Raw genomic sequence first — 40,794 nt, 5'->3', positions numbered from 1 at the left:
GCCGATCTTACCTCTGTGGATTTGGTCGAGGACGAAAGCCGCGACCAAGCGTTCACCAAAGCGTTCGGAGTTTCTATTCCCTTGGCGGCGGAAGGCGGAGAAATTTCGCGAAACATGCAATGGTACTATGGCCCTACCGATGTCGATGTTCTATCGAAATATGAGGAATTGGGTCTCGACGATTCCATTCCCTTTGGATGGGGCATCTTCGGATGGATCAACCGCTATGTCTTTACACCCTTCTACGGGTTTTTGAGCTCGTTTTTGCCCTTCGGAATCGCCATTGTAGTCATGACCATTTTGGTGCGTTTGGTCATGTCTCCCGCCACCTATAAATCATATCTTTCACAGGCCAAGATGAAGGTGCTGAAACCGGAAATCACCGAACTGGGCGAGAAGTATAAGGACAATGCCATGAAAAAACAGCAAGAGACCATGAAGCTGTACGGCAAGGCAGGCGTCAGTCCCATGAGCGGCTGTGTTCCGGCACTTTTGCAGATGCCTATTTTTTATGCACTGTTCATGTTTTTCCCGACCTCGTTCGCACTGCGCCAAAAGCCCTTTTTATGGGCCGATGACCTTTCATCGTATGATGTGGTCGCCAATCTTCCTTTCGAGATACCTTTCTATGGGGATCATGTGAGTCTTTTCCCGATTTTGGCTTCAGTGGCCATTTTCTTTTATATGATGATGACCACTGGGCAGAATATGCCCACACAACCAGGCATGCCGAACATGAAGTTTATCATGTACCTCATGCCCGTGATGATGCTGTTCTTTTTCAACAACTACGCCAGTGGATTGAGTCTCTACTATTTTGTGTCTAACCTGATTACCATCGGTATCATGTTGGTCATTAAGAACTTTATTCTTGATAACGACCGGATCCATGCCCAGATCCAGGAGAATAAAAAGAAACCGAAGAAAGAAAATAAATTCCAGCGCAAAATGCGCGAGATGATGGAGCAGGCCGAGGAGCAGAAGAAAATTGGAAAGCGGTAAACAAAAGACCCCCTTTGCCATTTGACGGGCGGGTTCTTAAGCATCAAGTCGAATGGGTGTGATAAACAAAAGACCCCGACATTCCTGTCAGGGTCTCAAGCATCAAGTTAGATTGGTTTGGTAAGATTTGGGACTGTAAAGATGTGGGCTAAAATCAACATATCAAAAATGAAGTTGTAAAGTGTCGCTAATTGTATGTCATTATACACTATACCGATGTTTGCTATTTTCAGGATTCCTTATATCGGATAGTCACCCTAATGTTTTTCGTAAATTTGTGACCTAATACTTTTTAGGAATGAAAAAAGTTGTCATTGGATTATCAGGCGGCGTAGATTCAAGTGTGGCCGCGTATCTTCTTAAGGAACAAGGCTATGACGTCATCGGTCTTTTTATGAAGAACTGGCATGACGATTCCGTGACGATTTCTGAGGAATGTCCGTGGTTGGAAGACAGCAACGATGCGCTCATTGTGGCCGAAAAATTGGGAATTCCCTTTCAGACGGTAGATTTGAGCGTGGACTATAAGGAGCGTATCGTCGATTATATGTTCGAGGAATATGAAAGGGGACGTACGCCCAATCCCGATGTGCTCTGTAATCGAGAAATCAAGTTTGATGTCTTCCTTAAAATTGCGCTCCAGCTTGGTGCGGATTTCGTAGCGACGGGACACTATTGCCGTAAAGGGGTCTTAAAAAATACCGCCGGCTCGGAAACCTATCAATTATTGGCGGGCAAAGATGCCAATAAAGATCAATCCTATTTCTTGTGCCAGCTCTCCCAAGAGCAATTGGCCAAAACCTTGTTTCCCATTGGTGAACTGACCAAACCGGAAGTCCGTCGGATTGCGGCGGACAATGATTTGATAACCGCGGATAAAAAGGATTCCCAAGGCCTTTGTTTTATCGGTAAGGTCAGGCTGCCCGACTTCCTACAGCAAAAACTAAAGCCTAAAAAAGGCGTTATCGTCGAGGTGCCTTCGGATGTCGTTCAATTTCAAAGAACCGTTCCGGATTTTAATGATAAAGCGGATGAATTGGCCTACTATTCCCAAAAGCCGCTATACCAAATTAAGGATGGTAGGGTAGTGGGCGAGCATCAGGGTGCACATTACTTTACGAAAGGCCAACGCAAGGGATTGGATGTCGGCGGCACCAAAGAGCCGCTTTTCGTTATCGATACCGATGTGAATGAAAACGTAATCTACACCGGACAAGGTAAATCACACCCGGGACTGTACCGAAGAACGCTTTTCGTTACCGACGCCGAGCTACATTGGGTGCGCCGCGATCTGGCTTTGAAAGTGGATGGAAGCATGTCAGTCATGGCCCGTATCCGCTACCGTCAGCCTTTGCAAAAAGCGACCTTGTACAAAATCGATGGGGGCTTGTACGTCGATTTCTACGATAAACAATCCGCCATTACCGAAGGGCAGTTTGTGGCTTGGTACGTGGGGGATGAGCTGATAGGGTCGGGCGTGATTTCTTAGGATGATCGGCGAAAGACAACGGTAAACATAGATTGTTAGACTATAACGTATGCTTCTAAACTCGCAAATTGTTCAAGAGTATTTTGGCCTTCGTCTTAAGTCTTTTCGTCCGAAGTCTTGTTTACCTTTAAAACGATGAACACTAGAATCACGGAACTTTTTGGCATAGAACACCCTATCATTCAGGCCGGTATGGTCTGGGCGAGCGGGTGGCGTTTGGCATCCGCGGTTTCCAATGCCGGGGGATTGGGACTTATCGGAGCGGGATCCATGTATCCGGAAGTATTGCGGGAGCATATCCAAAAATGCCGACGGGCGACGGAGTTTCCGTTCGGTGTGAACGTGCCTCTTATGTATCCGGATGTTGACAAGCTAATGGATATCATCGTCGAACTCGGTGTGAAAATCGTTTTTACCTCCGCAGGTAATCCCAAAACCTACACTTCCTCTTTAAAGCAAAAAGGGATTACCGTCGTGCATGTGGTGAGCAGTGTCAAATTTGCCCTAAAAGCACAGGATGCCGGCGTCGACGCCATAGTTGCCGAAGGCTTCGAAGCAGGGGGACACAACGGCAGGGACGAGACCACAACCTTGACCTTGATTCCTTCGGTTAAGGCTAAAATAAAAATACCCCTCATTGCCGCGGGCGGGATTGCCACCGGCCGAGCCATGCTCGCAGCCATGGTCTTGGGCGCTGATGGGGTTCAGGTAGGCAGTCGTTTCGTGGCTAGCCATGAGGCTTCGTCCCACGAGCTGTTCAAACAAAAAGTACTGGAAGCCGGGGAAGGCGATACCCATCTGACCCTTAAGGAACTGGCACCGGTACGTTTGTTAAAGAACAAATTTTACAATGACGTGCAGCAGGCGTATGCCCATGGAGCGACCACCGAAGAATTGACAGATCTTTTAGGGCGCGCCCGCGCCAAACGGGGTATGTTCGAGGGCGATATGGACGAAGGCGAATTGGAAATCGGGCAGGTATCCGCCCTCATCCATGAGATTAAACCCGCAGCGGATATCGTAGCGGATATGATGGCGGAGTTTAAAAGTGCGAAGGTTGAGGTTGGCACTTTATAGTTATGCGAAACATGCTGTGTGGTATAGACATAAAAGATACCTCTAGCTTTAAATTTTATCCTGCAAACGGTGGTTATCCCCGAAACAAAAAATACCGATTTTTCAACTCCTCGATAGCGGTCTCCTTATTTGTAGTAATATAGCGAAGTGCCTCATCCGTAAATTCCTGGCCCTTATCGGTTAGCGAAACAATATTATCCACAATTTGGATAAGGTTGTTCTTTTTGGCTAGGTCCAGTACTGTTTTCGCCTGTACTTTTTGCCAGTTGATATGTTCACGTAGGTGATTGACATGGCGCTCTTTCGATTCTTGGTGGTTTTGAAGGTGCAGCAGAAATACGAGCAGGGATACCTCTTTACGCTGTTGCCGCTCTTTGAAGAGAACGGAAAAAACGCCTTGTTTGGGTGCAAAGAGATATACCAAAAGAAAGATGATGCCCAGCACCGTTGTCATGGATCCGGCGATGGAGGCGTCCAGAATGTTGGCCAGCCAGTATCCGGCGATGGCGGCGAAGATTCCGAAGCAGCAGCTTAATAGCAGCATTTTTTTCAGGTCATCGGTGAGCAGGTAGGCGGTCGCGGCGGGGGCTATGATAAGGGCCACGACCAGTACGGCTCCTACGGCATCAAATGCTCCTACTACCGTGATGGACGAAACTGTCATCAGGCCGTAGTGGATGGCCAGCGGGGAGAATCCTAAGGTGGCGGCAAGTCCCTTGTCGAAGGTGCTGAGTTTGAGTTCCTTGAAAAATAGCAATAGCAAGGTTATCGTGATCATCAAAATCGAGCCGATTACCCAGAGGGATTTTGGGCCGATATCAGTGCCGCCGACGACTAGCCGGTCAAAAGGCGCAAAAGCGAGTTCGCCGAGTAGCACGGCATCGATATCCAAATGTACATCGTTGGCATTTTTTGCGATCAGTATGACCCCGATACTGAAAAGGGCCGGGAATACCAGTCCGATTGCGGTATCCTCTTTAACGAGTCCCGTTTTTTGGATGAACTCCACCAACATGACGGTAATGACCCCGGTGAGTGCGGCCAATAAAATGAGTAGGGGGGAATTGAGGTCTTGCGTTATAAAAAATCCTAGAACGATGCCCGGCAGTATGGCGTGGCTGATGGCGTCGCTGATCATGGCCATTTTGCGGAGCACCAAAAAGGTACCGGGAATGGCACAGGCAACCGCGACCAAGGCGGCGATGAGTTGTATTTCGATTTGTGCGCTAGTCATTTTCTGAGCCTAATTTATTGTACATCGATTCCGCTTCTGCGTAGCCTTTTTGGGTCATTGCCCATTGATTGCCCGATATGGCGATGAGCTGCTCTTCTTCAAGCTGGTTCAAGGTCTTTCGGGTAAAGCCCTGAAAGTTGTTCAGAATACGAATGGCATGTGGGCGGGAGATATCTTCGTGTTCCTTGACGATATGATACATAAAGGTAAGCGTCTTTTTTTGGTGGAGCTCACGACGGTTCCTACGAAAACGGATTTCCCGGAAAAGGAGTCCACGTCCCGGGGAGAAGATAAAGGAAACCACCACAAAGAATGCTGCTACCAAAACTATCACGGGGCCTGTGGAGAGGTTGTTCTGACTGGCACTGATGGCCGTTCCGAAAACCCCGGAAAAGGCTCCGAATATGGATGCCAATATGATCATCTTTCCCAAGTTGTTCGTCCACTGTCTTGCCGCTGCGGCCGGGGCCAGCAGCATGGCGCTCATGAGAACGACGCCTACGGTCTGCAAGCCCAATACGATGGCGAGCACGATAAAGCTGGTGATCAAGATATCGAGAAAGCGGACGTTGAAGCCCAAGGTTTTGGTGTAGTCGGCATCGAAAAGCAGGAGCTTGAGTTCCTTCCAAAATAGAAGTAATACCATAAGACTGATGCCGGTAACAATGGCCATGACCCAAACATCGGATTCCACCAGGGTAGCGGCCTGTCCGAAGAGGTATTTGTCAAGACCTGCCTGATTGGCATTGGGCATTTTTTGGATAAACGTCAGCAACAACATCCCAAAACCGAAGAACAGGGAGAGGATCAATCCCAAGGCAGTATCGTTCTTCAAGCGTGTCCGCTTGACAATGCCCTTGATCCAGAAGGTGCCTACCAAGCCGCTGATCAAAGCTCCTATCAATAAAAGGTTGGTGTCTTTGACTCCGGTTAGGATGAAGGCCAGTGCAATGCCCGGTAAGGCCGCATGTGAAATGGCATCGCCCAACAGACTTTGCTTCCGCAACACGGCAAAACTGCCCAGCATACCGCAGATCGCGCCGAGGATGGCGGTACCCAGCGTTATGGTACGGAGGGTGTAATCAGTGAAAAAATCGGTTAATTCCATGGATTACTGATTGACCGCTACCTTATAATTGATACCATAGGTTTTGGTCAGGTTATCATCGTTAAAGATATCCTTGACTGGGCCAGAGGCGATTCCTTTAACATTTAGAAAGGTCACCCAGTCGAAATATTCGGGAACGGTCTGTAGGTCGTGATGCACCACAATCAACGTTTTGCCCTGTTTGCGGAGTTCCTTTAGAATATTGATAATGGCTTTTTCGGTGGTGGCGTCCACGCCTTGAAAAGGTTCGTCCATGAGGTAAATGGAGGCGTTTTGTACCAAGGCGCGGGCCAGAAAGATCCGTTGTTGCTGCCCGCCGCTTAACTGGCTTATCTGCCTGCCTTTGAACTCCAGCATCCCCACTTTTTCCAAGGCTTCCAAGGAGCGTTTTTTCTCCTTTAGTCCCGGTCGCTTGATCCAGCCCAAGCCCCCATAAGTACCCATCATGACCACATCGAGGGCGACCGTGGGAAAATCCCAGTCCACACTGCCCTTCTGGGGTACATAGGCCACCTTGTCAACCTGCTTTTTATAGGGTTGCCCGAATACCTGTACGCTGCCCGCTATGGGTTTTATAATCCCCAAAATGGCCTTTATCAAAGTGGACTTACCGGCCCCGTTGGGCCCTACGATGGCCATGAGTACGCCTTCGGGAACTACCAGGTCAATATCCCAAAGCACGGGCTTGTAGTCGTAGGCCACGGTAAGGTCGTCTATTTGGATTGCGGGATGGGTAGTCGAATTGTTCATTAATGATCATTAAGTAATCTTCGTTCTTTTTGGGACCTAGGTGTAAGGTTCAAACGCTACTGCCCAGCTGCCACTGTCAACTTATTTTAATGCCTCGACAATGGTGTTGACATTATATCGGAACATTCCGATATACGTTCCTTCCTCCGTACCTGAACTACCTAGCGCATCCGAATAAAGCGTACCGCCGATCTGTACATCGTAGCCCTGTGATTTGACGGCTTGCTGTAAGGCCTCTATGGTTCTTTTGGGAACGCTGCTTTCCACAAAAATGGCCTTGACCTGTTTGTCGATGATGAGCTGGGCGAGGTTCTGCACATCTTGTACCCCGGCTTCCGTGGCCGTGGAAAGTCCCTGTAGCCCTACGACCTCGAAACCGTATTCTTTTCCAAAATAGTTAAAGGCATCGTGGGCGGTGACCAGTACCCGCTTTTCCTCGGGCAGGGTGGCGATGGTTTGGCGGACTTCCTCTTCAAGGGCATCCAGTTTTTTTAAGTATTGCTCCTTATTATCCTCATAAAAGGAAGCGTTATCGGGGTCCATTTTGCCTAATTCTTCGGTGAGGTAGTTGGTAATCTGCTTCCAATATTCGATATTGAACCAGATATGCGGATCGAAATTCGAGGCAAAGTACTCTGAACCTATTAGGCTACCCTTGTCCAACACTTCCGCTAAGGCTATCGTATTGCTGTAGCGTCCCATTTTTTCAAATACGTCGACCAGTTTTCCTTCGAGATGTAATCCACTATAAAACACGACATCGGCTCCGGTCAGTTTAGAAACGTCGCCCTCACTGGCTTTATAGAGATGGGGATCAACGCCGCTACCCATGAGTCCTTGAAGGCTGACGGAGTCCCGCCCGATATTTTTGACCAGATCGGTGATCATGGTCGTTGTGGTGACGATATTGAGTTTTCCGTCGTTTCTTTTAGTGGAGTTTTTACACCCTATACATACTACAAGACAAAGAAAAAATAGTAAGCGATTTTTCATAAAATATATATGGTATCCGAATTCCATTTGTTGGCCCAAAAGCTTCGGGGGATGCTTAGGATTTGGTCCCACGACTTTAGTTTAAGCCGAGGGCAGCCGAAGTAATCGGGATGATCGATCTGATTTTTTTTCACTGATCTACATAAATATTATCCGTAGCGGTTTTCGAAAGCTGAACTTCTTCGTCTTCGATGCGTACGGTCATGCTCTCATCGAATTTTTCAATGTTTACTACCTCTACCGCAGTGCCCAGACCTATTTGCTGTTTGGCCAAGTACTTTAAAAAGGATGAGGAAGCGTCGTTAAAGCCTTTGCAGGTGCCGCGGTCGCCCTTGCGTAATTGTGAGAGCTTTTTTTTCGGGACTTCGGGCATATTTCCATGGGCATCCGGAATCGGATCACCATGGGGGTCATAGGCCGGTCGCCCCAAGAACTTATCGAGTTCCTCTACAAGTTTTATCGATTTTATATGCTCCAACTGCTCGGCTACTTCGTGTACTTCGTCCCAATTAAAGTGTAGACGATCTACGAGAAACGATTCCCATAAGCGGTGTTTTCTCACTACGGCCAAGGCATGTTCCTTGCCGGTTTCGGTCAACTGAACTCCATAATATTTCTGGTAATCCACCAACTTTTTCTCGGCCAGCCGCTTGACCATTTCGGTAACCGAGGCGGCCTTGGTGTCAAGGTGTGCTGAAATGCTGCTTGTCGATACGCCGTCATCCGTTTGCTGTTGCAAATGGAATATAGCTTTCAAATAATTTTCTTCGGATTGGGTAAACATAATATTTAGATAGGATACAAATGTACGTATAATAATTTTAAAAAAATTATTAGCTTATCCTAAATATTTAAAAGGATTCAGGACTTGTCCGATTACCGAACCGGATGAAAACTATAGATCAAGGGTGTCCGCCATGGGTTTCATGCGGAATCGGAAGTTGGCAACGTATGGAATGATGAAGCGGTATCCGGGCTTACTTGATACGTTTTCCCTCGGTCACGAAAGAAAGCCCTTGGGAACCATGGGTATTGATCATTACGGCTTCGAAAAGCGGTTCGTTGCTGTTTCGTTTTTTCTTCCAATCGAAAATAAAATTGGCGCCGGTACCCCCTTCCTTATCGATACCGTCGATAACGATTTGTACCGTTTCCATGGGCTTTACAAAAATGGTTTGATCGAAATAGGTACGGATCGGCTCCCCGTGCGTGTTGTAATACACCGCCTTGTCGATAAAAACCTCTTCGTCGCGGTTCGGGTTGTGCAGACTGACGGTAACGGTCAAATCGGATTGCTCCTGATCGTTGCGCATGTAGATGGAGGAGTAGATGGATAGAAAGGTGTGGCCGACATCCAAGGTATCCGATATGGGGGCCGTTATCCTTCTTTTTTGCCAATTGATCGGGTTGGTCGAACTTAGTTCCCGGGGTTTTTCGTTGCACGAGACCGCAATAAAACAGAGAGCAATTAAGGCGAATGTATATTTCATCGGTATCCGTTTACTGGAATTACTAATTCGCTGTTAAGATAAGCAAAACCAACCAAAAACGGTTTTCTTTTGTCTTGAAGTGTTGTCGTCGAAAATTTAGTGTAGGCCATCGGTGTCCTATTAAATTAAAAGCTTTTGCCTTTTAAAAATAAAAAGGGATTTCCCATAAAGAAAATCCCTTTTAAAAATAATCGGCAATGTGACAAATATCCCCTTAATTATCTGTCTCGCGATCGATAATGTTTTCGGCTTGGGAAGCGGGCAAGAATATCTGTATACCAATATTCAATCCTATACTATTTTGGTAACTGGTGTCGCCACCACCGGCCAAACCGTTGTATTTCAGGGTAGTTTCCAAAGCAACATTATCGGTGATGAAGTACGCATATCCCGGTCCGAACCCAAGTGCGAAACCGTTGGTTGAAGGACCGTCCTTAATATTCACTCCCGAAATACCGCCGTTGGCCTCGACGAAGAAACGACCTCTATTCAATAAGTTTTCAACCCCGACTTCACCAGGAAACAAATAGTATCTTGACAAGGCCTGAATACCGTATACCGTAGATTTGGCCGATACGCCGTTGACCTCGGGTGATTTAGTGAATCCGAGATTGGTCGAGACACCGATCAAGAAATTGTCGGCCACAAAATAACCGACTTTGGGACTTAGCCCTACGTTATAGCCCGCACCATCGTTAAGGCCAAAATTTAAACCGAAAAGACCGTCATTGGTCGTACTAACCAAGCCGCTTCCTGTATCGGCCCCCAACATAATGTCTCCTTTACTTAGCTGTGCTTTCGAGATACCTACTGCCCCGAATACCATGGCAACAGCTAGCAGTAAAGCGATTCTCGTGGTTTTCCCAGAACGTTTATTTCCTAGCTGGGCCCTGTGTAAGCAACTTCGATTAAGATTTTTCATTTGTGTGTTTTAAGGATTTAATTTGCAAACCTATTCATCAACCTTTGTAGGTATTGACGTTATTGCAAAGATTATTACAACAGAAAGGATTGCTTAAGGTCTCTTCGCCAATTGTGCCAATTCATTTACAAAGGTTCTATATATGTTTCCTATGCGGTTGGCATCGTTGTCGCCGTGGCTTTTTTTGTATTTTTATTGGGATTTGGCTCAATAAATTTATCGATGGATCGAAACTGAAAAAAGCCTTTGGATGGTCCGTTCTGCTTATGGGCGTTTACATTCTGGTGAAGGAGCTTTTTCTAAAATAAAAAGCGGTATTAGTAACAAAAGTTACCGTAAGCGCATGACCAAAGCAATATATTTGAACAATCATAAAAAACATAGTGTTATGAAAATAGAACAGATTTATACGGGCTGTCTGGCACAAGGTGCATACTATATCGAAAGTAAGGGTGAAGTCGCCATTATAGACCCGTTGCGAGAGGTCAAGCCGTATATCGATCGCGCCAAGGCCGACGATGCCAAGATCAAATATATTTTTGAGACCCACTTTCACGCCGATTTTGTGAGCGGTCATGTTACGTTGGCCAAGCAAACCGGAGCGGCAATCGTTTATGGTCCCAATGCCAACCCATCTTTCGACGCCCTAATCGCTGAAGACGTTCAGGAGTTCAAAGTGGGCGATATAACAATCGTTGCCCTGCACACCCCGGGACACACAATGGAAAGCACGACTTTCTTGCTCCGAGACGAAGACGGAAAAGACCACGCTATTTTTAGCGGCGATACGTTGTTCTTGGGAGATGTCGGCCGGCCCGACCTGGCCCAAAAAATGGGCGATACAACCGAAAGGGATTTAGCGGGATTTCTATATGACAGTCTCCGTGAGAAAATCATGCCCTTGGCGGATGATGTCATCGTCTATCCGGCGCACGGTGCAGGTTCCGCCTGCGGAAAGAACATGATGAAGGAAACCGTCGATTCCCTCGGCAACCAGAAAAAAATGAACTATGCCCTCAGGGCCGATATGACCAAGGATGAATTTATAAAAGAGGTGACGGACGGTCTATTACCGCCGCCGCAATATTTTCCCTTGAACGTTAAAATGAACAAGGAAGGCTACGATGATTTCGGCGATGTGTTGGAAAGGGGCACGCGAGCCCTTTCGCCCAGTGCCTTCGAAGCCGCCGCGAACGAGACAGGGGCCATTGTTCTCGATGTACGCCATCAAGACGATTTTGCCAAAGGCCATATCCCGCGTTCCATCTTTATAGGTCTAAACGGCGATTTTGCCCCATGGGTCGGCGCCCTGATCGCCGATGTAAAGCAGCCCATACTGTTGGTCGCTCCCAAAGGAAGCGAGGAGGAGGCAGTAACGAGGCTCTCCCGGGTCGGTTTTGACAATACCTTGGGCTATTTGGAAGGCGGTTTCGACGCATGGAAAAAGGCCGTTATGGATTATGATTCGGTCAGTCAAGTAAATGCGGAGGGGTTAAGCGGACTTTTAAAAGAAGAGGAAGCCCCGGTCTTCGACGTTCGAAAGGAAAGTGAATATCTATCGGAACATGTACAGGGGGCGAACAACACTCCGCTCGACTATCTGAACGATTATTTGGCCGAATTTCCCGACCACGAACCGTTTTATGTACATTGCGCCAGCGGATACCGGAGCATGATAGCCTCATCCATATTAAAAAGCAGGGGCGTACACAATCTTATCGATGTTTTGGGAGGCTTCGATGCCATCAAAGAGGCGAAAGTGCCCGTGTCCGAATATGTTTGTCCGTCGAAGCTCTAAACCTATCCTATTTCTTGCTTTCCTTCTTAAATCCATGCACTACTTGCCCGAAGAAATCCTTGGGCAGGCGTTCATCGCCAGGGTATCCCAATTTGATGTTACCACCGGCCTCGGGAATGTAGTTGGTTTTGAAGAGGTAATCCCATAGACTTAGGCTGATTCCGAAATTAACACCGTATTTACCTTCTGGCAAGTCGTAGGCGTGATGGTACAAATGCATAACCGGATTGTTCAGAATATACTTCAAAGGTCCCCAAGTGATCTTGATGTTCGAATGGTTAAAATGACCGATGGCAATGGCAAAGAAATGAACAATGTAGGCTTGTTCGGGCTCAAAACCGCCCAAGATCATGACCCAAAAAGTCTTTAGGGGTTTGTAAAGAATATTTTCCATCCAATGGAAACGCAGATGTGCGGCGAACCCCATTTCCTTAACGCTGTGGTGCACCTCATGGAATCTCCATAGAAACTCGTATTTGTGGAGTAAGATATGGGTAAACCATTGTACGAAGTCGAGTATGGTAAAGAAGATCAGAAGTTGTGTCCACATCGGCCAGGCTGTGATATCGATCAGGGCCAAGCTTTGGGCCGATATTCCGAAATCCTCGAAAAGCACCTCTAAAACGGTGTAGAACCCGCTAATGACAATGGCGAACAGGAAAAAATTGAAGAACATGTAGAAGCCGTCCATCCAAAAATCCTTTCTGAAAATACCCTGTTCCTTCCGCCAGGGAAAAATGATTTCTAAAAGCCAGACCACAAGCGAGATAGCAATAAGGCCCCAAAAGTAATTGGTGTACCAAGGCACTTCGAACAAAATGGACTTCCAAGTCCACCGCACCATCCCGGTAAAGGCGTTGCTAAATGCTTCTAAGTATTCCATTATTCTATAGAAATCAATACGCAAAGATAACCCATATATGTGGAATCCCTCGGTAACAAGGATTAGGTATGCACAGGGTCATCCACAAAAATTGAAGTTAAAAAATGGGTACCCATTTCACGTTACACTGCCAATAAAATAGCCACATAATGGCAAACAGCGGCCGCCAATACAAAAAAATGCCATACCGCATGGTTGTAGGGATACTTTTCCCACAGGTAAAAGATAACGCCCAAAAGATAAAGCACGCCCCCGATACTTATCATAATCACTATGGGGTCGGGAATCGCATCAAAGAAAGTGCGCCCGCCCACGATAAGGATGCATCCCATGGCTATGTAAACGATCGTCGAGACAATATTCCACTTGCCCGTAAAAAAAATCTTGAAAATAATTCCCAATGCCGTCAGGCCCCACAACACCGAAAGCAAGGTTATGCCAAATGCATTGTACATAAAAATCAATAGAAAAGGCGTGTAGGTGCCAGCTATCAGGAAATAAATACTGATGTGGTCAAGGATTTCGAATATACGCTTTGCCCCGACATGTTGAAAGCTATGGTACAGGGTGGAAAAAGTGAAAAGTTGCAAAAAACAGAATCCGTATATCGCTGCCCCGATAACCCCCGGTGTATTATCACTTTTTATGGCAAAGGCGATTAGGATAGGAACGCCGACAATGCCAAAAATAATCCCGAAGCCGTGTATGATACCGTTTACGAGTTCTAGCTGAATTTGTGTATCGCGGTTGGGGACTTCCATGAACTTTATCTTTTCAGATACGTTAGCCCCGTTTCCAAGTCTGTAGTCAGCTCGAACAGGCTAGTATTTTGCAGCATCTGTTTCAGTTCATCACGGATGACCACAAACTTATCGTGTACCGGACAGGGTTTGTTGGCATTGCATTTTTCAAGCCCCAGGCCACAACCTTCGTATATAGATTCCCCATCGATGGCAACGACAATATCGGCCAACTTTAGGGTATCGATTCTTTTCTTTTCGATTTGAAAACCTCCAGCCGGGCCTTTTGTAGAGTCCAGAATATCGTTCTTGGCCAATTGGTGGAGGATTTTTGCGGTAAATGCCGTGGGGGAATTGACCTTTTCTGCGATTTCCTTTAAACTAACCCGCCTGCCCTGCAACGACTGCATGGCGATATAGATGGTAGCTTTGATTCCGTATTCGCAGGCCTTGGAAAACATTCTGTTTCGGGTTTGCGACAAAGATAGCACTTTTTCAATTCGGATAAAATTATCGGAATAATGTTTTGCTTCCAACGATTTTTCACACTACATTAGTGATGTAAGTATGTCGGAAAAGGAAGAACCTGATGGATGCCCCGCAATCCCCAGTGAATGTTCGCTTCCTATTTGGGCATGATCGCGGAAAGTTTAAGCCGTAGTTCTTACCATACATCAATGTGGATGCCTTCTTTTCGTCATAGATTTATCCCAAATAAAAAACATAAAAACATAAAAACATGAAAACAAAAACGGTAGAATTGGTAGCAAGCCCAAGGGCGCCGCATTTTGTCGGCGACGGGTTTCGGGTACATAATTTCATTCCCAGCGGATTTCGGATGGATATGCAACGGATGAGTCCTTTTATATTATTGGACTACAATTCAACCTATAAATTCCCGCCTTCCGATACCCCGAAAGGGGTCGGCGTACATCCGCACAAAGGCTTTGAGACCGTAACGATTGCATACAAAGGCAAGGTGGCCCATAATGACAGCAGTGGCGGTGGCGGGGTAATCGGCCAAGGTGACGTACAATGGATGACCGCCGCAAAAGGGGTGTTGCACAAAGAATATCACGAAGCGGAATGGAGCAAAAAAGGCGGTGATTTCCAAATGGTGCAACTATGGGTCAACCTTCCCGCCAAGGACAAGAAGGCCGATCCCAAGTACCAGGCCATAAAATATGCGGATATCAACCGGTATGAGCTGAAGGACGGAGCGGGCAATATCGAAGTCATTGCCGGCGCGTACAAAGGTACGAAAGGCTCTGCTTCGACTTTTACGCCTTTACATATGTTCAACGCCAAATTGACCAAGGGCGGAAAAGCCGATTTCCGATTTCCGGCGGATTACAATACAGCGCTTCTTGTTCTCGAAGGGAGCATCGTGATCAACGGAAAAGAAGAAGTGCCCACCGACCATTTGGCATTGATGGCAAACGATGGGGAAAATTTTGAAGCCGAAGCAACGGAAGACGCCGTGGTATTGGTTTTAAGCGGTGAACCGATTGACGAACCCATCGCGGCCCAAGGTCCCTTCGTCATGAACACCAGGGAGGAGCTGGCCGAGGCCTTCAACGAATTCAATACCGGAAAATTCGGATATTTGGAAGATTAGAACCCTCTAAAAAACCAACTCCTTTGAAAAGGAATACACTCATTTAAACCTAAAAAATGCCCTGATACCAATATCCGGGCATTTTTATATCCGGTATTTTCCAAATTCCTTTAATTCGGCGCTATATCGCCGTCCGCGTTATCGACAAAGGTATTGTTGGTATTCGTCAAACTATTTCCGCCTTGTACAAAGTCAATACCCCAGGCGCCACTGTCCTTAATCGTACTGTTCTCAAGGGTCAACGCCCCTTGGCAATGGATGACGATATTGCCCTGTCCCCCTGCATTGTACATCTGGCTGGCACCTCCTCCCGAAATTTCGCAATATTTCAAAAGATTGGCCGCGGTACTGGAGTTGATGCCAATGCCGCGCCAGGTGCCTTGGCCGTCGCTGACTCCCTTAAAAATAATCGATTCTTCGGCCGTGCCTTCTGCATGCAGGGATCCCGTAAGTGGAGTACAATCGAAACTTGGGTTCCCCAATATGATTCCGGCCGCGGTTTCGAACTCCATGATCACCCCTGGAAGAATGGTCAACGCCTTTTCCACGTAGGTAACCCGTCCATCTTCATCCCGTGCGATACGGTAGGGCACTTCCAATTTGGCCACGGTAAGGTCGGCATCCTTGATTGCCCGACCGAATACCTGTATATAGGCCCTGCCATTTCCTTCCGCATAGGAGGATGCGGTATCCAACTGGTCAACCTGTGGTAAATGGATCAAGATAGGTGCCAATTCGTTGTTGATCAGGGCGTTTTCCTCAAAATCCTCCAATCGGGCATCAGGGTCATCCATGTAGATACCGAACGCGCCACTATCGGTTATCGAGGTATGCTGGATAATTACCCGGCTCTCGCATTGCAAGGCAATGTTGGCCGAAAATTGGGAGCCATTGTAGATTTTATCACTGCCTCCGCCAGAAATATCGCAATAGATCAGCTTGTTGTTCGGACTGGAAGAATTAAACCCAAGCCCCAGCCAAGTGCCCTTGCCTTCGGTAACCCCTCGGAAGGTAATATGGCTTTCTTCGGTACCCGTGGCATTCAATGAACCCATGGTCGTAATACAATCCGCTGCCTGTTCCCCCAACCGAAACCCCGCACCGTTCGTGAACTCCAGAACACTGCCAGGATCGATGGTCAAGGCTTTGTTGACGTTATACCTTTTGCTTTCCACAAAGCGATAGGGCACATTTAGCATAGCCATGGCAACATCGTCGTCCTCAATGTCGTTTTCGCGGATTTCAACATAATCCTTCCCGTTGCCCTGATAGTCGGAATCCCCATCCAAGATGCCTAGTTGGTTAAAATATAGACCAATGGCGGAGCCTTCATTGTTGGTTATCGTGTTGCCCGAAAATTCGTCAATATCGGCCTTGTCGGTGACGAAAATCCCATACCCGTCATTATCGGTAATAGTACAGTTGACAATGGCCGCCCCGGATTCATCACCACGGGTGAGCTGTACCGCGCCATTTTCGCCCGATTGCCCGGAAGCTGTTCGGCCGGCATGGCTTACGGATACGTTTTCCAACCTATTCTCGGGATGGTTCGAAGCGAAATATATCCCCTTCCACACCCCTTTGATTTCGTTGGTACCCTTTAATTTTATAGGATCGGCTTCGGTACCAATGGCTTTTATTCCCCCACCTTCAATCGCGAAAATGCCACTTTCGGCTCCCTCAAAGGCAATGATTACCCCGGGTTGTATCGTCAACAAGGCATTCCCCCTTACCGAAATGGCACACTGTACTACGTAATCTACCGCATCGCCGGTTTCCACATCTTCCCAAACCGTATCTTCGGTAATTTCGTTTTTAGAACAATCGAATGCGTTGCCCGAGATTACCGTAAACGATGGCCCCGAAGCCGTTTTGCCCTTGACGGTAACCGCTACCGGACCTGTAGTAGCATTTTGTGGGACTACCGCTACAATCTGTGCTGCCGAGGCGGACTTTAAAGTACTTGCCATACCATTAAAGGTAACGGCATTCTCTCCGGCAGTACTGCTGAAGTTCTTGCCGGTTATTGTGACTTCGGTGCCTGCTACACCAGTAGTCGGATCTATAGCCGAAATCGTCGGTGCGACCGGAGTTGGTTCGGGATCCGGATCCTTGTTCGGCCCATCATCTCTACTACAACCTACCAACACCATTACGCATAAGGTGGCTGCCATAAATTTATGTATCGTGCTCAAAACAGTACGCTTGTTTTTGTTACTTTTTGTTTTCATGATCTTAATTTTTTGGATATGTTATTTTGTTTTGGAGAAGATTGTATCGACCCGGCATGACGGCTACTGAAAGTACACCAGCATCTGTACCGTTTCTTCGGCATCGGGCACATGGCCGCCGCCAAAAGTTTTTCCATTAAGATGGTAGAGAACTGGAATCACAAGGGCAACTTCATCGGTAAGAATACAGGAAGTATGCTCAAGTGTAGCCTCGATCTTACCATTGGCATCGGCCACCAATGCATTGCCTGAACCATTGGAAGGCCCGATAGGCGGATTGGTAAAATTCACAAAGTCGTTCGCGAAATCGATGCTCTCGCCCACTTTTCTGGTTTTGTTGAGATAGGCCAGCCAAAAGGTGTATGTACCATTGGGAATCATGCCCTCCAACGAAATCTCAACGGTCGAGGAATTGCCATTGCAATGTACCAGTAGATTCCCTTTCGCCGTTTGAAATTCGGATAAGCTCACTTGATGGCCATCGGGAGCCTTGATCTCGTTTAACTGACCTACCGGAGCATCAAAAATATTTTTCGCGAAGAGGGGTTCGTTGGGATCCGTGGGTGTATTGCCGTCCTTGTCCACGATTTCTTCCAACAACTGTACCTTCCCAAAGTTTAGGTGTGCTTCCACGATTTTGGGTTTGATCACAAAATCGACCGTTGCCGACTGGTTGGCTTGTACATTGGCCGAGGCGGGATTTGCCGAGACTACTTCCGTCGATAGTGGAGGAACAAGGGTAACCTCATACGTTCCGATGCCATCGGTCTTTTTTTCGTAAAAGCCTTCGGCATTGGTGGCCCTTTCCAGTTGGTCGCTTCCATTGATGATTTTTACCAATGCGCTGGGATACGGATTCCCCTGTTCATCTTTTACCGTTCCTTTTACCGTTCCGGTACCTTGGGGCAGATTTGGATCTTGTTGGGGTTCATCCTTGCTGCAACTTATCAAGGCCATGGCTATTAACCATGTTGCGATACCCCACATTAAGTACAATAGGATATTTACATGTTTATCCATCTTGGTCTTTGAGATATTTTCAAGGTTTTTTGTTGCTTCCATGATTTCTAGTTTTTAGGTAAATACTTATTTATCCGTTTTTTTAGGGGGATTTTTAAGTTTCGAAAATTAGGGGATTCGGTATGCCCTTAATCAACAACCCAAAACTAGTTTAGTAATTTTACAATCGCTAATACCTAGGTTCCAGATACTAACAGTATAGTATCAGGGACAAAATCGCAGTTCGGATGATAGATGGCATCCAATACATGATGGACGGAATGGATTGGATTATGAATTGGGGAAAAGTGGGCCGCAGACGGTTGCGGCGGGCAGTAATAAAAGGTTTAATGTGAAAATTTGAAGATGTATTGGTTTGGAGATTTGAAAAACGAAAATCCTAAACCAATTTTGGAAATTGAATTTTGTTCGTCTTACCTTTTATGTTTTGTTTCCTGTTCCCAATACGAAGAAGGCGCCACCCCATACAGTTCCTTAAAGCATTTGGCAAAATAGGAGAGATTGTTAAAGCCCACCTTGTAGGCGATCTGTGTAACGCTGTCCGCCTTTTGTGCTAGCAGTTGCGCGGCCCTTTTCAGCCGGAAGTTGCGCAGCAGCTCGCCTGGCGCCTCATTGGTCAAGGCCTTCAATTTTCTGTGCAATTGGGTCTTGCTCATGGCCAGTGCCTTTTGCATTTGGGGAACGCCAAAGTTTGGATCGGAAAAATGGGCTTCGAGCAGCTCCAGTAGTTGCTCCAGAAATTTTTGGTCAATGGAAGTTACCGTAACTTTTTTCGGTGCTACATTGACCTCCCTATTTGAAAAAAGTTCCCTAAGTTTCCGACGCTGCCCAATCAGGTTTTTGATTCTGACTAAGAGTTCCTTACCATCAAAAGGCTTGGTCAAATAATCATCGGCTCCCGTTTCCAGACCTTCGATCTTATTTTTCATACCCGCCTTGGCGGTCAACATGATGACTGGAATATGACTGGTATGCACATCGGTCTTTAGCTTTTTGCAGAGTTCTATACCGTCCATTTTGGGCATCATGAGGTCGGTGATGATCAGATCCGGGGGGTCGGCGATCGCTTTTTGCAGTCCGATCTGCCCGTTGACCGCTTCCTTTACCTTATATGACTTTATGAGATAGGCCTTGATAAAATGCCGCATGTCGCTGTTGTCCTCCACCAACAAAATATTCGGTACAATTCTTTTGTCCGTTTTGCTGAGCTCGAAAGGCTTGTTTTTAAGTTTGAAATTATCAAGAGTCTCAATTACCTCCGCTTTCCTAGATCGTGTCTTTATCTCTTGGATCGGCAATTGTACGGTAAATAAAGCGCCCTTGCCCATTTCGCTGGAAACGGTAATGGTACCGTCCATAAGTTCAACCAGGTCCTTGGAGAGCGAAAGTCCTATTCCCGAACCTTCCTTTTCTTTCGTATTGCCAGTATCGACCTGATAAAAGCGATCAAAGATAAAGGGGAGCATTTCCTCCGGAATTCCTTTTCCCGAGTCGGATACCTGAATTTGAAGGCCATATTCGGTGTATTCCGAACTAAAGGCGATTTCCGAACCGTTCTCCGTGAACTTAAAGGCATTGCCCAAAAGATTATAGACGATGTTCTCCAATTTGTCCCTATCAAAGGAAGCCCAGAGCAAGGTCTGGGGAATCTGCACCCGATAATCCATATCGCGCTGTGCGGCGTGGGAGTTGAAGGATGATGCGGCGGCCCGTAGGCATTTGTAAACATCGCCCTCGGTGGGTGCCAATTTCAGGCTGCCCTCATCGATTTTTGAAAGGGCCAACAATTGGTTGACCATGTTGAGCAAACGGTTGGCATTCCGCCGTATCATCTTCACGGTTTCCAGGTTCAATGTTTCGGTAAAGTTCTGCTCCAACTGTTCTATAGGGCCTTTGATCAGGGTAAGCGGGGTACGGAACTCATGGGAGATGTTAGCGAAGAACCGCGATTTTGCCTTGTCGAGTTCCTGGAGCTTTTCCGCCTGAATCCTTAGTTGGTTCGCCTGATGTTGTACTTCGGAAGTCCGTAACATGATCAATTTTTCAAGGGCCTCGTTTTTGGCCTTCAACTGTCGGGAACGCCATCGGAGAATTATCCAAAGAAAACTTATAAATAGCAGCATGTATGAAAAATAGGCCCACCAAGTGCGGTACCATGGGGGAAGGATTTGAAAATCAAAAATACCTGGCTCACTTATTTTTCCAGACACATCATGGGCTCGTACCATAAACTGGTAATCGCCCTCGGAAATATTGGTATATTCCTTTTGTGTGCCCACGGTCCACCCGGACCATTCTTTGTCGAAACCTTTTAGAAAATACTGATAACTGTTGCCAGATCTGTTCTCAAATAGGGGCGTGGCAAATTGGAATCTCAATCCATTGTTGGAATAGGCAAGTATGGGCTTTTTTTCTTGGATGCCTATTCCACCAAATATTACGGAATCTTGCCCTACCTGCACTTTTCTAATATAGGTTTTAAATGGGGGATTATGGGTTGGCGCTTTACTCAGATTGTACTTTACAACTTCCTCCGCACCCAACCATAGGCTATTCCTACTGTCCCAAAATACCTCATCATTATCTTTAAATCGTTCATCATGCAGTTGTTCTACGGTGTACTCTTTCGTTTCGGTATTCTTAAAAGCTGAAAATCTATACGATTTTCCGTTATGGGGGTTTGACTTGAGTAAAATGTGCCTAGCATCGCTTTGAACGGCCAATGGATACACATCCAAGGAATCCAATCCAAATCTTTTTCCGAATTGCATCGGTTTAAAAAAGGTTTTTTTTCCGGGATCGAATAGGAACAACCGTCCAATTTCGGAATTGGCGGTAACCCATAACTGACCATCGAGGGCGTAGACCTTGTTCCATCCATCGGGCAAACCCTTCTGTTTGTTGAAACGACGGATCACCATGTTTTCAGGTTCTCCGCTCCATATCGTATCGAGGGCTTCGGAAAACTCGATCCCAAGGGTCCCTTCTAACCGCGTCCCCAACCAAAGCATCCCGTTTTTATCTTCGGTAACGGATATAGGCTCTTCATGGATTTGGGGAAAGTGGCTTTCATTTTGCCATTCACCCTGAGAAAAGTACAGGGTTGAAAGCCCTTCTTTGTGCCCGATGAATATTCTGCTGGGATCCATTTGGGATCGGTATGAGACAACTCCCTTTATGTTGTTTATCTTTTTTACGGCATCATCTTTTATAAGCAGCGTTCCGTCATCCGTAAGAACGATTAGCGATGATTCAGCCGACAACAATGACGTGCAGCCACTGTTTATCGTTTCTATGCGGACAAATTTATAGGATCCGGCGATCGACGAAAATTCCCCTCTAAAAAGACCGGCATAGGTTGCTACATACAATGTGCCCTTATGCCTAATAATGGCATCTACCGTTCCTTCAATTCCTAATTTTTCGTCAAAAAAAGTGTAGGGCTGCAAGTGTTCGATATAGGAAATTCCCGTTTGGAGGGACAACCATAACCCATTTCTATTATCGAGGCAGATACCATAGACCTCGTCGTTGAGCAAGCCGTTCTTTACCGTTAAGGTCCTGATCTCATTACCGTTTTTATCCATAAAAATCAGGCCGCCCCGTAAGGTGGCGAAGGCATAGGTCGAATCGGGTAATCGTATTCCATTGTGTAGGCGATTATTTACGATGTAATCGTCTATTTCGCTATGAAACCTTTTGACCGAAGTTCCATCATAGAGAAATAGGCCCGCATCCCTTGTGCCCAGCAGTAGGCTATGGTCCTCAAATGGAAGCATCGAGTAAACACGCAGATCCTTGAAAATATCGCCATCGGGAATTAATTGGAGCGAATTGTCGATTAATTGATACAACCCTTTATCGTACAATCTAAAAAATAGGTCCTCACCGACCTGAAATCCCGTATGTATCCTTTCCGAATTCGGAACAATTTGAAAATTATCGTTTTTCCAAAGATAAATGGTGTCTCCACCCCGGAACACAATGCCATCGCGGACTGCGAATACGTTCCATACACTTGCAGTTAATGGATGGGTCGGTGGAATCTTGTTCTTCAGGGATTTAAATTGGAGAAAACCCAATGAATCAGGTTCCAGATAGCCTAATTCCCGATCGGCCCCTACCCACTTAACGTTGTTCGCATCAACAGCAATTGTCCGCACCGCATTGGAACCGGCAAGGGGTATGAACCTCCAAGACTCTCCGTCATACTGAAGGATTCCATCGCCATTACTGGCGTAGATAAACCCGTAGTTGTCTTGTGTGATGGCCCAGTTTTGCATGTGGCCTTGGTAATCGTCAGGCCCATAATTTTGGATATAGGGATTTCCCAATTCGATACTATCTACCTTAGACTGCGAGCACAGCAAGGAAGTGAGAAATAATAAAGGGGGGAGAAGCAAGTGTTTCATCTCCAAAATATTAACTATACAAGATACTTAATTTTTAATTACCAATACGCCAACAATGATACTTAAGAATGAAGTTGTATCGCTAACACTGTAGTTCCAAATTGTAAGAGATTAGGCGCTGTTAAGGCAAACATAAATCGGCGTTTAATGCCCCCGGTACTCAAACCAACTTCGTTTAAGGTCATAGAAAAGTTCTTTTGCGTCAATTAAAGAATTCGCTAAATACTGCAAATGCCTATCTTTAAAAATCGTAAAATCTAATACAAAGCACCATGGAAAAAGACAAAAACAAAATCGAGAAAGGAAAACAGAGCATCGGCGAAAAGGCCATTAATCACAAAGAAACGGACGGCAAAAAGATAAATTATCAGGAAAAGCAACGACAGGAGAAACATCAGCCAAGGGACAATGCCTGAATAAAGCCTTTACATTAGGCCTTTTCTCACAAATTCTATCAACATTGTCCTTCAAAAAAAACGGCTCGAAACCGGTTTTTTTCTGTTGCTAATTTATAAAATGGTCGTTACACGGCCATTGCGGAGGCACCTTGATGTTCTTGATACGACTTCGGACTGCAATTGTATTTGTTCTTGAATATTTTGGAAAAATAACTTCTACTGGTCAGGGCGATACTGTAAACAATTTCATAAATGTTCAGATCGGTCGTTTTTATGAGATGTTCCGGGGCCAACATTCGAATGTGTCTGATGTAATGTGTTATGGTCATGCCGTGTATAGCCTTGAAGCCCTCCTGCAATTTGGCCGATGAGAGTCCTGATCGTAAACGGACGGATTTAATGGTATATTCCCGATCCGGAAAGTTCTGTATGAATTCCGACAAATCTTTTATCATTTCCATTTCCCTAAGACTTCAACCATTGGTGATTCATGATCCACGGTTTAATCGATAGGAATAGAACGACAGCTATAAAAAATAGGCCACCCGTTACCAAAGCCACTGAAATCAGGCCATTAATACCTAAAACAGAAAATATCAGAACCAGATTACCTATACCGATAAAAACAATCGTGGCTATGATCAATCCGTTTTTTTTGTCCATGGTGGTGTTTCCGTTCCGGTGGGCTAATATCGATTCATCTTTTATTGCTTTCATAATGCTGTTTGATTGGATATGTTCAGAAAAGAACACAGGTTTATTTTCACGCCTACAAATATCATGGAAAAGACATGCCCTGCTCTTATACAATTGCAGGTTTGCCTATCATAATTTTCGGATTCTTGCCCATAAAAAAACCGAAAGGGTTACCATCGGTCTTCAATCGGTGCGTTGCACACCCTACTGTTTGAGTTAGCTTATCCATTTACAATAAAAGCATGTATAACCCCGGGAATCCATCCGATCAAGGTCAAAACGATGCTGATAAGCAAGGTTGTGCCGACACCATGTTTCATAAAAACGGCCAAAGGCGGTAAAAGAATGTTGAGAATAATAGTTAAAATTGACATAGATTACTATTTATTGAACCCCGATGGGCCCATAGATTAATACTGAATCTCGGCTAATAATTGTTTTTTGCCAAAGCTCCGTTTAAATGGACGCATCGGTTGACCTTAAAAGTGAAATTCTTGACCTTAAAAGTGTTTATGGTATTTCTTGGGGATGCCAAGGACGTAATCAGAAGGAAGATAAATTGTAAATGGCGTCCCATTTTCGATATTGACAGGCTTGCCGTTCAAAGCGATCGAATTAATACCTCCGATTCACCGGGTTCATATCCGCAATAGAAAATTTTCCTTGGCGAGCCTAGAGGTATGATACTGCCAGTTCATTTCTATAACCTTGGCAATGGCCTCCTTTAGTTTATCGAAATTATTGGGCTTGCTGATATAGACGTTAGCCCCGCTGATAAAGGTTTCATCAATATCCCGCTCGGAAGAGGAGGTGGAATAGATAGCTATGGTTATATCGCTAAAGATAGAATCGCCCCTGATTTCCTTCAGACATTCCATCCCGGTTTTGACCGGCATGTTCAAATCTAGGAATATCAATTCGGGCAACCGATGATTTGGCGAATTCAAGTAATCTATCAGCTCTTGCCCGTTGTTGAAAATGGATAGCTCGGTATTGATCCTTAGGTTTTCCATGGCATTTCTAAAAAGCAAACGATCATCTGCATCGTCATCGGCCAAGGCAATATATAAGGTATTCTCGCTCATTCAGATTTATATTACGGATTTTTCGAGGACTATACGCCGTTCCTTCCTTTTTCTGACCAATCTCTGAAAGTTGGAAGGAGTCAATCCTGTGGTTTTCTTGAACTGGGCCGAAAGATGTGAAGAGCTACTGTAATTCAGTTTATGGGCAATCTCGGAAAACGAAAGTTTATTTTCGATAATCAATTTTTTGGCATAATCGATCTTGGTCAGGATGATAAAATTTTCAATGGAAACCAAAGTGGTCTGCGAAAAAACATTGGAAAGATGGGTATACGAATAGTTCAGTTTCCCGGCCAAATAAGTCGATGTCTTATAGCGATGGGCCTCTTTGTCATTATATATCATGTGAATGATGGTTTCCTTGACCTGATGTGCGAGTTTGGCCTTGGTATCGTCTACAATAAATATGCCTACGTTCTCTAGCGCGTCGGCGAGTTCCTGTTCTTTATCTTTAGAGAGGTCGTCCGTTAACTTGACCTCCCCAATGCCGGATAGTGTATACTCCAGTCCGAAGCTATCCAATTGTTTTTTGAGCACCTGCTTGCAGATGGCGTTGACATCGAATTTGACATATATATTCATATTTATTTAAGGCATGGTTGTTTAAGAATAGAATAGGGTATTCGTGACACCCCAAACATACTATTGCGTAAAATAGGATTTTTGACAAAAACACAGTAACTCATTCAATCCTTTAAATAAGCCTAAAAAAACATTAGGGAATTTACCCAGAATGGCTTTAGGGTCAAAAAATAATCCATTACCCTTAAAGGAATGTTGGCTAGCGTCCTAATTTCGCCACCAAGGTATGGGTAAAACGTTTATGCGTAAATGTTTGTTACCTGAAAAAAGAATCGGTCATCTGAATAAACCGAAAAACCGGTCAAGAAAAACAATTGAACACTCAAATAAATGATTATGGAACCAGTAGTTAACAAATTTAACGAAAACGAAGGTGGTGGAAGGCTGTCCCGAATATCATGGGGCGCAATTGTCGCGGGCGCAATCACGGCATTGGCCGTAGCTTTTTTATTAAATATTTTGGGCCTGGGCATAGGCCTGGCAACCATTGATCCCCTGTCAGAGGCTGATCCATTAGACGGTCTGGGTACGGGTACCGCCATTTGGTGGGCCGTTTCCAATTTTGCGGCCCTTTTTATAGGCGGCATGGTCGCGGCGCGTATGTCGGGGCTGCCCTCTAACGTTGACGGGGCTTTGCACGGCTTTTTGGCCTGGGCATTGTATTCCCTCGTTACCGTATATTTTGTGTCCTCTTCCATTGGCGGAATCGTCAACGGAATTGCCGGGGCGGCATCCGGACTTTTCGGTGGAGACAACTCCAAACAGATAACCGTACAGTTGGACGATGCCAAAAATCAGGCACAGGACAAAGCACAGACCTCGTACGAAGGCATTAAAAAACAGGTGTTCAAGGCCATCAATGCCGGGGAACGCTTTAACGTGCTGCCGGAAGACGCCTCTGCAGAGGCACGCGACCTCTTACAAGAGTCAAAAAAAGATTTCAAACAGCTTAACCTAGAAGACAATCTGGAAAGCTTTTTCAACGATGTTTCCTTCGATATCGACGATAATGGGGATTTGGACGTTAGTGTAGACGGCGATAAGGACTTTTTCGACAAGGCCGCCTTGAAGGACTATTTGACCAAAAACACGGAACTCGACGATCAAGAGATCAACGGCATGATCAACAAATGGGAGAAAAACGTGCAGGAAGCGGTCACCAAGGCCGAAAATCTGTATGCCAAGGCGAAAAAGAAAGCCGTGGTAGCTGCCGATAAGACGGCCGAAGCGGTTTCCACTTTTAGCTTTATCGCTTTTATTGTTTTCCTTTTAGGTGCCGGTGCGGGTGTCTTTGGTGGAGCCACAGGGTCTCCGGAATATACCAAGCTCAGGGAGGCACGGATTAAAAAAACGTAAACGCAAGAGAAAATTCCAAACTAAAGGATAGCTTCCACCACTTTTCAACGATTTCCAAACGGAAGAATGGGATAAAATGGTCGATGTGAATATCAAAGGGGTGCTCAACGGAGTTGCAGCGGTACTGCCTACCCTTATCGAAAATAAGAGCGGTCATATTATAAACGTGTCTTCCAGTGCGGCGCACAACTATTTTCCCGGTGGGGCGGTCTATTGTGCCACAAAGGCCGCAGTTAAAATGTTCTCGGAAGGACTACGCCAGGAACTCGCACCAAAGTACGGCATAAACGTTACCTGGATCGAGCCCGAGGCGGTCTCCACGGAATTGATGGATAGCATAACGGATGAAGATATTAAAGAGGAAATGAAGGAAATGCAAAAAATGACTTTCTTGGAGGCCGAGGATGTCGCCGAGGCTATTCATTATGCCCTGGCACAGCCGGCACGGGAGAACATAAACGATGTGTTTATTATGCCAACGGAATAACAGCGTTAACCAAAATTATTCACAATGGAGAAGGAAACAAAATGGACTGCAAACGATAGTTCCCCGGTCGATACCAAGCAAAAGGATGGAATCGGTGTACGAAATCAGACAACGAATTCTTCGGGGTCAAGATTTCCCCTAGTTACGATTATTGCCATTGTAATGTTGTTGGCGATTGTCGGATTTTTTCTCTTACTATAGGCGTATACTGTCGCGCCGCTAAACATTATCAGCGTTTAAAATTCCATGAACGACTCTAATCCTTTCGATGATTTTCTAACTATCATAGTCTTTCTCTCTCGGTATTCTTCGGATTCCTATTCGAAGGTGCGAATTTGCGAATTCTTTTAATCTGCCGGGCCAGTTTTCTAGGTGCTTCCATAGGGATCAATGGCCTAATTGGCCCAAGGCTATGACGGACGGACGTTTTAGGTAAGGCAATACCTCTTGATGGATGGCAGTCGGTTCGATAACCGGGTCTTGGTTGAAATTTGAACTGCGAACAAATGCAAACAAAATAGATATATCGGGCGCCTATGCCAACTCGCTCGGAAGGCATGAAAAGTAAAAATCAGGCATGGCAAATAGTAGAGGGTTCCAGTGCGTTTGCTTTTGGGTCAAAAATTGACGCACTAGAGCCGATGGGTATTGTAATATAAAACTAGCTTTCGATTCCTTAATCATAAAATTAGAAAATCATGGGCCAGATAAAAGAAAAAATGGAAACCGAGTGAATAGCACTAAGTAAATAGGACCAACACTGTCGAAGATCCATAACCCTCCCATAAAACTCAAATACTATGAAATCAAAATTATTAGGAATCGCCGCGGCACTGGTCAAGGGCCGCAAGTTTACCTTGGCACTGGTCGGCGCCCAATTTGCTTATCTGGGCTTCAGATATCTTAAGGAAAGAAAGCAAAAGAAGCTCAAGAAGTAGAGTGGACTTGGAATATTCTTAAAGTATGAATTTATTCTTGAACAAAAATTTCATCGACAATTTCTAATGAAACACTACAAGCTATGGGCAACAAAAAGCAGGAAACCGCAAAGACAAAAGACTTAAAAAAGTATCAAATGGATCCCGAAGGGAAACCGTTGACCACGCGTCAAGGACTCAAGGTCAACGACACGAACAATTCATTAAAAGCGGGACCCCGGGGCTCGACCCTGTTGGAGGATTTTTTGCTTCGGGAGAAAATCACGAGCTTCGACCATGAACGTATTCCAGAGCGCATCGTACATGCCCGGGGCAGCGGCGCACATGGTTATTTTGAACTCTACGATAGCATTCCCGAATTTTCAAAGGCCGGTATTTTCACGGATACCGAACGGACGACCCCCGTTTTTGTGCGGTTCTCGACCGTCGCAGGCTCAAAGGGTTCTACGGACCTGGCCAGGGACGTTCGGGGGTTCGCCGTGAAATTCTATACCGAGGAGGGTACCTGGGATCTGGTCGGCAACAACATGCCGATCTTCTTTATCCAAGATGCCATGAAGTTTCCCGACCTGATCCATGCCGTAAAGCCGGAGCCGAACAACGAAATTCCGCAGGCGGCCTCCGCGCACGACACTTTTTACGACTTTATATCGTTGACGCCGGAAACCCTGCACAACCACATCTGGGTGATGAGCGATAGGGGCATCCCCAGAAGTTTGAGAATGATGGAGGGTTTTGGCATCCATTCCTACCGCTTGATAAACGACAAGGGCGAGGCGCATTTCGTGAAATTCCATTGGAAGCCCGTTTTGGGCGTACATTCCGTCACTTGGGACGAGGCGGTAAAAATTAGCGGTGCGGATTCCGATTTCCACCGGCGCGACCTTTGGGACGCTATCGAGTCGGGACAGTTCCCAGAATGGGAATTAGGTCTACAGATCATTCCCGAAGCGGACGAGCACAAATTCGATTTCGACCTGTTGGATGCCACCAAGCTGGTGCCCGAGGAAATGGTGCCCGTAAAAATCATCGGTAAAATGACGCTAAACCGGAATCCCGAAAACTTTTTTGCAGAAACCGAACAGGTCGCCTTCTTGCCCGGTAATATCGTACCGGGCATCGACTTTTCGAACGATCCGTTATTGCAGGGGCGTATCTTTTCGTACCGCGATACCCAAACTTCGCGATTGGGCAGTACCAATTTCCATCAGATTCCCATTAACAGGCCTTTGGTGGAAACGCACCATAACCAGCGCGATGGGCACATGCAGATGAACATTCCCAAAGGACAAACGGCCTATTTCCCGAATACCTTGGGCGGTGGTTGTCCGCATCTGTCCAAAGTAGCGGATGGCGCCTTCTCCTCCTATGAAGAACGTATCGATGCGAAAAAAGTCCGTACCCGTAGTGAAAGTTTTGTCGACTTTTTTTCCCAGCCCGCCCTTTTCTATAGAAGCCTGGCCGTTTGGGAAAAAAGCCATGTGGCGGCGGCCTATTCCTTTGAACTCGGCAAGTGTAAGCACGAACACATTCAAAAGCGCATGCTGTGGATGGTGGCGCAGATCGATGAAGATCTGGCCGAAAAAGTCGCCAAAAATATAGGGCTGAAAGTCCCTAGTGAAATCGAGCGACCTATCAATCAGGCCATCGGCGCCGACGCCGATGTGGAGGCCTTTCAGCCCGGGGCCAAAAAGAATTATTTAGACGAGTCGCCAGCGCTGAGTCAGGCCAATACCAAATTCGAGACCATCGCCACCCGTCAGATAGCTGTGCTGGCCGGTGACGGATTCAGTATGGATGATTTCAAACCTATGAAAGCTGCTTTGGAAAAAGAGAATGCCATGGTCAAAATCGTTGCGCCCCATGGGGACACCATTACATGTGATACCGATATGGAACATGAAGTGGATGCCGCCATCGAAACCACCGAAAGTGTTCTGTACGACGCGGTTTACATTCCCGGAGGGCAGGCCTCCATCGATGCGCTTCTGGAAAATGCCAAGTTCCAAAAATTTATCAACGAAGCCCTCAAACACTGCAAGGCCATAGCAGCGGACGGCGAAGCGGAAAAATTGTTGGATAAGACTTATGTAAAGGACTTTAAGGACGGCGACGCGGCCATTTGCATCAATGCGGATCCCAAGGACTTTGTCAAGGCCATTGCCCAACACCGGAATTGGGAGCGTATGGAAGAGGCCAACAAAATACCGGTTTAAGCTAAGCTTCCCACTTTATAAGCGATACAGCTAATTTTTAGTCCGATTGGCACCGTACATCACCGGATTCCCGACTACTTTAGATGGAATTATTAACTTCAAAAAAGAATACCTATCATGAAAAATTTACAGGAACTTTTCGAACACCAAATAAAAGATCTTTACAGCGCGGAAACACAATTGATAGCGGCCTTGCCGAAAATGGCGGAAAATGCTTCCGATTCCAAATTACAGAAAGCCTTTACGGACCATTTGGAGGAAACCAAGCAGCAAAAAACCAGATTAAAGGAAATCTGCGACGAACTCGATATCAAACCGGGCGGGGAAAAATGTAAGGCCATGGAAGGGCTGATCAAAGAGGCCGAAGGTTTTATCGACGAAGCGGAAACCGATGAGGTGATGGACGCCGGCCTTATCGCCGAGGCCCAGCGCGTCGAACACTATGAAATTTCCGGTTACGGTACGGCCGTACGCTTTGCCAAAGAACTCGGTCATTCGGACATAGCCAAAAAACTCCAGAAAACGTTGGACGAGGAGTACGATGCCGACAACAAGCTGGACAAGCTGGCAGAGGGGCGCCTCAACAAAAAGGCCAAGGCATAAGCGAATAGTATTGGCACCTTATCCCATGTCACGAAAGCACCCCGATAACGGGTGCTTTTTCTTTATCGAAAGATTGACAGATGCCGAACCCTAATGGGTCATCAATTAACCCGATAAAAACCATCCTACTTCAACAATTTCTCTATCTTCGGTATCCATAAAAATATCAAGTCCGATATATTTCCGGCTTGCCTTGACCCCTTATTGACGAACCTAAATGAAAAAGACTATGGAAAAAGGAACGACGACCGATAATAAGCCCAAAAAGCGGACAAAGCCTTCAAAACATCTGCCGCAGCCCAACATTGTTCACCAGCTCAAAAAGTTGGTATCCAACGAGAGGGACCTGACCGAAATTGTGTGCCTGACCTCGTACCCGCCCCGGGAGTGTGGCATCGCCACGTATTCCAAGGATCTGGAACGGGCGCTTACCGATACCTTCGGGGAGGCTTTCAAATTGACAACCGTACCCTTGGAATCGGGAACCTCCAAGCATCGGTATCCCGAGGTGATAGCGGAGACCCTGAACACCGATTCCGCCCTCGATTTTCTGCAAGCGGCCTATCGTATCAATGCCGACCGCAAAGTTGGGCTGGTCATGATACAGCATGAATTCGGACTTTTTCAAAATAACGGGCATTCGTTCCATGAATTTTTGGAATATTTGGATAAACCGGTCGTAGTCACCTTTCACACGGTTCTGCCCGATCCGACCCCCGAATTGAAACAGAAGGTATCCACGATCGCTTCCCGTTCCGCCGCAATTATCGTGATGACCCGCACTTCCGCCGATGTGTTGACCAAGCAGTACGATATCTCTCCCGACAAGATAAGCGTCGTCGCCCATGGCACCCATTTGATCGAATATGAGGATAAAGACAACTTAAAGGAAAGATATGGTCTGGAGGGAAGAACGGTACTTTCCACTTTTGGATTGCTTGGGCCGGGCAAAAGCATAGAGACCAGCTTGGATGCACTTCCCGAGATTATCGATCGGCATCCCGAAGTTATATTTTTGATCATAGGTAAAACGCACCCCACCCTAGTGAAAGAAAAAGGGGAGGGGTACAGGCACTTCCTGGAAGAAAAGGTCGAGACGCTGGGCCTGGTCGATCACATCCGCTTTATCGATGAATTTGTGCCACTCGATGATCTATTGGAATATCTGCAATTGACCGATATTTACCTCTTTACCTCGAAAGACCGCAACCAGGCTGTCAGCGGTACCTTTGCCTATGCCCTGGGTTGCGGGTGTCCCGTAATATCGACGCCGATTCCCCATGCGCTCGAAGTCCTGCAGAACGGTGCCGGAGTCCTCTTCGATTTTGAGGACTCCCACCAATTGCAACACGCGGTCATCGATCTGTTGGAGGATGATAAGGCCCGTGCCAAAATGAGTCTCGACGGAATGCGTACCGCTTCCGCTACGGCCTGGGAAAATTCGGCCATCGCCCATGCGAGGATTTTTGAAAACGTCTTGCAGGGGTCGTTGCCCTTACAATACAAAAAACCGCCGATCGACCTGAAACATCTCAAAAGGATGACTACCGACATGGGCGTTATCCAATTTTCGAAAATCAACCATCCCGATATCGAAAGCGGCTATACTTTGGACGACAATGCCCGGGCCTTGGTCGCAATGTGCCAACATTACGAATTGACCGGGAACGGCGCGGACCTGCCCTATATAAAGACCTATTTCGATTTTGTCTTTTCCTGTTTTCGTCCGGATGGCACATTTTTGAACTATGTGGACAAGGAACAGCGGTTTACGGACCAAAACGGCAGCGTCAATCTAGAGGATGCGTGCGGTCGGGCCTTATGGGCCCTAGGCTATCTGCTTTCCATTTCGGACCGTTTCCCTGGAAAATACCAACATATCATTGAAAAGGCCAAATTCGTTTTCCAACATGCCTTACAGGCGGTGGACGATTTCCGTTCGCCGCGCGCTACGGCCTTTATCATCAAGGGACTCTATTTTTACAATCAATCGGAAGGAAGGGAATGTATCAATACGGTCGTCGAGAAATATGCCGATCGATTGAAGGCCCAATACGATAGCGAATCTGACGAAGATTGGCACTGGTTCGAGGGCTATCTGACCTATGGCAACAGCGTGCTGCCCCAGTCGATGCTGATGGCCTATGTGATGACCCTGCATCCGGGATATCGCAAGGTAGCGAAGAGATCCTTCGATTTTCTGCTGTCCAAAATTTTTGATGGCGATATGATCCGGGTCATTTCAAATAGGGACTGGCATATGCGCGACGCAAAATTGGATGACGGGTTCCAGGGCGGGGAGCAGCCCATCGATGTAGCCTACACCATTTTGGCCCTGCGCCTTTTCCACAAGATTTTCCCCCAAGAGGGATATGATACGCTCATGGAAACTGCGTTTGCCTGGTTTTTGGGCAAAAATCCACTACACCAGACCATCTACAACCCCTGTACGGGCGGATGTTACGACGGGCTTGAACGGCACAACGTCAACCTGAACCAAGGCGCGGAATCGACCATCAGCTATCTCTTGGCACGGATGGCCTTCGAAAATTTCGACCTTTCATGAAAATCGCCCTATTGTCGCCCATCGCCTGGCGTACGCCCCCACGGCAATATGGACCTTGGGAACAAGTTGCCTCCACCATTGCGGAGGGATTGGTGGCCAAGGGCCATGATGTAAGCCTGTTCGCCACCGGCGACTCGCAGACCTCCGGAACCCTGGAGGCCATCTGTCCAAAGCCCTACGGGGAGGACGATACAATCGACCCCAAGGTCTGGGAAAGTCTGCACATCGGTAATTTGATGGAAAAGGCGGAAAATTTTGATATCATCCACAACCATTACGACTTTCTTCCCCTGACCTATTCCCGGCTGATCGATACCCCGATGGTCACGACCATCCATGGTTTTTCTTCGGAACAGATCATTCCAGTGTATAAAAAGTACAATCCCACATCGACCTATATTTCGATCTCGAATGCGGACCGGCATCCCGATCTGGATTATCACCGTACCATTTACCACGGTATCGATTCCACAAAATTCCAATTGAACAATCACAAGGAAAATTATTTGCTGTTCTATGGAAGGATCCATCCCGATAAGGGAACGCTAGAGGCTATCGGAATTGCGAAAAAGACGGGATATCCCCTCAAGATAGCGGGACTGGTCCAAGACCAAGAGTATTACAGCAGTGCTATCGAACCTCGCATCGACGGTGAGAACGTCATCTATTTGGGAAATGTAGGCCCGACCGAAGGAAACGAACTCTTGGGAAATGCCAAGGCCCTATTGCATCCCATTTTGTTCGACGAACCCTTTGGGTTGAGCGTTGCGGAGGCCATGATGTGCGGCACGCCCGTAATCGCCTTTAACAGGGGAAGTATGCCCGAACTCATCGAAGATGGTAACACCGGTTTTTTGGTCGATACGGTCTCGGAAGCTGTTGAAGTAGTACAGCGACTGAACGAACTGGATCCCAACTATTGCCGGGCGTATGCTATGGAGAAATTTAGTATCGATAACATGGTAGCGGAATATATTGAAGTTTATAAGGATGTTATTGCATAAAAAAAATTAAAGAATAGTATACTGGGCACATGGGTTTTACGGATTACCAATGGCCATTGATCAACTCTAAACCAACAGTAACCTTCCTATTTCTTTAAGGCCTGCATCAGTTCATCCATTTCCACAGTGGCGTAGGAAGACGAATAGTCCGACACCGCATAGGGCAAGACCAGACTCCCGTTATTGATCATCGACCCGCAGGAATAGACTACGTTGGGCACATAGCCCTCGCGCTCTTCCTCCAAGGGCGAAAGCAGGGGTTGCGACAATCTTCCGATTTCCGTGGTGGGATCGTCTAGATCGAACAGGGATGCCCCGATACAGTAGCGGCGCATGGGGCCGACGCCGTGGGTGATGACCAACCAGCCTTCTTCCGTCCAGAGCGGTGCGCCGCAATTTCCTATTTGGGTAAATTCCCACGGATGTTTTGGCTCCTGTATTTTGATTGCCTCGTTCCAGAGCGTGTTGCGATCGGAATACATCAGGTAGTTGTTTACGCCGTCCACTCTGGCTAGTACCGCATATTTTCCGTTGATCTTTTTTGGGAAAAGGGCAAAATTCTTGTTCTGTGCCGCCTTGCCGTGCATGGGCATTATACGGAACGTGCTAAAATCTTCCGTTGATAATAATTTTGGCAAAATGGTATGGCCATCGTAGGCGGTATAAGTTGCATATATCTTCGTCGAACCATCGTCTTCGGTAAACCGCACGAACCTGGCGTCTTCGATGCCTTTGCTTTCCGATGGGGAAATCGGAAAAATGACACGTTCGGAAATATCGGAATCCCGACTGAACTCGATATCGTAATACGAATCGACCAACCAGGTCATCTCTTCGAGAGCCAAACGGTTATCGTTGCTGATACCATTGCCCAATACCTTATCTACCGCTGCTTTCAATTCATGATATTCAAAATGGTCCGGTAAATCGTCCATAATCGTTCTTGAATACCGTGGCGATATTTTCATCTCCTGCAACTTTTGAACGAACCGCCCTTTATCGTAGGATTTTTTCCGGACGATCTTGGCCATATCGATATGGTTTCGGGTTTTGTTCGGATGAAAATCGTTGTTGGCATCGAGGATACCCCGACGAAAAACGATGGACGATAAATGTCCCTCGCCCGTGGCCCTAAAAGAAATGATCACCCGCTTTTCACCCTTCGCCAAAAAGGATTGGTCGAAATCCTCTATAATAGAGGGATTGAACATCGCAGCCGACTCTATGGAATATTCCATCGTCGCATACGAGCCGATCAGCAGTTTTTCTTCATGGGTAAAACTACTAGCGTCCATTTCCAAATTTTCTATGAGTTTCTTATGGTTTTTGAAATGGTTGAGAAATATTTGGGAAATATTCCGGTGGCGGCCTGCAAACTCCCGCAACGTATGTTCCAACACCCGATGTACCTCGTCCTCATTCAAAGCGACGACCCGTTTGATCAGTTCGTGGGTACGCTTTTCGCCATTGTTAAAGAACCGGGCGACGACCCTACTGCTATCGGGTAAAAATTGAATATCTTTTCGTTGGACTGAAACGTGCATATTTTGAGGGTTTGGTGCGCTGAATTAGTTGCTGAAATACATTTTGGGGAAAATCGAAAATTGCCTGCATTAAAAATAAGCTTATTTCAATTCCGGAACGGAGTAGAAGACCAAATTATTGCATGCAAGATATGAAAAAAGACCACATTCTTGGAATTCGGTCTTTTAACAAGGTAAAGTTCTTAGGCGTGGTATACCGGTTGCAGAGGTTCAAAATCGATTAGGAATAGCTATTCCATGAGTCCTATAAATGCCAATCCTAGGCCCCGGCAATTTCATCCATCGCCGGATAATTCCTTTAGGGTTACGATTTGTTCTGTTATCGAACTTCAAGAACGTGATCCGCCCGTACCTTGCGCGCATGGCTAGAATGCCAATAATGATGATAATGAAAGTGACAAATATTCTTGAATTGAAGAGCGACACCGATATACTCTCCAATCCGTTCGACCGTCCGGCGCATGCGAACGCCTTTTTCGACGTGGGCACCCATGATGAAGGGGAAGCCACCGATCTGGTGTCCCGACATTTGAACGCCCTGACCGATTTTATAGGGCAGGGCGGCTACCCCTCTATCGGGGCACAGGCCTCCGTCAATAGTAAGCAAATCCGTATGGGCGTTTTCGGAATTATGGCGGATGCCGATACCGTTTCAAATTTGGCATAGGCACTGTTCGAATACCTGCAGTCGGCCAAGGAGAGCAAAAGTCAGTAGCTCAGCTACATTGCGGTATTCCCGGAGGATGAATGAAGACTTCTCCGATAGTTTTGGTGGCGATGCCTTTTTTTTTGGTAGGCCTTCACCCCAAAGCCAGCAGAAAGGCTCGGCGGTTTCACGTACCGGCCATTGCGTTCAATTTGCACAGCCAGTTCGAACAGCTCCGTAAAAAAGGACGTTATGAAATTATGAAAAATGCCATCCGGCAGAACGAAATGGAATTTCAAGGTTCGATCAACCCTATGCTCCCAGACCACGGAAAAGATCTGGAAGCCCGGCAATATTCCGGTAGAAATGTAACCGATACATGGGTCTGTCCCTTTAAACATAACTAAAATGAATACAATAGAACCACAATCCGGAACAGGTTTTGAAATAAAGAAGGGAGACTATCTAAAAGTAGTCTGCCCCGAAGGCGAGCAGGTCGCCGACCTTATGGCCTACCGGCACAACGATATGACCGAGGTTTTGAGCAACGGCAAGACCTTCGATTACGAAGAGAGCATCTATCTGACCACCGGCAACATCCTGTACAGCAATAAAAGCAAAGAGATGCTAGAAATCGTACTTGACACCTGCGGCCGGCACGATTTTCTATTGGCGCCCTGTTGCCCCGATACGTTCAAAAAACTATATGACAACGTGACCGAGCATCCCAGCTGCCGGAACAATCTGTACGAAAGCTTAAAAGATTACGGCGTCGAGGCGCATACCATTCCCACGGCGTTCAACATTTTTATGAAAGTGGATGTCAACAAGGAAGGCAAAATACAAGTAAAAAGGCCCCAGGCCAAGGCCGGCGATCAAATAGTGTTTAGAGCGCACATGGATATGGTCATCGCCCTGACCACATGCTCCGCCGAAAAGACGAACAACGGCACCCTGAAACCCATCGATTATCAGGTGCTGACCTTGGAGGAATTTACAAAAGAAAACCAGATGCGGCAGAAAAGCTAGTGTCGCGCCTTTAAAAAATCAATACCATGGAAGAAGATTATTATGGAATACCTATTACAGGTGAGTTTTGGTCTATCGTTGTTTCCACAACGACCCCCTGTTGGTAATGGACGGCGAAAACATCCTGCACGAAAACTTAAAAAAGACCCATCTCACCGAGGGCGACCTTTGCGCCATTTGGTAAGGTACTAGAAAATAGTATCCACCCAAGATTATTTTTATGAAAGACCATTTACTGATTTTAGCGGGGATCGGAATCATCTTCTTGCTTATGGCCTGGCTACCGGCCATCTCGAACAAAATCCGTATTTCTTACCCCGTGATTTTATTGAGTATCGGAGTACTCTTATTTCTGGCAGGCTTTCCGATCCAATGGCCGGATCCTTTCTGGTCGAATTCCAAGATCAAGACCCTTAGCGAGGTCATCGTGGTCATCTCCCTGATGGCCGCGGGCCTGAAAATTCCGAAACACGAAAATTTGAAATTCTGGCGCATTCCGTTTCGTTTTATCGTTATAGCCATGCCCCTGACCATGATCGGTTTTTACTTTCTGGGCACGGAACTTTTGGGATTATCCTTGATGAGCGCCCTGCTGTTGGCGGCCGTTCTGGCCCCGACCGATCCCGTGCTGGCCGCAGAGGTGCAGCTTGAAAATATCGAGGAACAGAATGGCGAAGGCCTGGAATCGGAATTCGCCCTTACCGCCGAAGCGGGACTTAACGATGGTCTGGCCTTTCCGTTTACCGTGCTGGGGGTAATGGTCATACAGGCCGGTTCATGGGAAGCGTTTGATCTTTCCCTCTGGTTCTGGGACGATTTTCTGCTACGTGTAAGTTTAGGCGTACTCTTCGGATTTATATTTTCAAAGGGCGTACTAATAGCCCACAAATGGCTCTGCGACCGGTTCGACATTATCACCCACGACGGACTTCTGGCCTTTGCCCTGGCCATCAGCGTCTATTCGATTACGGAGCTGGTGCACGGCTACGGTTTTCTTGCCGTATTCGTGTCCGGTCTGGTCTTGAAGAACAGTGATCATATACGACAAGGCTACAAGGAGAAATTACATAATTTTGTGGATGAGTTCGAAAGGCTGTTGTTGGTCATATGGATATTGCTTTTCGGAGGCAGCATTATGAACGGCCTGCTGAGCATCTCTGGATGGGACGGGTTGCTATATGCACTGCTCGGCATCTTTGTCGTTCGACCGATCGCAGGTCTTGTAAGCTTGATCGGGCATCCTATTTCCATACGGGAAAAGTTGATGGTCAGTTTTTTCGGGATCCGCGGTATCGGGTCCCTGTTCTATCTGGCATGGGCCTTGATTGAAATCGGGGACTATGAAGATAGCAGTATGCTCTACAGTATTGTGGGGGTGGTCATGCTGACCTCGATCGTGGTGCATGGTATCAGTGCTCCCTATATCTTTAAGAAACAAAAAGAAATTAGTTGAAGTTTATTACACAGTGCCTCGCCGACCTCAAGAACAAAATAGGGCCTATCAAGACACATTCTCTCTTTCGCAACCTGCCCTATCTAGGTTGTTCAACAGGCAATATCACATGAAATGTGGCGCCTTGGCCCTCTTCCGAAACCGTATAGATGGCCCCATGGTGGTTCTCGACGATTTTTTTGACGAGCGAGAGGCCGATACCACTGCCCTTCTGGTTGCGCGATTCGCGCAGGCGTTGGAAGATAAGGAATATCTGCTCTTGGTATTTGGGGTTGAAACCGATGCCGTTATCGCTTATAATGATCTCACAATAGTCCATCTTGGGCGAAAGCGCCGGATACTTCGCAATATCCTTTCTTGCAAAGGCGCGTGACGACACCTTGACTATCGGTGCCACGCCCTCGTTAGAAAACTTGAGCGCATTGCCGATCAGGTTGCCCAGCAACTGGTTCATCTGAATGGGTATGGCCTCTATTTCCGGCAGCTGCCCGATATCGACCTTGGCCTGTTTTTCTTTTATAAGCAGTTCGAAATCGGTCATAATTTCCCTCGTAATCTTACTGAGATCAGTCGGCTCGAACAGTTCACCATGGTGTGCCACGCGGGAGTAGTCGAGCAGCCCTTTGATCAGGCCGGACATGCGCTCCGCCGAAGATGCTATTTTTTTTAGGGTGGCATTATTCTCCAGAAGGTTGTCTTTTCCGTTCAATAAAAGATCCGAAAAGATCATGATTTTCCGCAGCGGCTCTTGCAGGTCATGGCTGGCCACATGTACGTACCGGTCTAATTGCTCATTGGTCTTCTTCAGCTCGGCAATAATTTTTTTGTAGCCGTCCGTCATCTTTCTTTCGGTAATGTCTTCCATGGACAACAGGATCAGCTTTTCGGAATCCGTATTGTGTACGATTTCCTGGGCATTGAAAATAAACGACTTTTGCTTTCCCGAAGGGAAATCGATGATAATCTCTTCGTCAACGACCCGTTCTTTTTCGGGAAGCACTTTATGTAAAAGGTTGCGCAGTTGATAATTGTTCCACAGCTGCTGCTGCATGTCGAAAAAGGACTTGCCCTCGATTTGGGCCTCGACCACATCGAATTTTTTGTAGAAGGCCGCGTTGGCGATCTGCACCCGATAACCGCTTTCCAGCACGAGAAGGGGTTCACGCAGGTTGGCAATGATGGCCTCGAGATAGTTCAGGGTACGGTTCAGCTCGCGCTGTTTCTCCATTAGCTCGCGATTGACGATGATAAGCTCTTCATTGGTCGATTGCAGTTCTTCTTTCGAGGTCTCCAGTTCTTCGTTCAGGCTCTGCATCTCTTCGTTGCCGCTCAGCAGTTCTTCGTTGGCGCTCTGTAGTTCTTCGTTGGAAGTCTCTTGGTCTTCGCTGATGCGGCCCATGTCTTCCCGGGCCTGTTCGAGTTCC

At 46.6% G+C, this 40,794-nt stretch carries 37 protein-coding genes and 2 pseudogenes; 19 read left to right on the top strand and 20 right to left on the bottom strand.

Annotated features, from left to right (window positions below; translation table 11 throughout):
* The 3 genes from yidC to ACEW8S_RS02435 all read left to right on the top strand — a co-directional run.
* Positions 1-1,002: membrane protein insertase YidC (yidC, locus tag ACEW8S_RS02445; protein WP_373516597.1), on the top strand; the 1,002-nt coding region annotated here is incomplete at its 5' end.
* A 298-nt stretch (positions 1,003-1,300) separates the two neighbouring features.
* Complete coding sequence (gene mnmA, locus ACEW8S_RS02440; RefSeq protein WP_373516596.1) at positions 1,301-2,491, top strand: tRNA 2-thiouridine(34) synthase MnmA; 1,191 nt, start codon at positions 1,301-1,303, stop codon at positions 2,489-2,491.
* 117 nt (positions 2,492-2,608) lie between these two features.
* A complete protein-coding gene (locus ACEW8S_RS02435) occupies positions 2,609-3,568 on the top strand; it encodes an NAD(P)H-dependent flavin oxidoreductase (RefSeq protein ID WP_373516595.1) in 960 nt (319 codons plus the stop codon).
* Positions 3,569-3,641: 73 nt separating this feature from the next.
* Here the strand turns inward: ACEW8S_RS02435 and ACEW8S_RS02430 are convergent, their stop codons facing one another.
* The 7 genes from ACEW8S_RS02430 to ACEW8S_RS02400 all read right to left on the bottom strand — a co-directional run bounded on the left by ACEW8S_RS02430 (position 3,642) and on the right by ACEW8S_RS02400 (position 10,065).
* A complete protein-coding gene (locus tag ACEW8S_RS02430) occupies positions 3,642-4,802 on the bottom strand; it encodes a metal ABC transporter permease (RefSeq protein WP_373516594.1) in 1,161 nt (386 codons plus the stop codon).
* On the bottom strand, positions 4,795-5,910 hold the full coding sequence (locus ACEW8S_RS02425; RefSeq protein WP_373516593.1) for a metal ABC transporter permease: 1,116 nt from the start codon (positions 5,908-5,910) through the stop codon (positions 4,795-4,797). Before ACEW8S_RS02425 ends, ACEW8S_RS02430 begins: the two co-directional genes overlap by 8 nt.
* Before the next feature lie 3 nt (positions 5,911-5,913).
* Complete coding sequence (locus ACEW8S_RS02420) at positions 5,914-6,660, bottom strand: metal ABC transporter ATP-binding protein (RefSeq protein ID WP_373516592.1); 747 nt, start codon at positions 6,658-6,660, stop codon at positions 5,914-5,916.
* Positions 6,661-6,741: 81 nt separating this feature from the next.
* Positions 6,742-7,653: a metal ABC transporter solute-binding protein, Zn/Mn family gene (locus ACEW8S_RS02415; protein ID WP_373516591.1), complete on the bottom strand. Its 912-nt coding sequence runs from the start codon at positions 7,651-7,653 to the stop codon at positions 6,742-6,744.
* 130 nt (positions 7,654-7,783) lie between these two features.
* Complete coding sequence (locus ACEW8S_RS02410) at positions 7,784-8,437, bottom strand: metal-dependent transcriptional regulator (protein WP_373516590.1); 654 nt, start codon at positions 8,435-8,437, stop codon at positions 7,784-7,786.
* Between the two features lie 193 nt (positions 8,438-8,630).
* A complete protein-coding gene (locus tag ACEW8S_RS02405; protein ID WP_373516589.1) occupies positions 8,631-9,143 on the bottom strand; it encodes a DUF3124 domain-containing protein in 513 nt (170 codons plus the stop codon).
* Between the two features lie 214 nt (positions 9,144-9,357).
* Positions 9,358-10,065: a hypothetical protein gene (locus ACEW8S_RS02400; RefSeq protein ID WP_373516588.1), complete on the bottom strand. Its 708-nt coding sequence runs from the start codon at positions 10,063-10,065 to the stop codon at positions 9,358-9,360.
* Positions 10,066-10,253: 188 nt separating this feature from the next.
* Here ACEW8S_RS02400 and ACEW8S_RS02395 point away from each other — a divergent pair.
* Both ACEW8S_RS02395 and ACEW8S_RS02390 read left to right on the top strand, forming a co-directional pair.
* Positions 10,254-10,373, top strand: a pseudogene (locus ACEW8S_RS02395) (sulfite exporter TauE/SafE family protein); the annotation flags it as partial.
* Positions 10,374-10,453: 80 nt separating this feature from the next.
* On the top strand, positions 10,454-11,863 hold the full coding sequence (locus ACEW8S_RS02390; RefSeq protein WP_373516587.1) for a rhodanese-like domain-containing protein: 1,410 nt from the start codon (positions 10,454-10,456) through the stop codon (positions 11,861-11,863).
* A gap of 7 nt (positions 11,864-11,870) precedes the next feature.
* On the opposite strand, the gene ACEW8S_RS02385 is transcribed toward ACEW8S_RS02390, so the two are convergent.
* The 3 genes from ACEW8S_RS02385 to ACEW8S_RS02375 form a co-directional block, all read right to left on the bottom strand.
* Positions 11,871-12,746, bottom strand: a complete 876-nt coding sequence (locus ACEW8S_RS02385; protein WP_373516586.1) for a sterol desaturase family protein — start codon at positions 12,744-12,746, stop codon at positions 11,871-11,873.
* Positions 12,747-12,868: 122 nt separating this feature from the next.
* Positions 12,869-13,507, bottom strand: coding sequence for a hemolysin III family protein (locus ACEW8S_RS02380; RefSeq protein ID WP_373516585.1), 639 nt, complete (start codon positions 13,505-13,507; stop codon positions 12,869-12,871).
* Between the two features lie 5 nt (positions 13,508-13,512).
* The gene (locus ACEW8S_RS02375) at positions 13,513-13,947 is read right to left on the bottom strand and encodes an Rrf2 family transcriptional regulator (RefSeq protein WP_373516584.1); all 435 of its coding nucleotides are present in this window, start codon (positions 13,945-13,947) and stop codon (positions 13,513-13,515) included.
* 278 nt (positions 13,948-14,225) lie between these two features.
* On the opposite strand from ACEW8S_RS02375, the gene ACEW8S_RS02370 reads away from it, so the two are divergent.
* On the top strand, positions 14,226-15,104 hold the full coding sequence (locus tag ACEW8S_RS02370) for a pirin family protein (RefSeq protein WP_373516583.1): 879 nt from the start codon (positions 14,226-14,228) through the stop codon (positions 15,102-15,104).
* A 110-nt stretch (positions 15,105-15,214) separates the two neighbouring features.
* Here the strand turns inward: ACEW8S_RS02370 and ACEW8S_RS02365 are convergent, their stop codons facing one another.
* The 3 genes from ACEW8S_RS02365 to ACEW8S_RS02355 all read right to left on the bottom strand — a co-directional run bounded on the left by ACEW8S_RS02365 (position 15,215) and on the right by ACEW8S_RS02355 (position 22,767).
* Positions 15,215-17,335: an IPT/TIG domain-containing protein gene (locus ACEW8S_RS02365; RefSeq protein ID WP_373516582.1), complete on the bottom strand. Its 2,121-nt coding sequence runs from the start codon at positions 17,333-17,335 to the stop codon at positions 15,215-15,217.
* A gap of 63 nt (positions 17,336-17,398) precedes the next feature.
* Positions 17,399-18,397, bottom strand: a complete 999-nt coding sequence (locus ACEW8S_RS02360; protein WP_373516581.1) for a carboxypeptidase-like regulatory domain-containing protein — start codon at positions 18,395-18,397, stop codon at positions 17,399-17,401.
* A 371-nt stretch (positions 18,398-18,768) separates the two neighbouring features.
* A complete protein-coding gene (locus ACEW8S_RS02355) occupies positions 18,769-22,767 on the bottom strand; it encodes a response regulator (RefSeq protein WP_373516580.1) in 3,999 nt (1,332 codons plus the stop codon).
* Positions 22,768-23,039: 272 nt separating this feature from the next.
* Here ACEW8S_RS02355 and ACEW8S_RS02350 point away from each other — a divergent pair, with 272 nt between their 5' ends.
* Positions 23,040-23,183, top strand: coding sequence for a hypothetical protein (locus tag ACEW8S_RS02350; protein ID WP_373516579.1), 144 nt, complete (start codon positions 23,040-23,042; stop codon positions 23,181-23,183).
* 107 nt (positions 23,184-23,290) lie between these two features.
* Here ACEW8S_RS02350 and ACEW8S_RS02345 read toward each other — a convergent pair whose 3' ends face one another.
* From ACEW8S_RS02345 to ACEW8S_RS02325, 5 genes are all read right to left on the bottom strand, one after another.
* A complete protein-coding gene (locus tag ACEW8S_RS02345; protein ID WP_373516578.1) occupies positions 23,291-23,626 on the bottom strand; it encodes a helix-turn-helix transcriptional regulator in 336 nt (111 codons plus the stop codon).
* A gap of 4 nt (positions 23,627-23,630) precedes the next feature.
* Positions 23,631-23,882, bottom strand: a complete 252-nt coding sequence (locus tag ACEW8S_RS02340) for a hypothetical protein (RefSeq protein WP_373516577.1) — start codon at positions 23,880-23,882, stop codon at positions 23,631-23,633.
* Between the two features lie 200 nt (positions 23,883-24,082).
* Positions 24,083-24,235: a YqaE/Pmp3 family membrane protein gene (locus ACEW8S_RS02335; protein WP_373516576.1), complete on the bottom strand. Its 153-nt coding sequence runs from the start codon at positions 24,233-24,235 to the stop codon at positions 24,083-24,085.
* Between the two features lie 264 nt (positions 24,236-24,499).
* A complete protein-coding gene (locus tag ACEW8S_RS02330) occupies positions 24,500-24,946 on the bottom strand; it encodes a response regulator (protein WP_373516575.1) in 447 nt (148 codons plus the stop codon).
* Positions 24,947-24,952: 6 nt separating this feature from the next.
* A complete protein-coding gene (locus tag ACEW8S_RS02325) occupies positions 24,953-25,528 on the bottom strand; it encodes a helix-turn-helix domain-containing protein (RefSeq protein WP_373516574.1) in 576 nt (191 codons plus the stop codon).
* A 336-nt stretch (positions 25,529-25,864) separates the two neighbouring features.
* Between ACEW8S_RS02325 and ACEW8S_RS02320 the strand changes: the two genes are divergently transcribed.
* From ACEW8S_RS02320 to ACEW8S_RS02285, 8 genes and pseudogenes are all read left to right on the top strand, one after another.
* Entirely contained in the window at positions 25,865-26,884 is a 1,020-nt protein-coding gene (locus ACEW8S_RS02320; RefSeq protein WP_373516573.1) for a hypothetical protein, read from the top strand.
* 55 nt (positions 26,885-26,939) lie between these two features.
* Positions 26,940-27,371: pseudogene (locus ACEW8S_RS02315) on the top strand (SDR family oxidoreductase); the annotation flags it as partial.
* A 24-nt stretch (positions 27,372-27,395) separates the two neighbouring features.
* Entirely contained in the window at positions 27,396-27,572 is a 177-nt protein-coding gene (locus ACEW8S_RS02310) for a hypothetical protein (RefSeq protein ID WP_373516572.1), read from the top strand.
* A 599-nt stretch (positions 27,573-28,171) separates the two neighbouring features.
* Positions 28,172-28,309 (top strand): hypothetical protein, encoded by a 138-nt coding sequence (locus ACEW8S_RS02305; protein WP_373516571.1) that lies wholly within the window; start codon positions 28,172-28,174, stop codon positions 28,307-28,309.
* 83 nt (positions 28,310-28,392) lie between these two features.
* Entirely contained in the window at positions 28,393-30,525 is a 2,133-nt protein-coding gene (locus ACEW8S_RS02300) for a catalase (protein WP_373516570.1), read from the top strand.
* A gap of 117 nt (positions 30,526-30,642) precedes the next feature.
* Positions 30,643-31,128 carry a ferritin-like domain-containing protein gene (locus ACEW8S_RS02295; RefSeq protein ID WP_373516569.1) on the top strand — a complete coding sequence of 162 codons (486 nt, stop codon included), beginning with the start codon at positions 30,643-30,645 and terminating at the stop codon, positions 31,126-31,128.
* 229 nt (positions 31,129-31,357) lie between these two features.
* Entirely contained in the window at positions 31,358-33,694 is a 2,337-nt protein-coding gene (locus tag ACEW8S_RS02290; RefSeq protein WP_373516568.1) for a glycosyltransferase, read from the top strand.
* Positions 33,691-34,698, top strand: coding sequence for a glycosyltransferase family 4 protein (locus tag ACEW8S_RS02285; protein WP_373516567.1), 1,008 nt, complete (start codon positions 33,691-33,693; stop codon positions 34,696-34,698). Before ACEW8S_RS02290 ends, ACEW8S_RS02285 begins: the two co-directional genes overlap by 4 nt.
* Positions 34,699-34,784: 86 nt before the next feature.
* Here the strand turns inward: ACEW8S_RS02285 and ACEW8S_RS02280 are convergent, their stop codons facing one another.
* A complete protein-coding gene (locus ACEW8S_RS02280) occupies positions 34,785-36,242 on the bottom strand; it encodes a glycoside hydrolase family 130 protein (RefSeq protein WP_373516566.1) in 1,458 nt (485 codons plus the stop codon).
* 388 nt (positions 36,243-36,630) lie between these two features.
* Here ACEW8S_RS02280 and ACEW8S_RS02275 point away from each other — a divergent pair, with 388 nt between their 5' ends.
* The 4 genes from ACEW8S_RS02275 (at position 36,631) to ACEW8S_RS02260 (ending at position 39,370) form a co-directional block, all read left to right on the top strand.
* Positions 36,631-36,909, top strand: coding sequence for a hypothetical protein (locus ACEW8S_RS02275; protein ID WP_373516565.1), 279 nt, complete (start codon positions 36,631-36,633; stop codon positions 36,907-36,909).
* Positions 36,910-36,989: 80 nt separating this feature from the next.
* Entirely contained in the window at positions 36,990-37,295 is a 306-nt protein-coding gene (locus tag ACEW8S_RS02270; RefSeq protein WP_373516564.1) for a YqcI/YcgG family protein, read from the top strand.
* Between the two features lies 1 nt (position 37,296).
* A complete protein-coding gene (locus tag ACEW8S_RS02265) occupies positions 37,297-37,917 on the top strand; it encodes a DUF1989 domain-containing protein (protein ID WP_373516563.1) in 621 nt (206 codons plus the stop codon).
* A 220-nt stretch (positions 37,918-38,137) separates the two neighbouring features.
* Entirely contained in the window at positions 38,138-39,370 is a 1,233-nt protein-coding gene (locus ACEW8S_RS02260; RefSeq protein WP_373516562.1) for a cation:proton antiporter, read from the top strand.
* Positions 39,371-39,449: 79 nt separating this feature from the next.
* On the opposite strand, the gene ACEW8S_RS02255 is transcribed toward ACEW8S_RS02260, so the two are convergent.
* Positions 39,450-40,794, bottom strand: a 1,345-nt coding sequence (locus tag ACEW8S_RS02255; RefSeq protein ID WP_373516561.1) for an ATP-binding protein, incomplete at its 5' end; no start/stop codon positions are given.

The sequence above is a fragment of the Pricia sp. genome (assembly GCF_041745955.1).
Taxonomy (GTDB): Bacteria; Bacteroidota; Bacteroidia; order Flavobacteriales; family Flavobacteriaceae; genus Pricia.
This window is presented reverse-complemented; position numbering and strand designations above follow the sequence as displayed.

What these genes read in the sequence shown, in the direction of transcription:
- mnmA (WP_373516596.1), top strand. Translation starts at nt 1,301, where the DNA reads ATGAAAAAAGTTGTCATTGGATTATCAGGCGGCGTAGATTCAAGTGTG.
- ACEW8S_RS02430 (WP_373516594.1), bottom strand. Translation starts at nt 4,802, where the DNA reads ATGACTAGCGCACAAATCGAAATACAACTCATCGCCGCCTTGGTCGCG.
- ACEW8S_RS02425 (WP_373516593.1), bottom strand. Translation starts at nt 5,910, where the DNA reads ATGGAATTAACCGATTTTTTCACTGATTACACCCTCCGTACCATAACG.
- ACEW8S_RS02420 (WP_373516592.1), bottom strand. Translation starts at nt 6,660, where the DNA reads ATGAACAATTCGACTACCCATCCCGCAATCCAAATAGACGACCTTACC.
- ACEW8S_RS02415 (WP_373516591.1), bottom strand. Translation starts at nt 7,653, where the DNA reads ATGAAAAATCGCTTACTATTTTTTCTTTGTCTTGTAGTATGTATAGGG.
- ACEW8S_RS02410 (WP_373516590.1), bottom strand. Translation starts at nt 8,437, where the DNA reads ATGTTTACCCAATCCGAAGAAAATTATTTGAAAGCTATATTCCATTTG.
- ACEW8S_RS02405 (WP_373516589.1), bottom strand. Translation starts at nt 9,143, where the DNA reads ATGAAATATACATTCGCCTTAATTGCTCTCTGTTTTATTGCGGTCTCG.
- ACEW8S_RS02400 (WP_373516588.1), bottom strand. Translation starts at nt 10,065, where the DNA reads ATGAAAAATCTTAATCGAAGTTGCTTACACAGGGCCCAGCTAGGAAAT.
- ACEW8S_RS02390 (WP_373516587.1), top strand. Translation starts at nt 10,454, where the DNA reads ATGAAAATAGAACAGATTTATACGGGCTGTCTGGCACAAGGTGCATAC.
- ACEW8S_RS02385 (WP_373516586.1), bottom strand. Translation starts at nt 12,746, where the DNA reads ATGGAATACTTAGAAGCATTTAGCAACGCCTTTACCGGGATGGTGCGG.
- ACEW8S_RS02380 (WP_373516585.1), bottom strand. Translation starts at nt 13,507, where the DNA reads ATGGAAGTCCCCAACCGCGATACACAAATTCAGCTAGAACTCGTAAAC.
- ACEW8S_RS02375 (WP_373516584.1), bottom strand. Translation starts at nt 13,947, where the DNA reads ATGTTTTCCAAGGCCTGCGAATACGGAATCAAAGCTACCATCTATATC.
- ACEW8S_RS02370 (WP_373516583.1), top strand. Translation starts at nt 14,226, where the DNA reads ATGAAAACAAAAACGGTAGAATTGGTAGCAAGCCCAAGGGCGCCGCAT.
- ACEW8S_RS02365 (WP_373516582.1), bottom strand. Translation starts at nt 17,335, where the DNA reads ATGAAAACAAAAAGTAACAAAAACAAGCGTACTGTTTTGAGCACGATA.
- ACEW8S_RS02360 (WP_373516581.1), bottom strand. Translation starts at nt 18,397, where the DNA reads ATGGAAGCAACAAAAAACCTTGAAAATATCTCAAAGACCAAGATGGAT.
- ACEW8S_RS02355 (WP_373516580.1), bottom strand. Translation starts at nt 22,767, where the DNA reads ATGAAACACTTGCTTCTCCCCCCTTTATTATTTCTCACTTCCTTGCTG.
- ACEW8S_RS02350 (WP_373516579.1), top strand. Translation starts at nt 23,040, where the DNA reads ATGGAAAAAGACAAAAACAAAATCGAGAAAGGAAAACAGAGCATCGGC.
- ACEW8S_RS02345 (WP_373516578.1), bottom strand. Translation starts at nt 23,626, where the DNA reads ATGGAAATGATAAAAGATTTGTCGGAATTCATACAGAACTTTCCGGAT.
- ACEW8S_RS02340 (WP_373516577.1), bottom strand. Translation starts at nt 23,882, where the DNA reads ATGAAAGCAATAAAAGATGAATCGATATTAGCCCACCGGAACGGAAAC.
- ACEW8S_RS02335 (WP_373516576.1), bottom strand. Translation starts at nt 24,235, where the DNA reads ATGTCAATTTTAACTATTATTCTCAACATTCTTTTACCGCCTTTGGCC.
- ACEW8S_RS02330 (WP_373516575.1), bottom strand. Translation starts at nt 24,946, where the DNA reads ATGAGCGAGAATACCTTATATATTGCCTTGGCCGATGACGATGCAGAT.
- ACEW8S_RS02325 (WP_373516574.1), bottom strand. Translation starts at nt 25,528, where the DNA reads ATGAATATATATGTCAAATTCGATGTCAACGCCATCTGCAAGCAGGTG.
- ACEW8S_RS02320 (WP_373516573.1), top strand. Translation starts at nt 25,865, where the DNA reads ATGGAACCAGTAGTTAACAAATTTAACGAAAACGAAGGTGGTGGAAGG.
- ACEW8S_RS02310 (WP_373516572.1), top strand. Translation starts at nt 27,396, where the DNA reads ATGGAGAAGGAAACAAAATGGACTGCAAACGATAGTTCCCCGGTCGAT.
- ACEW8S_RS02305 (WP_373516571.1), top strand. Translation starts at nt 28,172, where the DNA reads ATGAAATCAAAATTATTAGGAATCGCCGCGGCACTGGTCAAGGGCCGC.
- ACEW8S_RS02300 (WP_373516570.1), top strand. Translation starts at nt 28,393, where the DNA reads ATGGGCAACAAAAAGCAGGAAACCGCAAAGACAAAAGACTTAAAAAAG.
- ACEW8S_RS02295 (WP_373516569.1), top strand. Translation starts at nt 30,643, where the DNA reads ATGAAAAATTTACAGGAACTTTTCGAACACCAAATAAAAGATCTTTAC.
- ACEW8S_RS02290 (WP_373516568.1), top strand. Translation starts at nt 31,358, where the DNA reads ATGGAAAAAGGAACGACGACCGATAATAAGCCCAAAAAGCGGACAAAG.
- ACEW8S_RS02285 (WP_373516567.1), top strand. Translation starts at nt 33,691, where the DNA reads ATGAAAATCGCCCTATTGTCGCCCATCGCCTGGCGTACGCCCCCACGG.
- ACEW8S_RS02280 (WP_373516566.1), bottom strand. Translation starts at nt 36,242, where the DNA reads ATGCACGTTTCAGTCCAACGAAAAGATATTCAATTTTTACCCGATAGC.
- ACEW8S_RS02275 (WP_373516565.1), top strand. Translation starts at nt 36,631, where the DNA reads ATGAAAGTGACAAATATTCTTGAATTGAAGAGCGACACCGATATACTC.
- ACEW8S_RS02270 (WP_373516564.1), top strand. Translation starts at nt 36,990, where the DNA reads ATGAAGACTTCTCCGATAGTTTTGGTGGCGATGCCTTTTTTTTTGGTA.
- ACEW8S_RS02265 (WP_373516563.1), top strand. Translation starts at nt 37,297, where the DNA reads ATGAATACAATAGAACCACAATCCGGAACAGGTTTTGAAATAAAGAAG.
- ACEW8S_RS02260 (WP_373516562.1), top strand. Translation starts at nt 38,138, where the DNA reads ATGAAAGACCATTTACTGATTTTAGCGGGGATCGGAATCATCTTCTTG.